Here is a 53,926-nt window from a genome sequence, read left to right as displayed (position 1 = left end):
CCATCGACCTCGCCCCGATGTACCTGATGCACCGCGCGTTCCGGCGGGACACCGCGGCCTTCGCCGCCGCGGTCCCCGCCATCGACGCCGGGGACCGGGACCGGTGGCGCCGGCTGGCGCGCCGGTTCGCCCTCTTCGCCATGATCATCCACAAGCACCACTCCGGCGAGGACCGCGCGATGTGGCCCCTGCTGGCCGAGCGCGGCGCCGACCCCGGCGTCCTCGAGGCGCTGGCGGCCGACCACGCCGGGATCGACCCGCTCCTGACGTCGGTGCAGGCCGACCTGGCGGCCCTGGCCGCGGGCACCGGCGGGCCGGGGACCCGCGACCGGCTCGCCGCGACGACCGCGCGGCTCGACGAGGCCCTGCGGGCCCACCTCGCCCGCGAGGAGGCCGACGGCATGGCGCTGGTGCAGCAGCACCTGACCCCGGAGGACTGGACGCGCCTGGACCGGGAGGTCTTCCAGAAGGACTACACCCCGCGCGAGGTCCCCGCCGTGGCCGGCTGGGTCGCCGCGGGCCTGCCGGAGGAGGCCCTGCGGCGGCTGCCGGACGCCGGGCCGGTGCTGCTGGCGATCGCCCGGTTCATGGGCCGCCGCGCCGCCCGTCGTGACGCGCGCGTTCTGGGCGGTGCGCGGTGACCACGACGACGATGACGCCGAGGGACCGCGCGCTGACCGCGGTCAGCAAGTACGCCGCGAAGGTGCACGTCGCGCTGGTGCGCCGGTCCGGCGGGCGGCTGGTCCGCACGTTCCGCGGCGGCGACCTGCTGCTGCTCACCCACACCGGGCGGGTGTCGGGCCGGACCCTCACCACCCCGGCGCTGTACGTGCGGGACGGCGAGGACTACGTGGTGGCCGCCTCCAACGGCGGCATCGACGCCGAGCCGCAGTGGTGGCTGAACCTGCAGGCCGACCCCCGGGGCGCGGTCGAGGTCGGCGGACGCCGGACCGCGGTGGTCGCGAGCGCCGTCGCCGACGCCGACCGGCAGCGGCTGTGGGACGCGCTCATGGCCAGGTGCGGCGCCTACGACGGCTACCAGGCCTCGGTCTCCCGGCGGATCGCGCTCGTCCGGCTGACGCCGGTCAGCTGACCACCAGCTCGCGGGCGGTCGGGTCCTCGAACTGGGTGCGGTACAGCTGCGCGTAGCGCCCGCCGGCGGCCAGCAGCTCGGCGTGCCGGCCGCGCTCGACGACCCGGCCGGCCTCCAGCACGAGGATGCGGTCGGCGCCGCGGACGGTGGACAGCCGGTGCGCGATGACGATCGCCGTCCGGCCCTCGAGGGCCTCGTCCAGGGCGGCCTGCACCGCCGCCTCGGAGGTGGAGTCCAGGTGCGCGGTCGCCTCGTCCAGCAGCACCACCCGCGGCCGGGCGAGCAGCAGCCGGGCGATGGTCAGCCGCTGCCGCTCGCCGCCCGACAGCCGGTAGCCGCGCTCGCCGACGACGGTGTCCAGGCCGTCGGGCAGCGCGGCGACCAGGTCGGCCAGCCGGGCCCGGGCCAGCGCGGCCCACAGCTCGTCGTCCGTCGCGTCGGGGGCGGCCAGCAGCAGGTTGGACCGCAGCGACTCGTGGAACAGGTGCCCGTCCTGGGTGACCAGGCCCAGCGTCCGGCGGATCGCGGCGAACGACAGGTCGCGGACGTCGACGCCGCCGAGCCGGACCGCCCCGGCGTCGACGTCGTAGAGCCGCGGCAGCAGGGAGGCGATCGTGGACTTGCCCGCACCCGAGGAGCCGACGATCGCCACGACCTGCCCCGGCTCGACGGTGAACGACACGTCGTGCAGGACGTCGACGCCGCCGCGGCCGTCGAGCTGGACGACGTCCTCGAGGGAGGCGAGCGAGACACGGTCGGCGGCCGGGTAGCCGAAGGTGACGGAGTCGAACTCGACCGACACCGGGCCGTCGGGGACGTCGCGGGCGCCGGGCCGCTCGCGGACCAGCGGCACCAGGTCGAGCACCTCGAAGACCCGCTCGAAGCTGACCATCGCCGAGGAGACGTCGACGCGGGCGCCGGCCAGCGCGGTCAGCGGCGCGTACAGCCGGGTCAGCAGCAGCGCCAGCGCGACCACCGCGCCCGGGTCGAGCGACCCCTGCAGCGCGTAGAACCCGCCGAGGCCGTAGACCAGCGCCAGCGCGAGGGCGGAGACGAGCATCAGCGCGCTGACGAAGGCCCACTGCACCATCGCCGTCCGGACGCCGATGTCGCGCACCTTCCGCGCCCGGGCGGCGAACTCCGCCGACTCCCGGTCCGGCCGGCCGAACAGCTTGATCAGGGTGGCCCCGGGTGCGGAGAACCGCTCGGTCGTCTGGTCGGTCATCGCCGCGTTGTGGTCGGCGGCGGCGCGGCCGAGGCCGGCCAGCCGAGCGCCGATCCGCCGGGCGGGGAGGAGGAAGGCCGGCAGGAGCAGCAGCGACAGGACGGTGACCTGCCACGACAGCGTGAGCATGACGGCGCCGGTCAGCAGCAGCGTCACGGTGTTGCTGACGACGCCGGCGAGGGTGTCGCTGAACGCCCGCTGCGCCCCGATGACGTCGTTGTTGAGCCGGGAGACCAGGGCCCCGGTGCGGGTGCGCGTGAAGAAGGCGACCGGCATCCGCTGGACGTGGTCGAAGACGGCGGTGCGCAGGTCGAGGATCAGCCCCTCGCCCAGGCTGGCCGACAGCCAGCGGCCGAGCAGGGACAGCCCGGTCCCGGCGACGGCGAGGACGGCGATGAGCGCCGCCAGCCGGACGACGACCGCGGGGTCGCTGCCCTCGACGATCGCGTCGACGACCCGGCCGGCCAGCAGCGGCGTGGCCACGGTCAGCACCGCCTCGACGACACCGACGGTGACGAAGGCGAGGATCCGGCGGCGGTGCGGCCGGGCGAAGGCGAGCACCCGCCGGACGGTCGCCCGGGAGAACGGGCGGCGCTCGGTGCGGCCGTGCATCGCGTTGGACAGCGCCGACCACGCCGTCATCTCCATGCTCATGTCACCGACGGTAGGAACTCCAGTGCACTGGAGGTCAACGACCGTTCTTGCCCACCTCGCGCCGACACCCCTCCGGGCGACATGGCGGTCCTGCCCGAGGCGGAACCGCCATGTCGCCCAGGAGGCCGGTCAGGTCAGCGGGCGGCGCCGAGGGCGTCGGCGAGCCGGTGGTGGGCGGCGGCCGCGTCCGGGCGGCTCTGCCGCTCCAGCGTCCGGGCCAGCGCGCGCCGCGCCCACCCGTTGGCCGGCGCCAGCTCCACGAGCCGGCCGAGCGCCTCCTCGGCGCGGGACAGCTGGGCGGAGGCGAAGTAGCTGCGGGCCAGGAGCTCGAGCGCGGCCTCGTTGGCCGGCTCGGCCTCGACGACCGGGACCAGGATCCGGGCCGCCTCGGTCGGCTGCCCCATGGAGAGGAACAGGTCCGCGCGCAGGTACTCGGAGTGCAGGTCGAACTCGAACGACTGGGTCATGCCCGGGCAACACGCCGACCCCTCCGAGGATTCCGTCGCGCACGTCCGGGTCGTGCGCATCCGGGTGGCTGCGGCCCGGCGAAGAGCGGGTGTCAGCGACCCACGCGAGGAGACCGCCATGACCCTGCACCTCTCCCGCCCCCACTGGACGCCGCGCACGGGCGGCACCGCCCTCTCGCCGGGCCAGCGCGTCCCGGTCGTGCACCGGGTCGGTGCGCTCGCCGTGGCCGCGGTCATCGCGGTGTTCGGCGTGCTGGGCTTCCTCGACGGCCTGCCGTTCTTCTCCACCGAGGGCGGCCGGGTGCTCGGGCTGAGCTCCAACGGCCTGCTGTCGACGATCTCGGTGGTCACCGCGGCGGTGCTGGTCGCCGCCGCGCTGCGCGGCCCCCGCGTCGCGTCGACGGTGATGATCGCCGTCGGCGCGCTGTTCCTGCTCTCGGCGCTGGCCAACCTCGCGGTGCTGCGCACCGACTGGAACGTGCTGTCGTTCCAGTGGCCCAACGTCGTCTTCTCCGTCGTCGCCGGCCTCGTGCTGCTGCTGCTCGGCGCCTACGGCCGGGTCAGCGGCAACCTGCCGGCCGACAGCCCGTACGCCCGCCCGCCGGCCGACGAGCCCGAGCCGGTGGACGAGTCCCCGTCCACGCGCGAGGAGTACGCCGCGGAGCGGGCGATGCGCGAGGCCGAGATCGCCGTCGTCCAGCGCCGGGCGACGCCGGACCAGCAGCGCCGCGTGGCCGCGATGGCCGAGGTCCGCGGCCGCGCCGACCGCCGCCGGATCTGGATGGCCTTCGACCGGTGACGGCAGGATCGGCCGGGTGACGCCCGGTGGCGGCCCGGCTGGCCGCCGCCGTCCTCGGCTCCCCGACGTAGCCTCGCTGCCGTCATGAGCACCCCGATCCGCGACCGCGCCGACGCCTGCCCGGGCGCGCTGCAGACCCACGCCGCCGCCGACGGCGCGCTGGCCCGCGTGCGCGTGCCCGGCGGACTGCTGACCGCCGCCCAGCTGCGGGTGCTCGCCGCCGCGGCCCGCGACCTCGGCGACGGCGCGCTGGAGCTGACCAGCCGCGGCAACGTGCAGCTGCGCGGGCTTGCTCCGGGCGCGGAGGCCGCGTTGGGCGACCGGCTGGCCGCGGCCGGGCTGCTGCCCAGCGCGACGCACGAGCGGGTGCGCAACGTGCTGGCCAGCACGCTGTCGGGCCGCACCGCCGGCGGGTCCCTCGACGTCACGCCGTGGGTCGCCGCGCTGGACGCCGGGCTGTGCGCCGACCCCGCCCTGGCCGGGCTGCCCGGCCGCTACCTCGCCACGCTCGACGACGGCCGCGGCGACGTCGCCGGCCTCGGCGGGGACGTCGGCCTGGTCGCGCTGGACGCCGGCACGGTCGCGCTCACCCTGGCCGGCGCCGACAGCGGGCTGCGGGCCGCCCCGGCCGACGCGGTGAACCTGGCCCTCGCCGCGACCCGCGCCTTCCTCACCGAGCGCACCGCCCAGGAGAGCAGCGCCTGGCGGCTGGCCGAGCTCGACGACGGTCCCGCCCGGGTGGCCGAGCGGCTCACGGCCTCCTGGCCGGTGGGCGTCTCGCGCGCGGAGCGCTCCCCCCGGGAGGCACTCCCGCGGGCCGGCCGCTCCCCCGCCGCCGGCGAGGTCGCCCAACCGGACGGGCGGACCGCACTCGTGGCGGTGGTGCCGCTGGGCCGGCTGACCGCCGACCAGGCCGGGCTACTCGCCGATCTGGCGCCGGCCGGGCTGCAGGTCACCCCGTGGCGGGCGGTCGCCGTCCCCGACCTGACCGACGCGGCCGCCGCAGCCGCCGCGCTCACCGCCGCGGGCCTCGTGCTCGACCCGGACAGCCCGTGGCTGCGGGTCACCGCCTGCGCCGGGCGGCCCGGCTGCGCGAAGTCGCTGTCCGACGTGCGGGCCGACGCCGCGCACGCCGTCGCCGCGGGCACGCTCCCGGCCGGCGGCGCGCGCCAGCACTGGGCCGGGTGCGGACGCCGCTGCGGCCGGCCCCGCGGCGAGGTCGTGGACGTCGTCGCGACCGGCAGCGGCTACGCGATCGGCTAGTCCGCCTCCGGGTCGGGGTGGCGGGCGCCGGCGGGGATCTTCGCGCCGTCCTCGACCCGCACCGCGCGGCCCAGCAGCGTGACGTCGCCGTCCCCGCCGACCGTGGCGTCCCGGCCGACCTCCACCGCGTCGTCGACCACGGTCCGGGTCACCGTCGCGCCCGCGCGCACCCGGACGCCGGGGAGCAGCACCGAGTCCACGACCGTCGCGCCGGCCTCCACGACGACGCCGGGCGAGAGCACCGACCCGCGCACGTCGCCGGAGACCCGGGTGCCGCCGGAGAGCAGGCTGTTCTCGATCCGCCCGTCGTCGAGCACCCGCGCGGCGCTGTGCCGGCCGCCCCGGGTGTGCACCGGCCACGACCGCTCGTCGAGGTCGATCGGCGGCTCCTCGGAGAGGAAGTCCTGGTGCGCCTCCCAGTAGGCCGTCACCGTGCCGACGTCGCGCCAGTAGCCCGCCAGCGGGTACGCGCTGGCGACGCCGTCGCGGGCCTGGGCGGGCAGCAGGTGCGAGCCGAGGTCCTCCAGCCCGTCCTCGCCGACGTCGGCGGCCAGCGCCTCCAGCCGGTCGAGGGTCTGCCGCGGGCTGAACACGAAGACCTCGTTGGTGGCGGTCGTCGTCGCCGGCTCGTCGGGCTTGTAGGCGTAGTCCTCGACCCGGCCGCCGTCCCCGACCCGGACGATGCCGTAGCGCGCGGCGTCGTCGGCGGCGACCTCGGTGGTCACCATCGTCACCTCCGCGCCGGACCCGAGGTGGGCGTCGACGACCTCGCGGTAGTCCAACTTGTAGACCGCGTCCGAGCTGACGACGACCAGCGCGTCGGGGTCGAAGCCGCGGACGTGCTCGGCCTGCCGCCACAGCCCGTCGGCGGTGCCCTCGGTCCAGCCGCCGCGCTCGTCGCCCTGGAACGGCGGCAGCATCATCAGCCCGCCGGTGGTGCGGTCGAGGTCCCAGGGGCGGCCGTTGGCGAGGTGCTCAGCCACCGACTGCGGCTGGTACTGCACCGACACCCACACGTCGGCGATGCCGGAGTGCTCGCAGTTGGACAGCGGGAAGTCGATGAGCCGGTAGACCCCGGCGAAGGGCACCGCGGGCTTGGCCCGGGTCTCGGTCAGCAGTTCGAGACGGTTGCCCTTGCCGCCGGCGAGGACGAGGACGAGGACCCGGGGGAGCGCCATGCGCCCGCCCCTACCCGCGCCGGCCGGGCTCCCGAACCCGACACCCCGGGAGCCGCGACGTAGCCTCCTCGCCGATGTACGCCTACGAGAAGGACGGCGCCGAGATCTACCGGCAGTCGTTCGCCACCATCCGCGCCGAGGCCGACCTGGCCGGCCTGCCGGCGGACCTGGCCCGGGTGGTCGTGCGGATGATCCACGCCTGCGGCCAGGTCGACCTGGTGGCCGACGTCGCCGCCTCCCCCGCCGTCGTCTCCCGCGCCCGCGCCGCCCTCGACGCCGGCGCCCCGGTCCTCTGCGACGCGCAGATGGTGGCCTCCGGCGTCACCCGCAGGCGGCTGCCGGCCGGCAACGACGTCGTCTGCACGCTGAACGACCCGCGCGTGCCCGACCTCGCGCAGCAGCTGGGCACCACCCGCAGCGCCGCGGCGCTGGAGCTGTGGCGCGACCGGCTCGACGGGGCCGTGGTGGCCATCGGCAACGCGCCGACGGCGCTGTTCCACCTGCTGGAGATGGTCGCGGCCGGCGCGCCGCGGCCGGCCGCCGTCCTCGGCATCCCGGTCGGCTTCATCGGCGCCGCGGAGTCCAAGGAGGCGCTGGCCGCCACCGACCTCGAGCACCTCGTGGTGCGCGGGCGGCGGGGCGGCAGCGCGATCACCGCGGCCGCCGTGAACGCGATCGCGAGCGACGCCGAATGACCGGCCGCCTCTACGGCGTGGGGCTGGGCCCCGGCGACCCGGAGCTCGTGACGGTCAAGGCCGCGCGGCTGATCGGCGCGGCCGACGTCGTCGCCTTCCACGCGGCGCAGCACGGCCGGTCGGTGGCCCGCGCCCTGGCCGCGCCGTACCTGCGGGCGGGCCAGGTCGAGGAGCTGCTGGTCTACCCGGTGACCACCGAGACCACCGACCACCCCGGCGGCTACCAAGGCGCCATCGACGAGTTCTACGAGGCAGCCGCCGCGCGGCTGGCCGCGCACCTGGACGCCGGGCGGGACGTCGTCGTCCTCGCCGAGGGCGACCCGTTCTTCTACGGCTCGTACATGCACATGCACAAGCGGCTGGCCTCCCGGTACCCGACCGAGGTCGTGCCCGGCGTGACCAGCGTCAGCGGCGCCGCCGCGGTGGTCGGCCGGCCGCTGGTGGAGCGCGACGAGGTGCTCACCGTGCTGCCGGGCACGCTGCCCGCCGAGGAGCTCGCCGAGTGGCTGGCGACCACCGACTCGGCCGCGGTGATGAAGCTCGGCCGCACGTTCCCCCAGGTGCGCGACGCGTTCGAGGCCGCCGGGGTGCTCGACCGCGCGCTGTACGTGGAGCGGGCCACCACCGAGCGGCAGCGCACCATGCCGCTGGCCGAGGTCGACCCGGCGACGGTGCCCTACTTCTCCCTCGCGCTGCTGCCCAGCCCGCTCACCGAGCCGACTCCGGGCCCCGAGCAGTACGACGAGGACCGCCCCCGCACCGGTGAGGTGGTCGTGGTCGGCCTGGGCCCCGGCCAGCGCTCCTGGACGACGCCGGAGGCCGCGGCCGCCCTGGCCGCTGCCGACGACCTGGTGGGCTACGGCCCCTACCTGGACCGGGTCGAGGTCAACCCGCGGCAGACCCGGCACCCCAGCGACAACCGGGTCGAGGCCGAGCGGGCCGCGCACGCGCTGGAGCTGGCCCGCGCCGGGCGGCGGGTCGCGGTCGTCTCCAGCGGCGACCCCGGCGTCTTCGCGATGGCCGCCGCGGTGCTCGAGGTCGCCGGCCGGCCGGAGTACGCGGGCGTCGCCGTCCGCGTGCTGCCCGGGCTGACCGCCGCGCAGGCGGTCGCCTCTCGCGTGGGCGCACCGCTGGGCCACGACTTCGCCGTGATCAGCCTGTCCGACGTCCTCAAGCCGTGGGAGGTCGTGCTCGACCGGCTGCGGCACGCGGCCGAGGCCGACCTGGTGCTGGCGCTGTACAACCCCCGTTCGAAGGCGCGGCCGCACCAGCTCGGCGAGGCGCAGAAGACGCTGCTCGAGGTCCGCGACGCCGACACCGTCGTGGTGGTCGGCCGCGACGTCGGCGGGCCGGCCGAGGAGGTGCGGGTCACGACGCTGGGCGGGCTGGACCCGGAGACGGTCGACATGCGCTGCCTCGTACTGGTCGGCTCCTCGCGCACCCGGGTCGGCCCGGGCGGCGCCGTCTACACCCCGCGCACCTACCCGTCCGCCGAGGCATAGGAAGCAACACCCACGTCCTCGGGCCCGGGACGTGCGTATCGCTTCCTGTGCCTGACACGCCGGGGGTCGGAATGCGCGGCGGATCCTTCGCCTTGCTCACGGTCGTGCCCTCCCCGACGCTCGCGCGGACGCCCGCGTTCTGGTCCGTGGCCTGCATGCTGCTGCTCGCGCTGGGCGCGTCCGGGGCCCCCACGCCGCTGTTCCGCGTCTACCAGGAGCGGTTCGACTTCAGCTCCGGCGTGCTGACCGTCGTGTTCGGGGTGTACGCGTTCGCGCTGCTGCTGGCGCTGCTCGTCGTCGGCGGGCTGTCCGACCACGTGGGCCGGCGCCCGGTCCTGGTCACCGGCCTGCTGCTCATGGCCGGGTCGATGGTGCTGTTCCTCGCCGCCGACGGGGTCGCCTGGCTGATCGCCGCGCGCGTGCTGCAGGGGCTGGCCATGGGCTCGCTCACCGGGACCCTCGGCGCCGCGCTGCTGGACACCCAGCACGCCGACCGCCCGCTCGGCCCGGTGATCAACAGCGCCTCGCCCGGCATCGGCCTGTCGGCGGGGGCGGTGCTGTCCGGGCTGATCCTGGAGTTCGTCCCCTCCCCCACCAGCTGGGTGTTCGGGGTGCTCACCGCCGCGCTGCTGCTGGCCGCGGCCGCCGTCCTCGTGCTGCCCGAGACCTCTCCGCGGCGGCCCGGCGCGCGCGAGTCGCTGCGCCCCCGGGTGCGGGTGCCGCAGCCACAGCGGGCGGCGTTCCTGACCGCGCTGCCCGTGGTCGTCGCCGGCTGGGCGCTCGGCGCGCTCTACCAGTCGCTGGGCCCGTCGATGATGGACACGGTCTTCGGCATCGACGACCACCTGGTCGGCGCCCTGCTGGTGCTGGCGGTGCAGGGCTCGTCCGGCATCGCGGCGGTCTCCGCCCGCGGGCTGCCGGCCGAGCGGGCCATGGTCGGCGGCGCCCTGACGCTGGCCGCGGGGGTGACCGGCACGGTCGTGGCGATGACGACGGCCGCCGTCCCGGTGCTCTTCGGCGCGGCCGTCGTCGCCGGGATCGGCCTGGGCACGGTGTTCCTGGGCACGATGGCCAGCGTCACCGCGGGCGTCGACCCCGGGGAGCGGGCCGGTCTCATCTCCGCGATCTTCGTCGTCGGCTACCTCAGCTTCAGCGCGCCGACCATCCTCGCCGGGTTCGCCGCGTCGGTGTGGTCGCTGCAGACGGTCGCCGTCGTCTACTCGGTGCTGCTGGTGCTGCTCGCCCTGGCCGCGGTCGCCGCGATCACGCTGCGCCGGCGGTCGGCCGACCGCGCGGTGGCCGAGGCCGAGCCCGCGCAGCCGATCGCCGCCTGAGGATCACCGCCCCGGGTAGGGGGTGGCCTTCAGCGCCCGCGCCAGGTGCGCGGCGTTCTCCGCGAGCGTCGTCGTGGTCGAGGCGACCGCCTCCGGGGTCTCCTCCAGGTCGAGGTAGTCGCGGCTGCCCATCGCCTCGTCGTTCCAGTACGTCCCGCCCTGCGCGGGGATCGTGAAGCCGATGTCGTTGAGGCCCTGCATCAGGTCAGCGGTGATCTTGTGCGCGCCGTCCTCGTTGCCGACGACGGCGGTGACCGCGACCTTGCCGGTGACCAGCGGCCGGCCGGAGTCGTCGGTCTCGGACAGCTCGCCGTCCAGCCGCTCCAGCACCCGCTGCGCGACGCTGCTCATGTGCCCGACCCAGGTGGGCGTCGAGACGACCAGGATGTCGGCGGCCATCATCCGCTCGCGGATCGCCGGCCAGGCGTCGCCCTCGCCCATGTCGACCTCGACGCCGGGCCGCACGTCGTGGTCGACGACGCGGACGACGTCCCCGCTCACCCCGTGCTCGGCGAGGGCGTCGAGCACCTCGCGGGCCATCTTCTCGCTGCTCGAGGGCTTCGGGGACGGCGACAGCGTGCAGACGAGGGCCAGGGCGGACAGGGGCGACGCGGTCTCGGTCATGCACCGGCTCCTGCCCCGGTCGGTTGTGCGCTACACGTCGGCGAGCAGCGCGCTGACCTGGGCGGGTGTCGCCGCGACGGCCGCGGCGCCGGCCGCGCGCAGCTCCGCGGGCGCCGGCCCCCAGCCGGCGCCGATGCACGGCAGCCCGTGCGCCGCCGCGCCCAGGACGTCGTGCTCCCGGTCGCCGACGAGCACCGGGTCCCGGCCGCCGGGGTGCGCGGCGAGCGCGGCGGCGACCACCTGGTCCTTGTGCCGCACCCTCCCGTCGAGGGTCGCGCCGTGTATCGAGTCGAAGGCGCCGAGCAGGCCGGTGTGCTCCAGCACCCGGACGGCGAACGGCTCGGGCTTGCTCGTGGCGACGGCGAGGACGGCGCCGGCCGCCCGCAGGCCGGCCAGCAGCTCCGGGACGCCGTCGTACACCGCGACGTCGAGCAGCGCCCCGGCCGCGTAGTGCGCCCGGTAGGCGGCGACCGCGCGCGGGACGTCGTCCGGGCCCACGCCGAGCACGGCGGCGAACCCGTCCTGCAGCGGCGGGCCGACCATGCCGCGCAGCTGGGCCCCGGTGGGCTCCGGCAGGCCCAGCGCGGCCGCCGCCACCCGGACCGAGGCCCAGATGCCCGGTGTCGAGTCGACCAGGGTGCCGTCGAGGTCGAACAGCACCAGCCGCCCGTCCATGGCCGGCGCGCCGCTCAGGGCCGGCGCACCGAGTCGAGGAAGCCGTGCACCCGCCGGCGCAGCTCCGCCGTCCGCTCGGCGACGACCTCGCCGGGGTCCCGGTCGGCCAGCCACGGCGGGATCTCGGTCCGCGCCCGGTGCGCGCACTGCAGGTCGGCGCAGACGTAGGTGCCGACGGTGTTGCCGTTGCGCCCGGCCTCGCCGATCCGGCGGGCGGTGAACAGCGAGACGGCGTCGCCGGTCTGCGCCGTCTGGCACAGCAGGCACATGGCCGCCGTCCGGCTGGACATCCGGGTGTCCGCCGCGCGCAGCGCGACGCCGACCGGCCGCCCCTCGGCGGGGACGACGAGGTAGCCGCGCAGCGGCGCCTTCGGGTCGCGCCAGCCCAGCAGCTCCAGCTCCTCCCACGGCAGCGCCTCGAAGTCGCGGGGCAGGGTCATGGCGTTGGCCTCGCCCTTGGAGCAGTTGACGAAGGACCGGCGCACCTGCTGCTCGGTCAGGGGTTCCACGGGTGCTGCGCTCCTGTCGGTGGTGCTCGATGTGCCGCCGGTCAGTCTCCCTGCGCGCGCGAGCCCTTTTCCGCGACCCAGGCCAGCGCCTCCTCCACCGTCGCGGCCACGGGCACGCCGGCCGGCAGCGGCGGACGGCGGACCAGCACCACCGGGACGCCGAGGTCGCGGGCCGCGGTGAGCTTGGCGGCGGTCATCGAGCCGCCGCTGTCCTTGGTGACGACGACGTCGACGGCGTGCTGCCGCATCAGCGCCGTCTCCTCCTCCACCGTGAACGGCCCGCGGGCCAGGACGACGGTGCACCGGGCCGGCAGCGGCGGCTCCGGCGGGTCGACCGACCGCACCAGCACCGCGCCGGTCAGCCCCGCGAAGGCGGCGAGCCCCTGCCGGCCGGTGGTGACGAACACCGACGCGGCGCCGGCGACGGCCTCCGCCGCCGCGTCGAGCGAGGCCACCCACCGCCAGTCGTCGCCGGGGCCGGCCGTCCAGCCGGGGCGCTGCAGCCGCAGCAGCGGGGTGCCGGTGGCCGCGGCGGCCGCGGCGGCGTTCGCGGTCATCCCGGCGGCGAAGGGGTGGGTGGCGTCGACGACGACGTCCACCTCGGCCAGCGCCTGCGCCAGGCCCTCCACGCCGCCGAACCCGCCGACCCGCACCCGGCCGGGCGGCAGCACAGGGTCGGCGACCCGGCCGGCCAGCGAGCTGAGCACGTCGGCGCCCGACTCGACCAGCGCGGTGGCCAGCCGCCGCGCCTCGCCGGTGCCGCCGAGGACGAGCACCCGGCGGTTCACGCCCGGCCGCCAGGCATGCTTCTCCCGTGAGCAGGGAGGGCGCCGGGCTGCGGCACGGCTGGACGACGGGCGCCTGCGCGACCGCCGCGGCCGCCGCCGCCTACACCGCGCTGCTCACCGGGGAGTTCCCCGACCCGGTGACGATCGACCTGCCGAACGACCGGCACCCCTCGTTCGCGCTGGCCCGCGAGGCGCTCGTGCCCGGCGCCGAGGCCACGGTCGGGATCGTCAAGGACGCCGGCGACGACCCCGACGTCACGCACGGCGCGCTGGTCTCCTCCCGGGTGCTGCCGGCCCCGCCGGGCAGCGGGGTGACCTTCCGCGCCGGCCCCGGCGTCGGCACGGTGACCAAGCCCGGGCTGCCGCTGGCGGTCGGCGAGCCGGCGATCAACCCGATGCCGCGGAAGTTCATCGCCGAGCACGTCGCCGCGGTCGCGGCGCGGCACGGCGGCACCGGCGACGTCGTCGTCGAGGTGGCGGTGGAGAACGGCGAGGAGCTGGCCCGCAGGACCTGGAACCCGCGGCTGGGCATCCTCGGCGGGCTGTCGATCCTCGGCACGACCGGCGTCGTCGTCCCCTACTCGTGCTCGTCGTGGATCGACTCGATCCGCCGCGGCATCGACGTGGCCCGGGCCGCCGGGCGCACCCACGTGGCCGGCTGCACCGGCTCCACGAGCGAGCGGGTCGCGCAGGAGCTGCACGGGCTGCCCGAGGACGCCCTGCTGGACATGGGCGACTTCGCCGGCGCGGTGCTCAAGTACCTGCGCCGGCACCCCGTGCCCCGGCTGACCGTCGCCGGCGGCATCGGGAAGCTGGCCAAGCTCGCCGAGGGGCACCTGGACCTGCACTCGGCCCGCTCGCAGGTGTCGTTCGAGGCGCTGGCGGCGCTGGTCCGCGACGCCGGGGGCGCGCCCGAGCTGGTCGAGGCGGTGCGCGGGGCGAACACCGCCCTCGACGCGCTGCAGCGGTGCCAGGCTGCCGGGCTGCCGCTGGGCGACCTCGTGGCCGCCGGCGCCCGGCAGACCGCGCTGGGGGTGCTGCGCGGCGCGCCGGTCGAGGTGGACGTCGTGGTGATCGACCGCGCCGGCACGATCGTCGGCCGCGCCTGAGGAGGGACCCCGCTGCCCCTCAGGCCCCGCTGCAGGGGCCCGCCGCGAGCTCGCGAGCGGTGGGGGGCGGCGGGGTCCTTCGAGAGCGCGGCCGCCGCCGGGCAGGTCACGCACCGCGGGTGCGGTTCGTGGAGTAGAGGTGGCTGTCGGGGAACTGCTCGGCGGCCAGGGCGGGGCCGACGACCACGACCGCCGTCCGCCTGATCCCTGCCTCGGCCACCTGGCCGGCGATGTCGGCCAGCGTGCCGCGCAGCACGACCTCGTCCGCCCGGCTGGCGTAGGCGACGACGGCGGCCGGGCAGCCGGGCCCGTAGTGCTCCGCCAGCTCCGGGGCGAGCTCGTCCAGCCGCTGCACGGCCAGGTGCAGCACGAGCGTGGCCCCGGTCGCGGCGTAGGCGGCCAGCGTCTCCCCCGGCGGCATCGGCGTGGACCGCGCCGAGGTCCGGGTGAGGACGACGGTCTGCGCCACCCCCGGCACGGTGAGCTCCCGCTTGAGCGCGGCGGCGGCCGCGGCGAACGCCGGGACCCCCGGCACCACCTCGTAGGGCACTCCCGCGGCGTCGAGCCGGCGCATCTGCTCGGCCATCGCGCTGTACACCGACGGGTCGCCGGAGTGCAGCCGGGCCACGTCGAGGCCGGCCTCGTGCGCGGCGACCAGCTCGGCGGTGATCCGGTCGAGGTCCAGGTCGGCGGTGTCGACCAGCCGGGCACCGGCCGGGGCGGTGTCGAGCAGCTCCCGCGGCACCAGCGCGCCGGCGTAGAGGCAGACCGGGGCCGACGCGATCAGCCGCGCCGCGCGGAGGGTGACGAGGTCGGCGGCCCCCGGCCCCGCCCCGATGAAGAACACCGTCACCGGGTGACGCTCCAGATGGTCACCGGCATCGCCGCGCGCCAGCCGGTGAACGAGCCGACCGGCTCGGCCCGCTGGACGGCGACGCGCACCAGCTCCCCGCCCACCCGGGCGTGCCAGGTCGCCAGCACCGCCTCGCTCTCCACGGTGACCGCGTTGGCCACCAGCCGGCCGCCGGGCGGCAGCGCCTCCCAGCAGGTCTCCAGCACCAGCGGGGTGGTCAGCCCGCCGCCGATGAAGACGGCGTCCGGCGCGCCGAGCCGGCCCAGCACGTCGGGCGCGTGCCCGTGCACCACGCGCAGGTAGGGGACGCCGAGGCGGGTGGCGTTGCGGACGATCCGCGCCGCCCGCTCCTCGTCGGCCTCGACCGCGACCGCCCGGCAGTTCGGGTGCGCGCGCATCCACTCGATGCCGATGGAGCCCGAGCCCGCGCCGACGTCCCACAGCAGCTGCCCGGGGACGGCGGCCAGCCGCGCCAGCGTGATCGCCCGGACCTCGGACTTGGTCAGCTGCCCGTCGGACTCGTAGGCGCCGTCGGGCAGGCCCGGCGTGGTGGGCAGCGGCATCGTCCCGCGCTCGGCGCGGCACTCGACCGCGGTCACCACCAGCGCCGGCGCCGGCTGCGACCAGGTGGCTGCCGTCCCGGTGCGGACGGTCTCCTCGGGGCCGCCCAGCCCGCCGAGCACGGTGACGGTGCTCAGCCCGTACCCGCGGTCGGACAGCAGCCGGGCGACCTGCGCCGGCGTCTCGCCGTCGGAGCCCAGCACCAGCAGCCGGGCGCCGGGCTGCACGTGCGGGTGCAGCAGCTCCAGCGGCCGGCCGACCAGGCTGACCACGCAGGTGTCCTCGACCGCCCAGCCCATCCGCGCGCAGGCCAGCGACACCGACGACGGCGCCGGCAGCACCCGGACGCGCGCGGCGCCGAGCAGCCGGGTGAGCGTGGTGCCGATGCCGGACAGCATCGGGTCGCCGCTGGCGAGGACGACGACGGCCCGGCCGGCGTGCTCCTCGACCAGCCCCGGCAGCGCCTCGGACAGCGGCGAGGGCCACGGCACCCGCTCGGCGGTGACCGAGTCGGGCACCAGGGCCAGCTGCCGCGCGCTGCCCAGCAGCACCTCGGCCCGCTCCACCTCCGCCCGGGAGGTGGGGGCCAGCCCGTCCCAGCCGTCGGCGCCGATGCCGACGACGACGATCGGGGTCTGCGTCGCGACCTCGGTCACGACCCCGCTCCCTGGCGGGACTCCGCCAGCAGCCGCTCGCGCTGCTCCTCCGGCAGCCGGTCGACGTAGACGGTGCCGTCGAGGTGGTCGACCTCGTGCTGCAGGCAGCGGGCCGCCATCCCGGTGGCCTCGATGCTCACCGGCTGCCCGTCCGCGTCGACGCCGTCCACCCGCGCCCGGAACGCCCGGGCCAGCTCGGCGTACGGGCCCGGGACCGACAGGCAGCCCTCCTCGGTGACCTCCTCGGCCGGCTCCCCCTCGACCGGCTCGAGGACCGTCAGCACCGGGTTGACCACGTAGCCGACGACGTCCTCGCCGGCCGCGTCGGGGCAGTCGATGACGAACACCCGCGCGTCGACGCCGATCTGGTTGGCGGCCAGGCCGACGCCGTCGGCGGCCTCCATGCTGGCGAACATGTCGAGCACGAGCCGGCGCAGGTCGCGGCCGAACTCGGTGACCGGCGCGCACGGCCGGTGCAGCACGGGGTTGCTGCCGTAGGTGACGATCGGCCGGGCGACGCCGTCGTAACGGCCGGGCAGGCGCATGCCGGCGATCCTAGGGACGGGGCGTTGGCACGATGACCGCGTGCTGAGCAGCCGCCCCCACGACCGGGACCTGGCGACGGCGGCCGGCCTCGCGCTGGGCGCCGCCGCCGACCTCGTGTTCGCCGACCCGCGGCGGGGGCACCCCGTCGCCGGCTTCGGCACGCTGGCCGCGGCGCTGGAGCGGCGCAGCTGGCGGGACTCGCGCGCGGCCGGGGCGGGGTACGCCGCCGTCCTCGTCGGTGCGGCCGGCGGGCTGGGGCTCGTCCTGGACCGGGCCACCCGGCACCGGCCGGTGGTCCGCGCGCTGACCACGGCCACGGTCACCTGGACCGTGCTCGGCGGCACCTCGCTGGGCCGCGCCGCCCGCGACGTGTACGCGCCGCTGGTCGCCGGAGACCTGCCCGCCGCCCGCGCGCAGCTGCCGGCGCTGGCCGGTCGCGACCCCGCCGGGCTCGACGCGCGCGAGCTGGCCCGCGCCACGGTCGAGTCGGTCGCGGAGAACACCTCCGATGCCGCGGTCGCGCCGCTGTTCTGGGGTGCGGTGGCGGGGCTGCCGGGGCTGGCCGCCTACCGGGCGGTGAACACCCTCGACGCGATGGTGGGCCACCGGTCGCCGCGGTACGCCCGGTTCGGCTGGGCGTCCGCCCGCGCGGACGACGTCGCCAACTGGCTGCCCGCCCGGCTGACGGCGGCGCTCACGGTGGCGCTGGCGCCGGTGACCGGCGGGTCGGCGGGCGGCGCGCTGGGGGCGTGGCTGCGGGACGGCGCCGCGCACCCGAGCCCCAACTCCGGCCGGTGCGAGGCCGCGCTCGCCGGGGCGCTCGGTCTGCGGCTGGGCGGCCGCAACGTCTACGGCAGCCGGGTGGAGGTGCGCCCGCAGCTGGGCAGCGGCCGGCCGCCGGTGGCCGGTGACGTGCCGCGGGCGGTGCGGCTGTCGCGGGCGGTGTGGACCGCCGCGGCCGGGCTCGCGGTCGCGGGCCGCCTCCTCCGTCCCGGCGGATCGTCACCCGGCCGCCGTCCTGTCGCGTCGCGCGGCGACAGGAGCGCTGCGAGGTGACGGCGAGCGGGCGTCAGGAGAACGAGGTCAGGAGAGCGCGGTCACCGAGGGCGTGAGCTGCCAGGCGGCGGGCACCTCCGCGGCGGCGCCGCCGTGCACCGGGGCCAGGTCGAGCACGAGCCGGGTCGGCTGGAAGGCCTCGGCGTAGCCGATCCGGGCCTGGGCGCCCCAGTGCCGGGCCGAGGCCACGACCGCGTCCGGCTCCACCATCGCCGACAGCTCCACCTGGGTGGCGTGCGCGGCCAGCGCGGCGACCTTGCCGGAGAGGTGGGCGGTGACGTCGACGTAGACGGTCGGGGTGAACGACAGCGTCGAGGGGCTCTGGTAGTGCAGCACCCGGGGCAGCCGCCGGGCCGCGCCCAGCGTGGCCGAGGCGACGGCCCGGTGGTCCTGGTGGCTGTCGTCGGGGGCGTGCACGTAGACGAGGTCGGCGCGGGTGGCCCGCAGCACGCGCTCGAGCAGCCGCACGGTGGCGGAGTCCGGTACGACCTCGCAGTCGCGCAGGCCGCCCCACACGAGGCGGGCGCCGATCATGGCGGCGGCCCGCTCCTGCTCCGCGCGGCGCCCGGCGCCGCGGGCGCCGTCGCCCGGGCCGTTCTCCCCGCCGGTGACGACCAGCATCGTCACCGTGTCGCCGGCCGCGACGTGCGCCAGCAGGGCACCCCCGCAGCCGAGCTCGATGTCGTCGGGGTGCGCCCCGATGGCCAGGACGCTGAGTCCCGCGCCCCCCGTACCCGCGCCGTCCATGGCCAGGTGTCCTCCAGATCCCGCGGGCAGGTCCTCCTGCCCGTCACAGGTGCATCGGCACCCGGGTCGGTCGCCTGCAACGCAACGGCCCGGCCCTCCCCCCGAGGGGTGAGGACCGGGCGGTGGGTGGTGTCAGCCGGCCAGGCGCGGGGCCGGCACGAGGCGGTGCGCGGCGGGGACGTCGCCGGCCCGCCGGCGCGGCTGGGGCCGCATGTCCAGGACCATGCGGGTCGGCGCGAACGCCTCCGCGTAGCCGATGCGGGCCTGCGCGCCCCAGTGCCGGGCGGAGGCCACCACGGCGTCCGGCTCGACCATGGGCGAGTGCTCGACCTGCGAGGCGTGCGCGCCCAGGGCCTGCAGCTTGCCGGTGAGGTGCGCGGTCACGTCGACGTAGACGGTCGGCGTGAACGACAGGGTCGACGGGCTCTGGTAGTGCAGCACCCGCGACAGCCGCCGGGCCGCGCCCTGCGTCGCCGAGGCGACGGCGCGGTGGTCCTGGTGGCTGTCGTCGGGGGCGTGCACGTAGACGACGTCGGCCGCGGTCTCCGCCAGCACCCGCTCGACGAGCGCGACCAGCCGGGCGTCCGCGGTGAGCGTGCAGTCCCGCAGCCCGCCCCAGACCAGCCGGGCGCCGAGGGTGCGGGCCGCGACCTCCTGCTCCTGCCGGCGCGCGGGCTCGCCCGGGCCGGCCTCGCCGCCGGTCACGACCAGCACGGTGACCGCGTCGCCGGCGGCGGCGTGGGCGAGCAACGTGGCGCCGCAGCCCAGCTCGACGTCGTCGGGGTGGGCGCCGATGGCCAGGACGCTGCGCGGCATCGTCAGGCCGCGCCGGCCGTCGGGGTGCCCTCGGCCAGGCGGGCGGCCTTGCGGCGGAACCGGTACAGCACCGCCGCGCCGACCAGGCCGGCCGCGCCGAGGGCCACCGCGGTGCCGGTGCCGTTGCCGTCGGCCGGCAGCTGCGTGGTCGGCGGGCAGACCGGCCCGCTGTTCCTGCGGGCGGCGAGGTTGTCCCTGCCGAGGTGCCACATGGGACCGCCGCCGCGCCGCACGGTGACCGAGAAGACCCCGTGCTGGACGCCCGGGACGAACGTGGTCGGCTGCGGCTCCCCGTAGGCCACGGGAGTGACCTTGTTGGCCGGGCCGACCGGGATGTCCACCGATGCGCCGGTGCGGTTGTCGTACCCGAAGACGACGGTCCACGTGCCGTCGGCGTTGCTGCGGATGCAGTCGACCAGAGGGACGACGTCCGGCGGAGACGACCGGTCCGGAGCAGCCGACGCCGCGCCGGCGGTGAGGACGGTGGCCAGCGCAGCGAGCACCGCGATCACCCCGAGTCGCGCGAACCGCGCGCGGATGCGCGAGCCGGTACTGCTGGTGCCTGCCATGGCGTCGTCCCTCGTGCTCCGGAGCGGCCTCCCCGCTCCACCCCAGGGGGATCGGACGATCCGGACCCGACCTGGAGGGCCGAGCCGCGGAACTCACCCCATCGGGGTACGTCAGGCGGGGACGGCGGCGCCCAGCAGCCCCAGCGCGAGCGCGGCGGCGGCGGGGAACGAGTCGACGACGGCGTCCGCCCGGGGCTCGTCCGGCGCGGCCGCGTACTCACCCTGCCGGATCCGGACCGACCGCGCGCCGACGGCCGCGGCGACCGCGACGTCCTTGCCCGGCCGGTCGCCGATCACCAGCAGCCGGCCGGCGGGCACCCCCATCGCCTCGGCGAGGGCGAGCAGCCCGGCGGGGGCGGGCTTGCGGGCGGCCCGGCCGCCGAGGGTGTCGGTCACCAGCACGGCCGGCAGCAGCGGCCCGAGCCCGGTGGCCGCGATCTTGGCGGCCTGGATGACCGGGTTGCCGTCGGTGAGGCAGCCCAGCGGCGCGGCCGCGGCGAGCGCCCGCAGCGCCTCGGGCACGCCCGGGTAGGTCGGCAGCGAGGCCGGCTCGTGCCGGGTGAACGCGGCGACCAGCGGCGGCACCAGGACGGGCAGCTCGCCGGCGGGCACCCCGGCGGCCAGCAGCGCCCGGTCGATGGTGCCGCCGGCATCGGAGCCGGCGGCGAGCTCGCGCGCCAGGGCGGCCTGCACCCGCCCGCCGGCCAGCCCGGCCGCGGCGGCGGCCTCCCCCACCGCGGCGGCGGCGCCGGCCAGGTAGGCCGCCTGCGGGTACAGCGTGTCGTCGAGGTCGACGACGACGCCCAGCGGCGGGAGGGTCACCACGGCAGGCTGCCGTCGGTGAAGTCCGGCTCCTCGATGGCCAGCAGCGCGTCGGTGGCCTCGTCGGCGAGGATCGCGGCGACCTGCGGCCCCGTCGTCCCGTCGCCGTAGGGGCACGGCAGGGCGGCGGCGTGGGCCTGCCCCTCCGGGCTGGTGTGCCGGGCGGCGGCGGCGAGGACGGCGTCGGCGGCGGTGTCGTCGGCCAGCCCGGCCAGCGTGGTGGTGCCCGCCTCCACGCCCTCCCAGCGCGGGGTGGAGCCGCGGAGCACGACGACCGGCACGCCGAGGTAGGCCGCCTCCTCCTGCACGCCGCCGGAGTCGGTGACCGCGATCCGCGCCGCGGCCAGCGCGGCCAGCAGCTCGTCGTAGCCGATCGGCCCGCTCAGCGTGATCCCCGGGGAGTCGAGCTCGGCGTCCAGGCCGGTGGCGACCAGCCGGGCGGCGGTGCGCGGGTGCACCGGGAAGGTCACCGGGCCGACCTGCTCGGCCAGCGACCGGACGACGCCGACCAGCCGCTTGAGCCGCACCGGGTCGTCGACGTTGGTCGGGCGGTGCGCGGTGACCAGCACGCCGCGCCGCTGCGCGACCGGCACCGGGCGCACCCCGCGGGCCACCAGGGTGTCGACGACCGGGTTGCCGACCACGAACACCCGCTCGGCCGGCACGCCCTCCGCGGCGAGGAACGCCGCGGCCCGGCGGGTCGGGGCCAGGTGCAGCGCCGCCACCGCGGCGGCCACCCGCCGGTTGACCTCCTCGACGCTGCGCGGGTTGAGGCTGCGCAGCCCGGCCTCGAGGTGGGCGAACGGCACGCCCGCGCCGCGGGCGGCCAGCGCGTAGGCGGGCACGGTGTTGGTGTCGCCCAGCGCCAGGACGACGTCCGGCCGGAACCGGGCCACCGCGCGGGCCGCGTCGGCGTAAAGCGCGCCCAGCCGGCTCTCCGGCGAGTCCGTGGGCAGCGCGAAGCGCAGCGTCGGCGCGAGCCCGAGGGTCTCCTGCAGCTCGGTCGACAGCGCCGGGTCGGTGTGCTGGCCGGTGTCGACCACCTCGACGCGGTGCCCGGCGGCGGTCAGCGCGGCGACCACCGGGGCGAGCTTGACGACCTCCGGGCGGGTGCCGAAGGGCACCAGCACCGAGCGGCGGGTCATGCCCACACCCCCAGCGGGGTCGAGGGGTCGGGGACGGCGCTGCCGTCCTCGGCGGTGAACACCTCGGCGAAGTAGCGGCGCATGCTCACGCCCGGGGTGAACCACAGGTGGCCCAGCTGCCGGCCCGGCTCGCGCACGCCGGTCAGGTACGCGCTCACCACGTCGGCCCCGGCGGCCAGGGTCAGCGGCAGGCCGCCGGAGAAGCGCGGGTTGATCTCCACCACGGTGGCCCGGCCGTCGTCGGCGACGAAGCCCTGCACGTTGGCCGGCCCGGTCAGCCCGACGGCCTCCAGCGCGCCGGCGACCACGTCGGTGACCGCGGGCGAGTCGAAGGTGGTGCCCTTCACCGAGATGCCGGCCTTGGTCTCCTCCCGCCAGCGCGGGACGACGGTGAGCAGCTCGCCGGTGCGGGAGACCAGCGCGTCGGCGGTGAACTCGCGCCCCGCCAGCCGGGTCTGCGCGATGAGCGACGCGTCGGCGCGCAGCGCCTCGACGACCGCCGAGCGGGAGTCCAGCAGCCGCACCCCGCGGCTGCCCCGGCCGGCGCGCGGCTTGACGATCCACGGGCCGGGCACCTCGACCAGGCGGGCGGGGGTGTCGGTCGTGGCCGGGTGCGGCACGCCGGCCAGCCGCAGGGCCCGGGCGAAGGCCGACTTGTCGCAGCACACCTCGACGGCGACCGGGTCGGCGAACCAGGTGGCCACCCCGGCCCGGGCGAACCGCTCGGCGCCGGCGACGAGCGCGGGCAGCTCCTCGGCCACGGTGGGCACCAGCGCGTCGACGCCGTGCGCCCGCGCGACGCCCACCAGCGCGTCGACGAAGTGGGCGTGGTCGGCCCGCGGCACCAGCACGCCGGCGGTGGCCAGCGCGCAGCCGGTGGCCCGGGGGTCGGCGTCGGCGGCGACCACCCGGTGGCCGAGGGCCATCAGCCGGCGGACGACGGCGATCCCGGCCGGGCCGCCGGCGCCGGTGACCAGGACGGCGCCGGGCGAGGACGGGCCGCCGGGGGCGGCCGGCCGCGCGTCGAGGGTGGAGGTCACCGGGGCAGCTCCTCGTCGGGGGACGGTGCGGACGGGCGGGCGAAGCTGAGCTGCCGCCCGGTGGGGCGGCTGTGCCGGCCGGCCTGGGGCGACGGCGGGGGCGGCGGGGGCGGCGGGACGGCGAGGCGGGCGGCCGGGAAGGGGCCGGTGGTCTCGCCGGCGGGCGGCTCGCCGGCGTCGTCGGACCGGGGGCCGTCGACGTCGTGCTCGGGGCCGCGGGCGAGCAGCCAGCCGCGGGCCCACAGCCGCAGGGCGGCGATCCGCTGGTTGGTCACCGGCTCCCACTGGCGGGCCGCGACGGCCTGGGCCAGGCAGTCCAGGACGAGCGGGTCCTCGTCGTAGGTGGCGACGGCCACGAGCGAGGCGGTGTGCGCGCCGAGCCCGTCGGCGGTGAGCTCGCGGACGCGGGCGACGCGGGCCGCCGCGGGCAGGTGCCCGATGCGGTAGTCGATCCGCCCGCTCTCCCGCCGGGTCGCCAGCCGCCGGGACAGCCAGGCCGGGAACACGTAGCGGTGCAGCAGCCCGGTGACCGTCGTCCGGCGGCGGCGGGCCTCCCGGGCCTCCCCCTCCGGCGCGCGGTAGCCCAGGCCGGGGCGCGCCCAGCTGTCGGGGCGGCGGGCGGTGTGCCGGCCCTCGACGTCCTGCTCGGCCCGCTCGAGGGTGGGCAGGGTGATCCACACCATCAGCAGGAAGCCGCCCAGGGTCGCGGCGAGGTTCCACAGGGTGCCGACCCAGTCGTGGAACAGGACCAGCGCGCCGTCGCCCCACCAGAAGCCGGCCAGGGCCGACAGCAGCAGCCGGACGTGGTTGAGCACCAGCAGGACGGCGACGGCGAACAGCAGCCCGCCCAGCGCGTGCAGCTTGCGGCCGCGCAGCACGACCGCGGTCAGCGCGGTCAGCCCGAGCACCGACAGGATCGACGAGCACGAGGCCGTGACGACGGCGTCGATGATCCCGCCGTCCTCGGGGAACAGCAGCACGTGCCCGGGCACCAGCGTGGAGGCCCGGCCGGGGTAGATCCAGCCGACCACGACGCCCAGCACCCACGCCTCCAGCTCGCGCAGCGGGCCGGTCAGGTAGCGGAAGCCGACGAGGCAGATGGCGGCGGCGAGCAGCAGGTCCAGCGCGACGGGCAGCAGCCGGCGGGCGCTGCCGCGGCGGACCAGGCCCGCCCGGCGCGAGGCCGGCGGGGCGGCGGGGAGCGCGGTCACCGGTCGCCTCCCGGCTCGGCCGGCGGGGCGGAGAGGGCGAAGCTGCGCGGGCGGGCCGGGCCGCCGGGCGCCCCGACGGCGGCGGGAGGCGCGGCGGCGGCGGGAGGCGCGGCGGCGGGGACGGCGGCGGCGGCGGGGACGGCGGCGGCCGGGAGCGCCGCGGCCGGGCGGACGGTGGAGGTCGCGCCGGACCGCGTCGTCTTCACCCAGGTGTACGGGCGGCCGAGCATGCCGTCGACGTAGGCGCGGGTGGTGATCCACACCGACAGCGCGAACGAGGGCAGGAAGCCCAGCAGCCGCCAGGCCGACCGGCGCTCCACCCGGCCGATGAGCAGGCCCACGCACAGCTCGGCCAGCGGGCCGACGAACAGCAGCATCGACAGCGGCAGCAGCGCCACGGCCGGCAGGTCCCCGATGCCGAACGCGCGCAGCACGGTGAGCAGCAGGCCGAGGCCGCTGAGCACCGGCACGTGGTAGACGAGCAGGAACAGCGTCGTCTCGAACTTCTCGAGCAGGGAGAGGTGCGGCGACCGCATCAGCGGCCGCCAGTAGTCGCGCAGGCACTTCTGGTGCCCGCGGGCCCAGCGGTAGCGCTGCTTCCAGAACCGCTGCGCGGTGACGACCGCTTCCTCGTAGTCGATCGCCGAGACGTCGTAGCGGACCCGCTGGCCGGCCATGAGGATCCGCAGCGTGAGGTCGGTGTCCTCGGTGACGGTCTCGGGGTTCCAGCCGCCCAGCATCCGCAGCGTCGACATCCGCACGGCGCAGTTGGCGCCGCCGTAGGCCGGCAGCTCGAACAGCGCCTGGCGGCCGTACTCGTTGACCAGGTAGCCGGAGAGGTAGTCGACGAAGACCGTGGCGGCCATCGTCGAGTCCTTGCCGTTGCGGATCACGCAGCGGCCCATCACCGCGCCGACGGAGGGGTCGCGGAAGTGGCGCACCAGCCGGCGCAGCGCGGTCGGCTCCGGCTCGTGGTCGGCGTCGAAGACGAGCACGATCTCGGCGTCGACCAGGCCCAGCGCGTCGTTGAGCGCGCCGGACTTCCCGCCGCCGGAGCCGGCCGCGCGGTGCAGCACCCGCAGCCGCGGCTCGACCGCGGCCCACGCGTCCAGCTTCGCGCCGGTGGCGTCCTCGGAGCCGTCGTCGACGACGACCAGGGTCAGCCGGTCGGCCGGGTAGTCCAGCGCCAGCAGCGCCGCGACCATCCCGTCGACGACGAGCTCCTCGTTCTTGCACCCGACGAAGACGGCGACCTGCGGCGTGTAGCCGTCCAGCCCGACGTCGGCGGCGAGCAGGTCACGCTCGGCCCAGCGCGCCGCGGCGATGGCGAAGGCCAGGTGCCGGCAGAAGTAGATGCCGAAGACGACGTTCAGCGCGCCGGCGAGGACGCCGAGGACGGGGTCCACCCCGACGTACAGGCAGGCGCCGGTGAAGACGACCGCGTACGCCAGGAGGACGAGCGGCCGCCCCTCCGGACGTGCGCTGCCGTGGGCCACCGACCCCTCCTCCGGACGCGGGCACGCGAGCGGTGGAGCGGCCGCTCCACCTCATCGCTGCATCGGCAGCCCCGGCGCCGACCTCAAGCGGAACGCCGGACGCCGGACGCGGATCGCACCGGCGCCCGCCGGCGAGGCGGCCGCCGCCGGGCGTGCCGGGCGGCGGGTCAGGACGCCGCGCGGCGCCGGCGGCACGGGGAACCCGGCCGGGTCGACGCGGGCGTGGCTGGCCGGCGGGTCGGCCGGGCCGCGGCCGCCGCGCACCGCGACGACCAGGGTCGACACCGCGAGGGCACCGAGGCCGATCAGGACGAGCAGGACGAGGACACCACCGAGAGTCATGGGAGCAGGTTGGCACCGGATGGACTGGTCTTTCCCGGTCCACTCCGGCATGGTGGCCTGCATGCCACTGCACGCGGAACAGTCCACTCCGGCCCAGGAGCTGGCCAGTCTGGTGGGGCCGCTCGGGTCGGCGCCCGGGCCGCGGTACGTCGCGCTGGCCCGCCGGGTGCAGGAGCTGCTCGTCTCCGGCCGGCTCACCGCGGGCAGCCGGCTGCCCGCCGAGCGGGAGCTCGCCGCGGCCCTGGGCCTGTCCCGGGTGACGGTGGCCTCGGCCTACCGGGAGCTGCGGGAGTCCCGCTACGCCACCACCCGGCACGGCTCCGGCACCGTGACCGAGCTGCCCGACACCGGCGCCGCCTGGGGTGCGCCGAGCACCGACCCGCGGGTGCTCGACCTCGCGCACGCCGCCCTCGAGGCGGCGCCGCAGCTCACCGCCGCCTACCGCGGCGCGCTGGAGACCTTCCCCGCGTTCGCCGCCGGCCACGGCTACGCCAGCGGCGGGCTGCCCGAGCTGCGGGCCGCGATCGCCGACCGGTACACCGCCCGCGGCCTGCCCACCGAGCCCGACCAGGTGCTGGTCGCCGCGGGCACGGGCGACGCCACCGACGTCGTCCTGGAGACCCTGCTGCAGCCCGGCGACCGGGTGCTGGTCGAGCACCCCACCTACCCGGGCGCGCTGGCCGCGGTGGAGGCGCACGGCGGGCGGTGCCTGCCGGTCCCGGTGGACGCCGACGACCCCGACGCCGTCATCGGCGCCGCGCACCTGGCCGCCCGCCAGAGCAGCCCGCGGCTGGCCTTCCTCATGCCCGACTTCTCCAACCCCACCGGCGCGCGGCTCACCGCGGCCGGGCGCCGGCGGCTTGCCGCCACGCTGTGGCAGCAGGGGGTGCTCAGCGTCGTCGACGAGGTCAGCTCGGAGCTGTACCTCGACGACGGCCCGCTGCCGCCGTTCGCCGCCGGGCTCCCCGACGTGGCGACCGTGACCGTCGGCGGCCTGTCCAAGTCGGTGTGGGGCGGGCTGCGGATCGGCTGGGTGCGGGCCGACGCCGCCCTGGTCGGGCAGCTCGGCGACGTCCTGCGGCGGCGGCAGCTGTCGGTGGGCGCCCTGGACCAGCTCGCCGCGACCACCCTGGTGCGCGACCTGGACGCCGTCCTCGAGCAGCGCCGGGCGGTGCTGCGCGAGCGCCGGGACCTGCTGCGTGCCGAGCTCGCCCGGGAGCTGCCCGACTGGACCGTCCCCCGCCCGGCCGGCGGGCTGTCGCTGTGGTGCACCCTGCCGCCCGGCGTCAGCTCGGCGGCGCTGGTGGCCGCCGCCGCCCCGCTCGGGCTGCTGCTGGCCGAGGGCCGGGCGTTCGGCACCGGGCACGCCTTCGACGACCACCTGCGGCTGCCCTTCACGCGGCCGGCCGACCAGCTGCGCGCGGCCGTGCGCCTGCTGGTGCAGGCCGAGGCGGCCGTCCGCGGCGGCGCCGCCGGCCGGCACGCCGGCCACCGGGCCCTGAGCGTCGTCTGACCGGTCTCGCGCGGGGGTGCGCCCGGACCCCGGAGTGGTTACGGTTCCTCCACGGCCTCCCCGCCCCCTCGGGGCGGGGGCCGCGCGCGCAGGTCGAACTCACGGCCGAGCGCCCTGCCGCTGAGAACCAGCGGAGCCTCGTGGAGAACCACATGACCACCGTTCCCGCCCCGTCCGGGGCCCGCCGCCGCACCGTGACCGCCCCGGCGGTCCCCCCGCCGGCAGCCGATCCCGACCACCCCTACGCCGACCGCGTGCACGCGCTCGAGGTGGAGGTGGCGCAGATGCGGACGGCGATGGCCAGCCGCGCCGTCATCGAGCAGGCCAAGGGCATCCTCATGCTCCTCACCGGCTGCTCCGACCAGGTGGCCTTCGACGTCCTGACCCACATCTCGAGCACGACGCACCGCAAGGTGCGCGACCTCGCGGTCGCCATCACCGCCTCCGCCTGCGGCCGCTCGCCGCTGCCGGCCGACGTGCAGGACGCCATCCGCGACGTCTGCCCGCCGCCGCACGCCGGCTGAGCGGGCACCGCGCCGCCCGGTCGTCGGGCGCGACCGGGGCACCGGGCAGGATGCCGGGTGCCCCGGCCGCCGGCGCCGCCGGCGAGGGGGCCCGACGAGGGGGAGGCGCGCCGGTGCTCTACGGAGTCGCGAGGTTCGTGCTGCGACCGCTGTTCCGCGCCGTCTTCCGCATCCACGTCAGCGGGCAGCAGAACGTGCCGGCCACCGGTGCGGTCATCCTGGCGAGCAACCACCTGTCGTTCATCGACAGCATGGTCATCCCGCTGACCGCGCCCCGGCGGGTGCGCTACCTGGCCAAGGCCGAGTACTTCACGACGCCGGGGGTCGGCGGCTGGGTCACCCGGACGCTGTTCACCGCGCTCGGTGCGCTGCCGGTCGAGCGGGAGACCTCGCGGGCGGCGCAGGCGGCGCTCGACACCGCGCTGGGCGTGCTGCACGACGGCGACGCCTTCGGCATCTACCCGGAGGGCACCCGCTCGCGCGACGGCCGGCTGGCCCGCGGCAAGACCGGGGTCGCCTGGCTGGCGCTCACCGCGGACTGCCCCGTCGTCCCGGTGGCCGTGACCGGGACCGACCGGGTCCAGCCGGTCGGGGCGACCTGGCCGCGGCCGCACCGGGTGACGGTCTCCTTCGGCGCGCCGCTCACCTTCCCCGAGCACCGCGGCGCGGCGCGCAACGGCCGCGCCCGGCGGGAGGTCACCGACCGGATCATGCTGGCGATCGCCGGGCTCTCCGGGCAGGAGAAGGCCGGGTGGGGCGACCCGCGCGAGGCCGCGTGAGCGGCGCGCTGCTCGTCGCCGGCACCACCTCCGACGCCGGGAAGTCGGTCGTCACCGCCGGCATCTGCCGGTGGCTGGTGCGCCAGGGCGTCTCCGTCGCGCCCTTCAAGGCGCAGAACATGAGCAACAACTCCATGGTCACCCCGGACGGCGCCGAGATCGGCCGGGCCCAGGTGATGCAGGCGGCGGCCGCGCGGGTCGAGCCCGAGGCCGCGATGAACCCCGTGCTGCTCAAGCCGGGCGGCGAGGACTCCTCGCAGGTGGTGGTGCTCGGCCGGCCGGTCGCCGACGTGACCGCGCTGTCCTACCGGCCGATGAAGGCGGCGCTGCTGGAGCAGGTGCTGGCCTCGCTGGCCGACCTGCGCGCCCGCTTCGACGTCGTCGTGTGCGAGGGCGCCGGCTCCCCCACCGAGATCAACCTGCGCGCCGACGACATCGCCAACATGGGCCTGGCCACCGCCGCGCAGCTGCCCGTGGTCGTCGTGGGCGACATCGACCGCGGCGGGGTGTTCGCCGCCCTCTACGGCACGGTCGCCCTCATGCCGCCGGCCGACCAGCGGCTGGTCGCCGGGTTCCTGGTCAACAAGTTCCGCGGTGACGCGCGGCTGCTCTCCCCCGGCCTCGACGAGCTGACCCGGCTCACCGGCCGGCCGGTGCTCGGCGTGCTGCCGTGGCTGCCCGGCGCCGCGCTCGACGTCGAGGACTCCCTCGGCGTGCCCACCGGCGTCTCCTCGGCCGGCCCGCCGCACGGCGAGGACGTGCTGCGGGTGTCGGTGGCCCGGCTGCCCCGGCTGTCCAACTTCACCGACCTCGACGCGCTGGCCGCCGAGCCCGGCGTGCTGGTCCGCTACGCCACCCGGCCCGAGGAGCTCGCCGACGCCGACCTCGTGGTGCTGCCCGGCACCCGGTCGACCGTCGCCGACCTGCGCTGGCTGCGGTCGACCGGCCTGGCCGACGCCGTCGTCCGGCGGGCCGCCGAGGGGCGGCCGGTGCTCGGCGTCTGCGGCGGCCACCAGATGCTCGCCCGCACGATCACCGACGAGGTCGAGTCGCGGGCCGGCGCCGTCCCGGGGCTGGGCCTGCTCCCGGCCGACGTGGTGTTCGCGCCCGAGAAGACCCTCGGCCGGCCGGTCGGCACGGCGTTCGGGCGGCCGGTGCGGGGCTACGAGATCCACCACGGCGTCGTCCGCGTCGACGACGGTGCCGAGCCGTTCCTCGACGGCGCCCGGGCCGGCTCGGTGTGGGGCACCACCTGGCACGGCGCGCTGGAGGACGACGACTTCCGCCGCGCCTTCCTCGCCGAGGTGGCCCGCGCGGCCGGCCGGCGCTTCGTGCCCGCGCCGGACACCGCCTTCGCCGCCGTCCGCGAGGCCCGGCTGGACGCGCTGGGCGACCTGGTGGCCGAGCACGCCGACACCGACGCGCTGTGGCGGCTGCTCGAGTCCGGGCCGCCGGACGGCCTGCCGCTGCTGCCGCCGGGCGGCGCTGCCGCGCGCTGACCGGGTCGCGCTCAGCCGACCAGGACCGCCCGGACGTCGTCGGGCCACGGCGCCGACGCGCCGCCGACCGTGCACACGTAGGTGGTGCGCACCTCGCAGCACACCCGGTCGCCGACCCGGACGGCGAAGCGCAGGATCAGGCTGCTGCGGCCCAGCCGGTCGGGCTCGACGTCGACCTCCACCGTGTCGCCGTAGCGGGCCGACGAGCGCCACTCCTGCGCGCTGGCGACCAGGACGTACTCGACGCCCCGCCGGGTCAGCTCCTGCCACGGCAGGCCCCGGGCCGACCACCAGGCGTTGACCGCCTCGTCGGCGTAGACCAGGTAGTGGGCGTTGAAGACGATGCCCTGCTGGTCGCACTCGACGAACCGGACCGGCGCGCTCCACACCGCTGTCACCGCGGGGACGCTACCCAGGGGAGTCGGTGCGACGGGCTACCGTCGGCGCCGTGAGCACGCCCACCCAGGACCCGCTGGCCGCCTACCGCGCGCCGAACCGGATCCCCCTGGACAAGGTCATCGACCGGATCGACTCGCACTGCCGGGCGTTCGTCGAGATCTCCCCGTGGGCGACGCTCGCGACCGCCGACGCCGACGGCTGGCCCGACGTCTCGCCCCGCGGCGGGGAGCGCGGTTTCGTGAAGGTGCTCGACGAGCACCGGCTGGCCCTGCCCGACCGGCCGGGCAACAACCGGATCGACAGCCTGCGCAACGTGGCCGCCAACCCGCGGGTCGCGCTCATGTTCCTGGTGCCGCGGATCGAGGAGGTGCTGCGGGTCTACGGGACGGCGACCATCGTGGGCCCCGACGACCTCGGCATCGACCTGACCGAGTTCGGCAAGCCGCCGCTGTCGGTGCTCGTGGTCGACGTGCAGCGGGCGTACTTCCAGTGCGCGAAGTCGCTGATCCGCTCCGGCATGTGGGCCCCGGAGAGCTGGGGGGACCGCGGCGACTTCCCGGCGATCGGCAAGGTCTTCCGCGACCACTGCGACCTGCCCGCGCCGCTGCCGCCGGACGACGTCCTGCGGGCGGGGCTGCTGCCGGAGCTGTAGGGGCCGTCCTGTCGGTGCGGTGGCCTAGCGTCCCGGCGCATGGCGACCGAGTTCCAGGTGACGATCGACTCCGCCGATCCGCACGTCCTGGCCGACTGGTGGGCCGACGCGCTGGGCTGGGAGGTGGAGCCCAGCGACGAGGCGTTCATCCGGCGGATGGTCGCCGACGGGCACGCGAGCGAGGACGACACCACGACCCACCGCGGGGTGCTCGTCTGGCGGCTGGGGGCGGCGTTGCGCTCGCCGGACCCGGGCCGCCCGCGGGTGCTGTTCCAGCGGTCGACCGAGCCCAAGACCGGCAAGAACCGGGTGCACCTGGACCTGCACGTGGGCGCCGAGCAGCGCGAGGCCGAGGTGGCCCGCCTGCTGGCGGCGGGCGCGACCGAGCTCTGGCGGGCCGGTCAGGGGCCGCTGGAGTGGGTCACCCTGGCCGACCCGGAGGGCAACGAGTTCTGCGTCGCCTGAGGGTCGCCTGAGGGTCGCCCGAGGGAGGCCCGAGGGAGGCCGGCTCAGCCGGCGCGCAGGTCCCGCGCGAGGCGGCGGGAGGCGACGGTGCGCTCGGCGGCGGCCCGGCTGCGGCTGCGTCTGCGCCGGCGCTCGGTGCCGAGGTAGCGGGCGTCCTCCACCAACTGGAAGGCGGCCAGCACGCTGGCCTTCACGTCACGCGGGCGGAGAACGGGCGGCGGCACGGGCTCGGCCGAGGTCATGGGCCTCTCCTCTCGGGACCGGCCCCCCGACCGCTCCCTGGGCCATGGTGCCCCCCTATCGGCGTTCCCAACCAGATCCGTGACCGATTGATGCCGATGTGTCACGAGTGACACGTGGGGTAACGGCAACCGCCCCGTACGGTGCGGCCATGGCCTCTCTGGGACGGCGGCTCGCCGGGTTGCTGCGCACCGTGCTGGACACCGCTCCCCGGCCCAGCCGCGGCCGCCCGGCCGGTCCCGTAACCCGCACGCGCCGCGGCCCGGCCGCCCCGTCCGGCCGGGTCCGCGACCTGACCGGCGACCCCGGCGATGTCGACCTCGGCTACAGGCCGCACGACGACGGCCGGCCTGATCCCGGCGAGGTCGTCTGGGCGTGGGTCCCCTACGACGAGGGCGACGGCCGCGGCAAGGACCGGCCCGTGCTGGTCATCGGCCGCCGGGGCGGGTCGCTGCTCGGGCTGATGCTCACCAGCAAGGACCACGACCGCGACGCCGCCGACGAGGCCCGCCACGGCCGGGTCTGGATGGACGTCGGCACCGGCGGCTGGGACTTCCGCGGCCGGCCCAGCGAGGTGCGCCTGGACCGCCTGCTGCTGCTCGAGCCGGCCGACGTCCGCCGCGAGGGCGCCGCGCTCGGCCGCGCCGTGTTCGACGAGGTCGTGGCCGCCGTCCGCCGCACCCAGGGCTGGTAGCCGTGGGCACCGTCACGCGGCGGCGGGGAGCCCGTCCTGCTCTGCGGCGAGACGGCGTGCCAGGCATCGTGCCGGGAGGGAGTGACAGTTCCGCAGGTCAGCGGGGTGACGCGTTTCCGCGGAAGCGCTCACGCGGCGACGCTCCGGCGGGCACGTTCCCGCGGGAACGCTCCGCGGGACGCCGCGTCAGAAGGGGACCTGCCGGGCGAGCAGCCCCTCCCCTGCCCCGCGGCCGGACAGCAGCCGGCAGAACTCGACGGCGTCCAGCTCCAGGTCGTCGCCGGGGGCCGGGGTCCCCGACGTCCGCGACGTCCAGGTGCCGCCGGCCGGCCCCGTGAGGCGCAGCCGGAACGGTCGGCCGTGGCGGGCGGCCCACTCGGCGACGACGTCGGCGACCAGGACGCCGTCGTGGTCGCCGGTCAGCTCGGGCTCCCGGCCGGTGGCCCGGCAGACGTCCACGCGGTGCATCCAGGTGTCGCGGGTCAGGACGACGTCGAACAGGTACCCGAACGTCCACCGCTCGCGCGCGTCCCCCACCACCTGACGCTCGGGAAGCGGCAGCCGGCCCAGCGTCCGGGCGAGGCGGTGCCGGCCGCGGACCGCTGCCGGGCCCACCGCCGCCGTGCGCGCGACCAGCTCCGCCGTCGACAGCCCGGCCTGCTCCCGGACCTGCAGCGCGGTCAGCGCGTCGATGCCCCCACCGGCCAGCGTGGCGCGCGCGTTCTGCCGCAGCAGCGAGTGCAGCGAGGTGACCATCCCGGCCATCCCGAGCACGTGCCCGGCCATGGCACGGACGTCCCACCCCGGGCACTCGGTCGGCCGCGCCCACTCCTCCGGCTCCAGGTCGCCGAGCAGCCGGGCGAAGCGCTCGTACTCGGTGGCGGCGAGCCGGGCCGCGACGGCGCGGTCGAGGGCGGGCGCCCGCAGCCCGGGACGGGGCGGGGAGGCGGTGGCGGCGCTCATGGCGGGCTCCTCGGGGGATCGGCGGATCAGTCGGACGGGCGGACTCCGGGTGGGCCGAACTGCGACAGCCACATGGCCGTGACGACGGGCAGGGTCGACGTGAAGGCGCCGGTGGTGAACGGCTCGCCGGGCGCGTTGGCCAGCTGCTGGCTGATCACGCCGCTGGTCAGCACCGTGAGGGCGCGGAACGCGACGTCCAGGTCGGCGTCGGCGCCCAGGGCGCCGCGTCGCTGCAGGCCGGCCAGCAGCTCGCGCCCGCGCCGCGTGAGCTCGACCGCGGGCCGGTAGGCGGCCTCCGACGGCGCGAACCCGGGCACCGGGCGCCAGAACATCAGCGGCGCGTACGCGGGGTGCTCGACGGCCCAGCGGACGAAGGCGGCGGTGTAGGCGAGGACGTCGGCGGCGGCGTCCCCACCGCCGAGCGCGCGCTCGGCGTCGGCCATCGCGGCGCCCAGCTCCCGCCAGCCCCGCTCGAACAGCGCGTCGTAGAGGGCGTTCTTGCCGGCGAAGTAGCCGTACAGCGACGGCGGCCGGATGCCCATCCGGCGGGCGACCTGGCCGAGCGTCAGCCCGGCGACGCCCTGCTCGGCCATCACCCCGACGGCGACGTCGAGCACCTGCTCGATCGTCTCCTGCCGCCGGCGGTGCCGGCGGTCCGGCGCTGCCTCGACCACGGGCGCGAGCCTTCCCCTAACGCCGTTAGGAAGTCAACGCATCCGTAGGAATGCGGTTGACCGGGGCGCCACGCTGACCCCGTGGACGACGTCGAGGTCTTCTGGGCCGTGCACCGCGACCTCCCCCGCGAGGGCGTCGGCTCGGACGCGACCACCCGCGCCCTGCTCCGCCTGGCCGGCGTACTGCCCGGCCGCCGCGCGCTCGACGTCGGCTGCGGACCGGGCGCCGCGTCGCTGGTGCTCACGGCCGAGGGGCTCGACGTCGTCGCCCTCGACACGCACGGCCCGTTCCTCGAGCGGCTGCGCGCCGCCGCGGCCGGCCGGCGGGTGGCCCCGGTGCGCGCGTCGATGACCGCGCTGCCGGTCGCCGACGGCGCGGCCGACCTCGTGTGGTGCGAGGGCGCGGCCTACGTGATGGGCGTCGACGAGGCGCTCGCCGCGTGGCGGCGGGTGCTCGTCCCCGGTGGCGTCCTCGTCCTGACCGACGCCGGCTGGACCGACGTCCCGGCCTCCCCCGCCGTCCGGGAGTTCTGGTCCGGCTACCCGGGGATGCGCCCGGCGGGGGCGACGGCGGCGGCCGCCGAGGCGGCGGGCTACGCGGTGCTCGCCGTGCGCGAGCTGCCGGAGTCCGACTGGTGGGACGGCTACTACGGGCCGATGGCGGCCCGGCTGGCCGAGCTGGCCGGCCGCGGCGTCGACCCCGCCGCGCTGGCGCCGCACCGGGCGGAGATCGCGCTGCGCCGCGACCACCCGGCCGAGTACGCGTACTGGGCCTTCGTGCTGCGCCGGCGCTGAGTCCGGGCGCTGAGGCCGGGCGGGCGGCCGACGCGGGGTCAGCCGGCCGAGTCCTCGCGGCCGCGCGACCGCCCGGCCGTCTCGCCGCCGCCGCGCTGCCGCACCGGCGGGCGCAGGCGGTAGACCCCGGCGGAGCCGGGCAGCACCTGCAGGTCGTAGCGGCTGACCACCTTGGGCCCGTCGTGCAGGTGCACGTGCGTCACCGTGGGCAGCGGGTCGCCGTGGCGCGCCGGGCGCACCTCGACCCGGCCGTCGAGCGGGCCGCCGACGAACAGCAGCACGGTGTCGTCGGTCTCCTGCTCGGACAGCTCGCTCGACCTCCTCGCGTCGGACACCCGGTCGAGGGTAGGCGCCCCGCGCGCCGCGGGGTGGCCGTCCACACCCCTCGGAGGTGCGGGGCGTCACGCGCCGCGGCGCAGCCAGCGGGCGATCAGCGGCGCGGTGCCGAGCATCACGAACAGCCGCAGCACCTGGACGGCGAGGACGAAGGTGGCGTCGGCGCCGCCCTCGGTCGCCGTCGCCAGCACCGCGTACAGGCCGCCCGGGGTGGTCGCGAGGTAGGCGTCGAGCGGGCTGACGCCGGTGGCCGTGGCGAGCAGCACGCCGAGCCCGGCGCTGGCCAGCACCACCCCGGCGATCACCGCCAGCGCCACCGGCAGCGCGCGGCCGATGGTGCGCAGGCTGGCCCGGTCGAAGTTGACGCCCACGTTGAGCCCGATGAGGACGAACGCGGCCGACCCGAGCAGCGCCGGCACCCCCGCGCCGCCGGCGAGGCCGGAGAGGTCCAGGGCGGCGGCGACGACGAGCGGACCGAGCAGCGCCGGCACCGGCACGTGCAGCAGCCGGGCCAGCACCAGCCCGGCCAGCGCGCAGCCGGCGGTGAACAGCAGCCCGGCCGCCCAGCCGGAGCCCGCGTCGTCCGAGGGCAGCGCACCCGTCCCCGGCTCCGCGCCGTAGACCGCCGTGGCGGCGACCGGCATGAGCAGGACGATGAGCAGCACGCGCAGGTACTGCAGGACGGCGACCATCCGGTCGTCGGCGCCCAGGTCGCGGGCCATCGCGGTGATGCCCGACGCGCCGCCGGCGATCATCGCGAAGGCGCCGGTCACCGGGCTGATCCCCGGCTGCAGCCGCAGCAGCAGGCCGGCGACCAGGCTCAGCGCCAGCGTGCCGAGCACGACCAGCAGCACCGGCAGCCAGTCCTCGGCCAGGGCGGCGAGCGTGTCGAGGTCGACCAGCGAGCCGATCGAGACGCCGAGGGTGGCCTGCGCCGCCATGACCGCCGGCCGCGGGAGGACCAGCCGCCGGCGGCCGGCCAGGCCGCGGACCAGGCCGGCGAACAGCCCGCCGAACAGCGCGGCCGACGGCAGGCCCAGCACCCCGAGGACGGCGGTGGCGGCGCCCGCCCCGCCGAGCACGAGGGCGGCGTCACCCCACCGCCGCGCTCCGCTCACCGCTCCCACTCTGCCCCGCGGCGCGGCCGGGACCGCGGGGGTGTCGCTCACACCCCGGTGATGCGGCGCAGCTCGGCCACGTGGGCGTCGAAGGCGCGCCGGCCGTCCTTCGTGAGCGAGAGGCTGGTCCGCTGGCGCGAGGCGACGGTGGCCTTCTGCACCTTCACGTAGCCCGCCTCCTCCAGCTGCTTGACGTGCTTGGACAGCACCGAGTCGCTGACCCCGACCGCGTCCCGGACGGCGGCGAACTCCATCAGGTCGACCGCGGCGAGCAGCCCGCAGATCTGCAGCCGCGGCGGCGGGTGGATGACCGCGTCGAAGTGCGGGGCGACCGCCGTCACAGCCCGCTCCGCAGCTCCGCGACGTACCGCCGTCCCCACACCCGGCCGAGCACGCCGACCGTCAGTCCGAGGACGGCGCCGGCGACCACCATCGCCCAGTGCTGGTCGAAGCCCTCCGCCAGCACGAACGCCGGCACGAGCACCACGAGCACGAACGCGGCCCAGCCGGCCATGAGCCGGGGCGGGGTGTTCACCCAGACGCCGGTGATCCGGCGGTAGGCGGTGACCAGCGCGCCCATCCCGGCGCAGAAGACGACCAGCGCGGGGAAGGTCACCCACAGCGAGTCGAGCGCGTAGGACGACAGGAAGCCGAACAGCAGCAGGCCCAGCGCCACGTCGTACCACCACGGCTGCAGGACCCGGTCGGCCAGCGCCGCGCGGTCGGCGGACAGGGCCGCCAGCTGCGCGGCGGCGGTCTCGCGGTCGATCTCGTTGCTTTCCATGTCGGAAAGAGTGCCCGGTCACTTTCCACTTCGTCAAGTGATGGCCTGGCTGTCGGCTCGGCGGTCCGCCGTGGTGAGATGACCGGGCCACAGCGACGGCAGTGGAGGAAGCCCGGTGCGACTCCGGCGCGGTCCCGCCACTGTGACCGGGGAGTCCGACCCCCTCGCGTGCCACTGCTCCGCGGAGCGGGAAGGCCGGGGCCGGGCGCTGATCCGGGAGCCAGGAGACTCCCGCCGTCGTCCCTGCCACCTCCGGGCGTGGACACCCGGGGAGAGGACCAGTGCGATGCGGGCTCCCGCGTGACCTATCCCTTCAGCGCGGTCGTCGGCATGGCCGACATGCGGCTGGCGCTGCTGCTCAACGCCGTCTCCCCCGCGATCGGCGGGGTGCTCGTGCGCGGCGAGAAGGGCACCGCGAAGTCGACGGCGGTGCGCGCGCTGACCGCGGTGCTGCCGCCGGTCGCCGTCGTCGCCGGGTGCCGCTTCGCCTGCGACCCGGCCGCCCCGGACCCGGGCTGCCCCGACGGCCCGCACGACCCCGGCGCCCCGGCGACCACCCGGCCCGCGCGGCTGGTGGAGCTGCCGGTGGGCGCCGCGGAGGACCGCGTCGTCGGCTCGCTGGACCTCGAGCGCGCGCTCACCGAGGGCGTCAAGGCGTTCGAGCCGGGCCTGCTGGCCGCCGCGCACCGCGGGGTGCTCTACGTCGACGAGGTCAACCTGCTGCACGACCACCTGGTCGACCTGCTGCTGGACGCCGCGGCGATGGGCACCGCCTACGTCGAGCGCGAGGGCGTCTCGGTGCGGCACGCGGCCCGGTTCCTGCTGGTGGGCACGATGAACCCCGAGGAGGGCGAGCTGCGCCCGCAGCTGCTCGACCGGTTCGGGCTGACCGTGGAGGTGGCCGCGCCCCGGGACCCCGCCGAGCGCGCCGAGGTGGTCCGCCGGCGGTTCGCCGCAGACGCCGACCCGGCCGGCTTCGCCGCCGCCTGGGCCGACGAGGAGGCGGGGCTCGCGGCGCGGATCGCCGACGCGCGGGCGCGGCTGCCGCACGTCGTCCTCGGCGACGACGCGCTGCGCCAGGTGACCGCGGTCTGCGCGGCGTTCGACGTGGACGGGCTGCGCGCCGACCTGGTCACCGCCCGCGCCGCGATCGCGCACGCCGCGTGGAGCGGGCGGGACGCCGTCACCGAGGACGACGTCCGGGTCGCGGCCCGGCTCGCCCTGCCGCACCGCCGCCGGCGCAACCCCTTCGACGCACCCCGCCTCGACGAGGACACCCTCGAGCAGGCCCTGGCCGACGCCCGCCCCGACGAGCCCGAGGACCCGACCGACCCCGAGCCGAACGGCGACGGCCCGGACGGCGGCGGCCCCGACGGCGGTGGCACGCCCCCGCCCGGCGGCGCGGGCGGCCCGGACGCGAGCGGCGGCAGCGCTCCCCCGGCGGCCGACGGCGGCGACGACGGCAGCGGAGCCGCTGGAGCGCAGGAAGCGGCACCGAGCGACTCCGCTCGGGCGCCGGAGCGGGCCGCGGTCGCGCCCGCCGACCCGTTCCGCACCCGCCGGCTGGAGGTGCCCGGCATCGGCGCCGGCGCGGCCGGCCGGCGGTCGCGGGCGCGGTCCGAGCGCGGCCGGGTCGTCGGCGCCACCCGCCCGGCCGGCCCGGTCACCCGCCTGCACCTGGCCGGCACCGTGCTCGCCGCCGCCCCGCACCAGCGGGCGCGCGGGCGCACCGGCCCCGGGCTGCGGCTGGCCCGCGAGGACCTGCGCCAGGCCACCCTGGAGGGCCGCGAGGGCAACCTCGTGCTCTTCGTGGTCGACGCCAGCGGCTCGATGGGGTCGCGGGCGCGCATGGGGGCGGTCAAGGGCGCCGTCCTCTCCCTGCTGCTGGACGCCTACCAGCGCCGGGACAAGGTCGGGCTGGTCACCTTCCGCGGCGGGGACGCCGACCTCGCCCTGCCGCCCACCTGGTCGGTCGAGGCCGCCGCCGCCCGGCTGCGCGAGCTGCCCACCGGCGGGCGCACCCCGCTGGCCGCCGGCCTGCTGCGGGCTCACGAGGTGCTGCGCGTGGAGAGGGTGCGGGAGCCGCAGCGCCGTCCGCTGCTCGTCGTCGTCACCGACGGCCGGGCCACCGGCGCGCGGGGCAGCGACGCGGTCGGGCAGGCGCACCGCGCCGCCTCGCTGCTGGCCGCGGCCGGGACGGCGAGCGTCGTCGTCGACTGCGAGTCCGGGCCGGTGCGGCTCGGGCTGGCCGCGCAGCTCGGCGTCCACCTGAGCGCGCAGACCCTCCGGCTGGAGGAGCTGGCCGCCGAGACGCTGGCCGGCACGGTCCGCGCGGTGCGAGAGGCGGCCTGAGGTGCCCCAGGGGAAGGTCGCCGTCACCCCGGACGACGGGCTCACCACCAAGGCCCGCCGCAACCGCCCGCTGCTCGTCGTGCACACCGGCGAGATGAAGGGCAAGTCCACCGCCGCGTTCGGCATGGCCATGCGGGCGTGGAACCAGGGCTGGTCGGTGGCGGTCTACCAGTTCGTCAAGAGCGCCAAGTGGCGCGTCGGCGAGGAGACCGCGCTCACCGCGCTGGGCCGGCTGCACGAGCAGACCGGCGAGGGCGGGCCGGTCGTCTGGCACAAGATGGGCAGCGGCTGGAGCTGGTCGCGCCGGCAGGGCACCGAGGTCGACCACGCCGCCGACGCCGCCGAGGGCTGGGCGCAGATCAAGCGCGACCTCGCCGCCGAGGCGCACCGCTTCTACGTGCTCGACGAGTTCACCTACCCGATGACGTGGGGCTGGGTGGACGTCGACGACGTGGTGCAGACCCTGACGGACCGCCCCGGCACCCAGCACGTGGTGGTCACCGGCCGCGACGCGCACCCCGCGCTGGTCGAGGCCGCCGACCTGGTCGTGGAGATGACCAAGGTCAAGCACCCGATGGACGCCGGCCAGAAGGGCCAGCGGGGGATCGAGTGGTGAGCGGAGCGGGCCGGGCTGGGCGGGCGACGGCACGGGTCGTGGTCGCGGCCCCCACCAGCGGCGCGGGCAAGACCTCGGTCACCACCGGCCTCGTCGCCGCGCTCACCGCCCGCGGGCTGACCGTCAGCCCGCACAAGGTCGGCCCCGACTACATCGACCCCGGCTACGCGGGCCTGGCCGCCGGGCGCCCCGGCCGCAACCTCGACCCCTGGCTGGCCGGAGAGGAGCGGATCGCGCCGCTGTTCCTGCACGGCGCCCGCGGCGCCGACGTCGCCGTCGTCGAGGGCGTCATGGGCCTGTTCGACGGCGCCAGCCACCCGTATGTCGAGCCCGGTTTCGGCTCGACCGCGCACGTCGCCCGGCTGCTCCGGGCGCCGGTGGTCCTCGTGGTCGACGCGAGCGCGCAGGCGCAGAGCGTGGCCGCGCTGGTGCACGGCTTCGCCACCTTCGACCCGACCGTGCGGCTGGGCGGCGTGGTGCTCAACCGGGTCGGCAGCCCCCGGCACGAGGCGATCCTGCGCGAGGCCCTGGACGCCTCCGGGGTGCCGGTGCTGGGCGCGGTCCCCCGCACCGACGCCGTCGGCACGCCGTCCCGGCACCTCGGCCTGGTGCCCGCCGCCGAGCGGTCCGCCGAGGCGCTGGACACCGTGCGCCGGCTCGGCGAGGTCGTCGCGGCCGGGGTGGACCTGGACGCCGTCCTCGCGCTGGCCCGCGCGACCCCGGACCTGGACGCCGCCCCGTGGGACCCGGCCGCCGAGGTCGAGGCCGTCCCCGGCCGGCCGCGCATCGCGGTGGCGGGCGGGCCGGCCTTCACGTTCGGCTACGCCGAGAACGCCGAACTGCTGGCCGCGGCCGGCGCGGAGGTGGTGACCGTCGACCCGCTGCGCGACGAGGCGCTGCCCGCGGGCACCGCCGGGCTCGTCGTGGGCGGCGGGTTCCCGGAGGTCTACGCCGCCGAGCTGTCGGCCAACGCCGCCCTGCGCGCCGACGTCGCCGCGCTCGCCGCCCGCGGCGGCCCGATCGCCGCCGAGTGCGCCGGCCTGCTCTACCTGGCCCGCGAGCTGGACGGCCACCCGATGTGCGGCGTCCTGGACGTCGCGACGGCGATGTCGCCGCGGCTGACCCTCGGCTACCGGGCCGCCGTCGCCCCGGCCGACTCGGTGCTCGCCGCCGCCGGCACCCGGGTGCGCGGCCACGAGTTCCACCGGACGACGGCGACGCCCGGCGCCGGCGCGGCACCCGCCTGGCGGTGGTCCGGCCCGGCCGGCGCGACCGCCGAGGGCTTCGCCGCCGGCTCCGTGCACGCCTCCTACCTGCACCTGCACTGGGCCGGCAGCCCGCAGCTCGCCGGCCGGTTCGTCGCCTCCTGCGCGGCCGCCCGCGCCGACCGGACGGAGCACCATGCACATCGCTGAGGGGTTCCTGCCGCCGCTGCACGCGGTCGGGTGGACCGCGGTCGCCGCCCCGTTCGTCGTGCACGGCGCCCGAGCCGTGGTCAAGGAGGTGCGCGAGCGCCCGGAGAACACCCTGCTGCTCGGCGCGGCCGGCGCGTTCACCTTCGTGCTGAGCGCGATCAAGCTGCCCTCGGTGACGGGCAGCTCGAGCCACCCGACCGGCACCGGGGCCGGCGCGGTGCTGTTCCGGCCCCCGGTGATGGCGCTGCTCGGCACGGTGGTGCTGCTGTTCCAGGCGCTGCTGCTGGCCCACGGGGGGCTGACCACGCTGGGCGCCAACGCCTTCTCCATGGCCGTGGTCGGGCCGTGGGCCGGCTACGGCGCCTACCGGCTGACCCGCTCGCTGGGCGGCGGCCTGCTGCCCGGCGTGTTCGTCGCGATGGTCGTCGCCGACCTGGCCACCTACGTCACCACCGCGCTGCAGCTGGCGCTGGCCCACCCCGACGCCGGCAGCGGCCTGGCCGGGTCGGTGGCCAAGTTCCTCGGCGTCTTCGCGTTCACCCAGATCCCGCTGGCCATCGGCGAGGGCCTGCTCGGCGTGCTGCTGTTCCGGGTGCTCATCACCAACGCCCGGCCCGAGCTCGAGCGGCTGGGCCTGCTGCCGCCGGCCGCCGCCGCGACCCAGGAGGGGATCCGATGAGCCGCCGGACGCTGGTCACCGTCGCGCTGGTGCTCGCGGTCGTCGCCCTGTTCGCCGTCCCGCTCCTGCTGGACGGCGGCGCCTCGGACTACGCGGGCGCCGACGGCCGGGCCACCGAGGTGATCGAGGAGACCGGCTACACGCCCTGGTACGAGTCGGTGTTCTCCCCCTCCGGCGAGGTCGAGTCGGGGCTGTTCGCGCTGCAGGCGGCGATCGGCGGCGGCGTGCTCGGCTACGTGGTGGGGCGGCTGCGCGGCCGCCGGGCGGCGTCGACCCAGGAAGCCACCGAGAAGGCATGACCGGGCTCGCCGTCGACGACGCCGCCTGGGCCAGCGCGTGGCGGCGCCGCTCCCCCGGCGACAAGCTGCTGCTGTGCGTCGGCCTCGTCGTCTGCGCGCTGGTGCTGCCGGCCTGGCCGGGCAGCGTGCTGGTCGCCGCGGTCGCCGTCGCCCTGGCGCTCGGCCCCGCCCGGGTGCCCGTTCGCACGTTCGGGCGGGCGGTGCGCTGGCCGCTGGCGTTCGTCGCGGTCGGCACGCTCACCACAGTCGTGTCGCTGGACGGCGGCCTCGGCTGGGCGCCCGACGCCGCCTCCCGCGCCGGGTCGCTCGTCGGGCACGCGCTGGCCGGCGGCGCCGCGGTGCTGTTGCTGGCCACCACGACGCCGATGGCCGACCTGCTGCCCGCGCTGCGCCGGCTGCGGGTGCCGGCGGCCGTGGTGGAGGTGGCGTCGGTGACCTACCGGCTGCTGTTCGTGCTGCTGGAGAGCCTGTCCACCATCCGCGAGGCGCAGACGGCCCGGATGGGCTACTCCTCCTGGCGCCGCTCCTACCGCTCCTCCGGCGCGCTGGCCGCCGCCGTGCTCGCCCGCTCCTGGGACCGCGCCCGCCGGATGCAGGAGGGCCTGGCCGGCCGCGGCCTGGAGACCGGGCTGCGCGTGCTGCCCGAGGTGCTGCCGTCGTCCCGGGTGTTCCTGGCCTGCTCGGTGCTCGGCCTGGCCGGCATCGTCGCGACCAGCCTGGCGGTCGCGTGAGCCACCGGTCGCTGGCCGCCGACCGGCTCGTCGCCGGCTACGAGCGCGGCCGCCGCGTGCTCGACGGCGCCTCGCTCACCGTCCCCGCCGGTCGCCGGCTGGCGCTGCTGGGTGCCAACGGCTCGGGCAAGACCACGCTGCTGCGCTGCCTGTCCGGCGCGCTCGAGCCGACCGCCGGCGCGGTGCTGCTGGACGGCGCCCGGCTGCAGCACACCCGTCGCGGGCTGCGGGCCCACCGGCAGGAGGTGCAGCTGGTCCTGCAGGACCCCGACGACCAGCTGTTCAGCGCCTCGGTCGCGCAGGACGTCTCGTTCGGCCCGCTCAACCTGGGTCTCGACGAGGACGCCGTCCGCGCGCGGGTCGCCGAGGCGCTCGCGCTGCTCGCCGTCGACGGCCTGGCCGCCCGCCCCACCCACCAGCTGTCCTACGGCGAGCGCAAGCGGGTGGCCATCGCCGGCGCGGTCGCCATGCGCCCGTGCGTGCTGCTGCTCGACGAGCCGACCGCGGGCCTGGACCCGTCCGCGGTCGCCGAGGCGCTCGCCGCGCTGGCCCGGCTGCAGGCCACCGGGACGACGGTCGTGATGAGCACCCACGACGTGGACCTGGCGCTGCGCTGGGCCGACGAGGTCGCCGTCGTCGTCGACCGGCGGGTGGTGCAGGGGTCGCCCGCCGACGTGCTGGGCGACGACGACCTGCTGGCCCGCGCCCGCCTCGACCGCCCGTGGGCGCTGACCGTCGGCGCCCGGCTGCGCGAGCTGGGCCTGCTCCCCGAGGGCGCCCTCCCCCGCGACGCCGCCGAGCTGCTGGCCGCCCTCCCCGACCGGCCGGGGGTGACGACGTGAGGGTCGGCATCGGCGCGCGCCCCGGCGTGACCGCGGAGGAGGTGCTGGCCGCGGTCGACGCCGTGCTGCCGGACGGCGCCACCGGCGTGCGGCTGGCCACGCTGGACGCCCGGGCGGCCGAGCCGGGGATCGTCGCGGCCGCCGCCGCCCGCGGCTGGCCGCTGACCGGCCACCCGGCGGCCGAGCTGGCCCGGGTGCCGGTGCCGACCGTGTCCGCGCGGGTCGCCGCCGCGGTCGGCTCGCCCTCGGTGGCCGAGGCCGCGGCGCTGCTGGACGGCGGCACGCTGCTGGTCGGCCGCACGGTGCTCGGCCGGGTCACGGTGGCGGTGGCCTCGCCGTGACCGACCTCCACCACCACGGGGACGCCGAGCTCGCGCCGGGCCTGGTCGACCTCGCCGTCAACGTCCGCGCCGGCACCCCGCCGCCGTGGCTGCGCGACGTGCTGCACCGCGCGCTGGACGACGCCGCCGCCTACCCCGACGCCGGCCCGGCCCGGGCCGCGGTGGCCGCCGCGCACGGCCGCGAGGCCGCCGAGGTGCTCCTCGCCGCGGGCGCCGCCGAGGTGTTCGTGCTGGTCGCGCGGGCGCTGCGGCCGCGGCGCGCGGTCGTCGTCCACCCGTCGTTCACCGAGCCGGAGGCGGCGCTGCGCGCGGCCGGGCACCCGGTCGAGCGGCTGCTGCTCGCCCCGCCGGGACACCGGCTGGACCCGGCCGCCGTCCCGGCCGACGCCGACCTGGTGGTGCTCGGCAACCCGACCAACCCGACGTCGGTGCTGCACCCGGCCGCCGACGTCGCCGCGCTCGCCCGCCCCGGCAGGGTGCTGCTGGTGGACGAGGCGTTCGCCGACACCGTGCCCGGGGAGACCGGGTCGCTGGCCGGCCGCCGCGACCTGCCGGGGCTGCTCGTCGTCCGCAGCCTGACCAAGACGTGGGGGCTGGCCGGGCTGCGGGTCGGCTACGCGCTGGGCCCGGCCGAGCTGGTGGCCGCGCTGGCCGCCGCGCAGCCGCACTGGCCGGTCTCGGGCCCCGCGCTGGCCGCGCTGAGCGCGTGCAGCACCCCCGCCGCCCGCGCCGAGGCCGCCGCCGCCGCGGCCGAGCTGGCCGAGCACCGCGCCGCCCTGCTGGCCGCCCTGCCCGCCGGGGTGACGGTGGTCGGCGAGCCCCGCTCGTCGTTCGTGCTGCTCCGCGTGCCGGACGGCGCGCGGGTCCGCGCAGCGCTGCGCGCGCGGGGCTGGGCGGTGCGCCGCGGCGACACCTTCCCCGGCCTGGGCGCCGACCACCTGCGGGTCGCCGTGCGGGACCCGGGGACCTCCCGTGCGTTCGCCGCCGACCTCGCTGAGATCCTGGGTGCTCCGTCCCCGACGTCGCGGACCGCACCCCCTGTCCCGGAGGAGATCCGCTGAGCACCGACCCGACCCCGTTCCCCGGCACGCTGCTGGGCGAGACGCTGGCGGCGATCGCGCCGCGCGACGCCGCGGCCGAGCGCGCCGCCCGCGAGCGGCTGGACCGCATGACCAAGCCGCCGGGCTCGCTCGGCGTGCTGGAGGACGTCGCCGCCCAGCTCGCCGGGATCGCCGGCGCCTGCCCCGCGCCGCTGCCCGCGCCGGCCGCGGTGGCCGTCTTCGCCGCCGACCACGGCGTGCACGCCCAGGGCGTCACCCCGTGGCCGCAGGAGGTGACCGCGCAGATGGTCGCCAACTTCCTCGCCGGCGGGGCCGTGGTGAACGCGTTCGCCGCGCAGCTGGGCGCCGACGTCGTCGTCGTGGACGTCGGGGTGGCCGCATCGCTGGACCCCGCCGAGGGGCTCGTGGACCGCAAGGTGCGCCCCGGCACCGCCGACCTCGCCGTCGGCCCCGCGATGACCCTCGACGAGGCGCGCCGCGCCGTCGAGGCCGGGATCGAGGTCGCCACGTCGCTCGCCGCCGGGCACGGCTGCCTGGTCAGCGGCGACATGGGCATCGCCAACACCACCGCGTCCGCCGCGCTGGTCTGCGCGTTCACCGGCGCGCCGGCCGCCACTGCGACCGGCCGCGGCACCGGCGTCGACGACCCGACGCTGGCCCGCAAGGTCGCCGTCGTCGAGCGCGCCGCCGCCCGGGTTCCCCGCCCGGCGACCCCGGAGCAGGCCCTGGCCGCGCTCGCCGAGGTGGGCGGGCTGGAGCACGCGGCGATCGCCGGCTTCGTGCTCGGCGCCGCCGCCGCACGGGTGCCGGTGCTGCTGGACGGCGTCATCGCCGGCTCGGCCGCCCTGGTCGCGGCCGCCCTGTGCCCGACCGCGCCGGAGTTCGCGCTGGCCGGGCACAGCTCCGCCGAGCCGGGCCACGCGGTGGCGCTGCGGGCGCTGGGCCTGCGGCCGCTGCTGGGCCTGGACCTGCGGCTGGGCGAGGGCACCGGCGCGCTGCTGGCCCTGCCGCTGGTGGCCTCCGCGGCGCGGGCGCTGCGCGACGTGGCCACCTTCGACTCCGCCGGCGTGACCGAGAAGAACTGATGCCTGGGGATTGGGAGGGTGCCGACGACGCAGCCCCGGCCACCGGCGTCGTCTACCCGATCGGCCTGCGCCTGCTCGGCCGCCGCGTCGTCGTGGTCGGCGGCGGCCAGGTCGCCCACCGCCGGGTGGCCGGCCTGCTGGAGGCCCGCGCCGACGTCGTCCTGGTCAGCCCGGAGGTGACCCCGGCGCTGGAGGCGCTGGTCGCCCCCGGCGCGGTCACCTGGCTGCCCCGCCGCTACGAGCCCGGCGACCTCGCCGGCGCCTGGTACGCGGTCGCGGCCACCGACGACCGCGAGGTCAACGCGGCGGTGGCCGCGGAGGCGGAGGCGGCGCGGATCTTCTGCGCCCGCGCCGACGACCGGGCGGCCTCCAGCGTGTGGACCCCGGCCGTCGGCCGGCACGGCGACCTCGTCGTCGGCGTGCACGGCGGCGGCGACCCGCAGCGGGCCGTCGGCGTCCGGGACGCCGTCCTCGCCGGGCTGGCCGACGGGAGCATCCGCGACACCGAGGGCCGCGCGCCCGCCGGCGGCCGCGCGGGCACCGTGGTGCTCGTCGGCGGCGGCCCCGGCGACCCGGAGCTGATCACCGTGCGCGGGCAGTACGCGGTCGCCCAGGCCGACGTCGTCGTCGCCGACCACCTCGCCCCGCAGTCGCTGCTGGCGTCGCTGCCGCCCGACGTCGAGGTCATCGACGCCGCCAAGCTGCCCCGCGGCCGGTCGATGGCGCAGGAGCAGATCAACGCCCTGCTGGTGGACCGGGCGCTGGCCGGCAAGAAGGTGGTGCGGCTCAAGGGCGGCGACCCGTTCGTCTTCGGCCGCGGCATGGAGGAGGTCGAGGCCTGCGTCGCCGCCGGCGTGCCGGTGGAGGTGGTGCCCGGCGTGACCTCGGCGATCGGGGTCCCGGCGCTGGCCGGCATCCCGGTCACCCACCGCGGGCTCACCCACGAGTTCGTCGTCGTCTCCGGGCACGTGCCGCCCGGGCACCCGGCCTCGCTGGTCGACTGGGCGGCGCTGGGCCGGCTGCGCGGCACGCTCGTCGTCCTGATGGGCGTGGACACCGCGCCGGAGATCGCCGCCGCCCTCGTCGAGCACGGCCGCTCCCCCGACACCCCGGTCGCCGTGGTCGCCGACGGCTCGACCCCCGCCGAGCGGGTCGTGCGCACCACCCTGGCCGGCCTGGCCCGCACGATCGCCGACGAGGGCATCCGCCCGCCCGCGGTGTGGGTCGTGGGCGAGGTCGTCGCGCTCGGCGCCGGCTAGATGTTCGCGCCGTCGGCGGGCGGGTCCTCCGGCAGCGGCGCGGCGAACCCGCTCCCGCCGCCGTCGGGCACGTCGACGCCGACGGTGTACGACGTCATCGACAGCGACCCGTACGCGTAGCCGTCGACCAGAACCTCCGCCGTCGTCCCGGTCGCCCCGGCCATGCCGGCCAGGTAGAGCAGCGGCAGGAAGTGGTCCGGCGTCGGGACGGCGAGGTCGAAGTCGGGGTGCCCGTCCAGCCGGCCCAGCGACGACGGGTCGGTGGTCATCACCTCGCGGACCGCCTCGTCGAAGCGCCGCGCCCAGTCGAAGCCGGCGTCGGGCAGGGCGCGGCTGACGCCGCCGAGGTTGTGCACCACGTTGCCGCTGCCGACCACCAGCACGCCGTCCTCCCGCAGCGGCGCCAGGGCGGCGCCGAGCTGCAGGTGGTAGTCCGCGGGCTTCAGCGCGTTGATCGACAGCTGGGCGACGGGCACGTCGGCGTCGGGGAACACGTGCCGCAGCACCGACCAGGCGCCGTGGTCGATGCCCCAGCTGTCCAGGTCAGCCCCCACCCAGGTGGGCTTCACGACGTCGGCGACCTGCTCGAACAGCTCCGGCAGGCCCGGGGCGGGGTACTCCACGTCGAACAGCGCGGGCGGGAAGCCGAAGAAGTCGTGGATCGTGCGCGGCCGCGGCATCGCGGTGACCGCCGTGGCGTGCACGTACCAGTGCGCGGAGACCACCAGCACCGCCCGCGGGCGGGGGACCGAGCGGCCGAGCGTCCGCCAGGCCTCGGTGTACCGGTTGCTCTCCAGGGCGTTCATCGGGTTGCCGTGGCCGATGAAGGCAGCGGGCATCACGGTCATGGCGCCTCCTCCCCCTCGATCCGCCGATCCTCCTACCCGGCGCGGCCGGCCGCGCCCCCGGCGTTCGACGTGGGCGGCACCCGGCGCAGCGCCGGGGAGAGCCAGCGGGCGCCCGTGCCGTAGGCGGCCGCGGCGTCGCCGGGGTTGGACAGCGCGCACCGGGACAGCGACAGGCAGCCGCAGCCGATGCACGCGGTCAGGCCGTCGCGCAGCTGGGTCAGCGCGGCGATCTGCTCGTCGAGGCGGCCCCGCCAGGTCTGCGACAGCCGGGCCCAGTCGCGGGCGGTCGGCGTCCGGCCCTCCGGCAGCGTGGCCAGCGCCTCGCGGATCTCCGGGAGCGACAGCCCCACGTTCTGCGCGGCGCGGATGAACGCCAGCCGGCGCAGCACCGAGCGGGGGAAGCGGCGGGCCCCGCCCGGCGTCCGCTCGCAGCTGACCAGCCCCTCGGCCTCGTAGTAGCGCAGCGCCGAGACCGCGACGCCCGAGCGGGCGGCGACCTCCCCGATCGTCATGAGATCCACGGCGGCATCCTCTTGACCTCGAGTCCACTTGAGGCAAGACGGTACGCGGCATGGAGATCCGCACCGCCCTCGTCACCGGCGCCTCGCGCGGCCTCGGCCGCGCCCTCGCCGCCGCCCTGAGCGCCCGCGGCTGGCACCTCGTCGTCGACGGCCGGGACGCCGGCCGGCTCGCCGCCGCCGTCGCCGCCCTGCCGCACCCCGAGCGCGTCACCGCCGTCGCCGGGGACGTCGCCGACCCCGCGCACCGCGCCGCGCTGGCCGCCGCCGTCCCCGGCCGGCTCGACGTCCTGGTCAACAACGCCAGCGACCTCGGCCCGGCCCCGCTCCCCCGCCTGGCCGACCTGCCGCCCGACGCCCTGCGGCGGGTGCTGGAGGTCAACGCGGTGGCCCCCCTGGCCCTGGTGCAGGCGGTGCTGCCCGCGCTGCGCGCCGCCGGCGGCCGGGTGCTCGACGTCAGCAGCGACGCCGCCGTGGAGGCCTACCCCGGCTGGGGCGGCTACGGCGCGAGCAAGGCGGCCCTGGACCTGCTCACCGCCGTCCTGGCCGCCGAGGAGCCGGACCTGCGGGTGTACGCGGTCGACCCCGGCGACATGGCCACCGACATGCACCGCGCCGCCACCGCCACGGCCTCCCCGCAGGGACCCGCCGCGAGCTCGGGAGTGGCGGGAGGTGGGGAGGTCCTCTCCGGCCTGCCCGCGCCGGAGACCGTCGTGCCGGCGCTGCTGCGGCTGGTCGACGGCGAGCCGCCCAGCGGCCGGTACCGCGCCGCGGACCTGCTGGCGGTGGCCCGGTGACGACGACGTTCGCGCTGCCGCCCGGCGGCGAGGCGACCGCGCCGCCGGAGCGCCGGGGCCTGGCCCGCGACGGCGTCCGGCTCATGGCGGTGCGGCCCGGCGGCATCACGCACGCCGTCTTCCGCGACCTGCCCGACCTGCTCGCGCCGGGCGACCTGCTGGTGGTCAACACCTCGGCGACGCTGCCCGCCCGGCTCGACGTCCGCCGCCGCGACGGGACGACCGTGCCGCTGCACGTCTCGACCACCCTCGACGACGGCGACTGGGTGGTCGAGCTGCGCCGGCCGGGCAACGACGGGCCCGACCTGGGCGCCGAGCCCGGCAGCACGGTGGAGCTGCCCGGCGGCGGGGCGCTGCGGCTGCTGGCCGGGCACCCGCACCCCGGCCGCGGCTCCCGGCTGTGGCGGGCCCGGCCGGAGCCGCCGGCCGCGGCCCGCGCGGTGCTCGCCGCGCACGGCCGGCCGATCACCTACGGCTACCTGCGCGGGCCGGTGCGCCTCGCCGACGCGCAGAACGTGTACGCGACCGAGCCCGGCAGCGCGGAGAACGCCAGCGCCGGGCGGCCGTTCACCGACCGGCTGCTGGTGCGGCTGATGGCCCGCGGCGTGCCGGTCGTGCCGGTGGTGCTGCACGCCGGGGTGTCCAGCCCGGAGCTGCACGAACCGCCGGCGCCGGAGCGCTTCGCCGTCCCGGAGGTCACCGCGCGGCTGGTCACCGCCACCCGCGCGGGCGGCGGGCGGGTGGTCGCGGTCGGCACCACCGTCACCCGGGCGCTGGAGACGGCCGCCGGGGAGGACGGCGTCGTCCGCCCCGCGGCCGGCTGGACCGACCTCGTGCTCGGCCCCGACCGGCCGGCCCGCGCGGTGACCGGCCTGGTCACCGGGCTGCACGCGCCCGAGGCCTCGCACCTGCGGCTGCTCGAGGCGGTCGCCGGGCCGGCGCTGGTGGAGCGGGCCTACGCGGCCGCGGTCGCCGAGCGCTACCTGTGGCACGAGTACGGCGACTCGATGCTCTTCCTCCGCTGACCGGAGTCGCCCGAGCGCGATCTCCGCGCTCGGGCGACTCCGCTCAGGCGATGCGCTCGGCGGCGTCCTCCAGCAGGACCTCACGCTCGAACGGCGTCCGGCGGGGGCACGAGGTGCAGGTCGCCTCGCCGGGCAGCCGGTACAGCAGACAGCAGGAGGCCCGCCGGGTGAAGCGCACCGCCCGCGGGCCGACGTCGACGTAGCGGGGCGCGGGCAGCGGGGCGCCGACCGCCGCCGCCAGCGGCCCGGCCAGCGCGGTGACGGCGCCGACGTCCCCCAGCGCCCGGCCCAGGGCCAGCAGCCGGTTGGCGATCGAGTCGGTGGCGATCGCCCACAGCGGCGCCGGCCGCACGCCCCCGGCCTCCGACACCGCGCCGACCACCGCCGCCAGGGTCTCCCGCAGGTCCGCCGCGACGTCGCCGCCGGGACCGGCGGACTCGGCCGCCACCGGGGTGCCGCCGGCCAGCAGCGTCACCGACAGGTCCGGCAGCCGCGCCGACAGCGGGACGCCGGTGACCAGGCCGGCCAGCGGCGGGGTCACGAGGACGGCGGACAGCGAGTACCACCACACCGTCGCGAGCACCCGGCGGTCGGCGCTGCGGTACCGGCGGCCCAGCTCCTCGACCCGGACCGCCGTCTCCGCGGGGTCGGCGAGGACCGGGCCCGGCACGACCGCGCCCATCGGCGGCGCGACCAGCCCGAGCCCGCCGGCACCCGGCACCCGCGCCGCCACCGCCGCCTGCCCGCCGTCCGTCACCGGCCCAGTCTGACCGGGGCCGCCGCAGCAGCGTCGCCGCGGGCCGCGCCGGGCCATACGGTGTGCTCCGGAGCACGTGCGCCGATCCGAGGGAGGGTTCGATGACCGAGTCGACCGGGGTGGAGGGCCGCCGCTTCCCGGTGCCCGGGCAGCTGGCCGAGCAGGCCAACGTGGGGCCGGACGTCTACGCCGAGGCCGAGCGCGACCGGCTGGCGTTCTGGGCCACCCAGGCACGGCGGCTGACCTGGACCCAGGAGTGGGACGAGGTGCTCGACTGGAGCGACCCGCCCTTCGCCAAGTGGTTCGTCGGCGGGAAGCTCAACGTCGCCTACAACTGCCTCGACCGGCACGTCGAGGCCGGCCACGGCGACCAGGTCGCCTACCACTGGGAGGGCGAGCCGGGCGACACCCGCACGATCACCTACGCCGAGCTGACCCGCGAGGTCTGCAAGGCCGCGAACGCGCTGGTCGAGCTGGGCGTGAACGCCGGCGACCGGGTCGCCATCTACATGCCGATGATCCCCGAGACGATCGTCGCGATGCTCGCCTGCGCCCGGATCGGCGCCGTCCACATGGTCGTGTTCGGCGGGTTCTCCGCCGACGCCCTCGCCAGCCGGCTCGACGACGCCGGCGCCGTCCTCGTGATCACCGCCGACGGCGGCTACCGCCGCGGCGCGCCCAGCGCGCTCAAGCCCGCCGTGGACGACGCCGTCGGCCGCAGCCCCGGCGTGCGCAACGTGCTCGTCGTCCGCCGCACCGAGTCCGACGTCGAGTGGACCGAGGGCCGCGACCTGTGGTGGCACGACGTCGTCGACCGGCAGTCCGAGGAGCACACGGCCGAGGCGTTCGACGCCGAGCACCCGCTCTACATCATGTACACGTCGGGGACGACGGCGAAGCCGAAGGGCATCCTGCACACCTCCGGCGGCTACCTCACCCAGGTCGCCTACACGCACTGGGCGACGTTCGACCTCAAGCCCGACACCGACGTCTACTGGACGGCGGCCGACGTCGGCTGGGTGACCGGCCACAGCTACATCGTCTACGGGCCGCTGGCCAACCGCGCCACCAGCGTGATGTACGAGGGGACGCCGGAGACCCCGCACCGCGGCCGCTGGTTCGAGCTGATCGAGAAGTACCGGGTCTCGATCCTCTACACCGCGCCCACGGTCATCCGGACGTTCATGAAGTGGGGCGAGGACATCCCCGCCGGCTTCGACCTCACCTCGCTGCGGCTGCTCGGCTCGGTCGGCGAGCCGATCAACCCCGAGGCCTGGCTCTGGTACCACGAGCACATCGGCGGCGGCCGCTGCCCCATCGTCGACACCTGGTGGCAGACCGAGACCGGCGCGCACATGATCACCCCGCTGCCGGGGGTCACCGACCTCAAGCCCGGCTCGGCGCAGACGCCGTTCCCCGGCATCAGCGCCAAGGTCGTCGACGACGAGGGCAACGAGCTCGGCGACGACTCCACCGGCCTGCTGGTGCTCACCGCGCCGTGGCCGTCGATGCTGCGCACCATCTGGGGCGACGACCAGCGCTACGTCGACACCTACTGGTCGCGGTTCGGCAAGGAGGTCTACTTCGCCGGGGACGGCGCGAAGAAGGACCCCGACGGCGACATCTGGCTGCTCGGCCGGGTCGACGACGTCATGAACGTCTCCGGGCACCGCATCTCCACCACGGAGGTCGAGTCCTCGCTGGTCGGGCACCCGGCCGTAGCCGAGGCCGCGGTGGTGGGCGCCAGCGACCCGACCACCGGCCAGGGCATCGTGGCGTTCGTGATCCTCCGGGAGAGCGGCAGCGACTCCGGGGACGACCTGGTGCAGACCCTGCGCAACCACGTGGGCCGCGACATCGGCCCGATCGCCAAGCCGCGGCAGATCATGGTCGTGCAGGAGCTGCCGAAGACCCGCTCGGGCAAGATCATGCGCCGTCTGCTGCGCGACGTGGCGGAGAACCGCGAGCTCGGCGACGTCACGACGCTGACGGACTCCTCGGTCATGAACCTGATCAAGGAGAAGCTCCCGGCGGCCCCCGGCGAGGACTGACGCCATCGGAGTCGCTGGGTGACGGTCTCCGTCACCCAGC

At 77.4% G+C, this 53,926-nt stretch carries 61 protein-coding genes and 1 riboswitch (1 of these 62 cut by a window edge); of the genes, 31 read left to right on the top strand and 30 right to left on the bottom strand.

The features are described 5' to 3' along the window. Both ACI79F_RS12535 and ACI79F_RS12530 read left to right on the top strand, forming a co-directional pair. Positions 1 to 641, top strand: partial view of a hemerythrin domain-containing protein gene (locus tag ACI79F_RS12535; RefSeq protein ID WP_456543144.1) — the 3' portion only. 67 nt of this gene lie to the left of the window's left edge; 641 of the gene's 708 nt are visible here — the last part of the coding sequence; its start codon lies off the left edge, out of view; it ends in the stop codon at positions 639 to 641. Continuing rightward, on the top strand, positions 638 to 1,093 hold the full coding sequence (locus ACI79F_RS12530; protein ID WP_456543145.1) for a nitroreductase/quinone reductase family protein: 456 nt from the start codon (positions 638 to 640) through the stop codon (positions 1,091 to 1,093). Before ACI79F_RS12535 ends, ACI79F_RS12530 begins: the two co-directional genes overlap by 4 nt. On the opposite strand, the gene ACI79F_RS12525 is transcribed toward ACI79F_RS12530, so the two are convergent. Next, entirely contained in the window at positions 1,086 to 2,972 is a 1,887-nt protein-coding gene (locus ACI79F_RS12525; RefSeq protein ID WP_456543146.1) for an ABC transporter ATP-binding protein, read from the bottom strand. The genes ACI79F_RS12530 and ACI79F_RS12525 overlap by 8 nt on opposite strands. A gap of 134 nt (positions 2,973 to 3,106) precedes the next feature. Further along, on the bottom strand, positions 3,107 to 3,439 hold the full coding sequence (locus ACI79F_RS12520) for a tetratricopeptide repeat protein (RefSeq protein WP_456543147.1): 333 nt from the start codon (positions 3,437 to 3,439) through the stop codon (positions 3,107 to 3,109). A gap of 118 nt (positions 3,440 to 3,557) precedes the next feature. Here ACI79F_RS12520 and ACI79F_RS12515 point away from each other — a divergent pair, with 118 nt between their 5' ends. Both ACI79F_RS12515 and cobG read left to right on the top strand, forming a co-directional pair. After that, on the top strand, positions 3,558 to 4,238 hold the full coding sequence (locus ACI79F_RS12515; RefSeq protein ID WP_456543148.1) for a DUF4383 domain-containing protein: 681 nt from the start codon (positions 3,558 to 3,560) through the stop codon (positions 4,236 to 4,238). Positions 4,239 to 4,322: 84 nt separating this feature from the next. Next, a complete protein-coding gene (gene cobG / locus ACI79F_RS12510) occupies positions 4,323 to 5,501 on the top strand; it encodes a precorrin-3B synthase (protein ID WP_456543149.1) in 1,179 nt (392 codons plus the stop codon). On the opposite strand, the gene ACI79F_RS12505 is transcribed toward cobG, so the two are convergent. Then, positions 5,498 to 6,679: a glucose-1-phosphate adenylyltransferase family protein gene (locus tag ACI79F_RS12505; RefSeq protein WP_456543150.1), complete on the bottom strand. Its 1,182-nt coding sequence runs from the start codon at positions 6,677 to 6,679 to the stop codon at positions 5,498 to 5,500. The two genes, cobG and ACI79F_RS12505, sit on opposite strands and share 4 nt — an antisense overlap. Positions 6,680 to 6,753: 74 nt before the next feature. Between ACI79F_RS12505 and ACI79F_RS12500 the strand changes: the two genes are divergently transcribed. The 3 genes from ACI79F_RS12500 (at position 6,754) to ACI79F_RS12490 (ending at position 10,210) form a co-directional block, all read left to right on the top strand. Then, positions 6,754 to 7,374 carry a precorrin-8X methylmutase gene (locus tag ACI79F_RS12500; RefSeq protein WP_456543151.1) on the top strand — a complete coding sequence of 207 codons (621 nt, stop codon included), beginning with the start codon at positions 6,754 to 6,756 and terminating at the stop codon, positions 7,372 to 7,374. Next, a complete protein-coding gene (locus ACI79F_RS12495) occupies positions 7,371 to 8,876 on the top strand; it encodes a precorrin-2 C(20)-methyltransferase (RefSeq protein WP_456543152.1) in 1,506 nt (501 codons plus the stop codon). Before ACI79F_RS12500 ends, ACI79F_RS12495 begins: the two co-directional genes overlap by 4 nt. Before the next feature lie 104 nt (positions 8,877 to 8,980). Further along, the gene (locus ACI79F_RS12490; protein ID WP_456543153.1) at positions 8,981 to 10,210 is read left to right on the top strand and encodes an MFS transporter; all 1,230 of its coding nucleotides are present in this window, start codon (positions 8,981 to 8,983) and stop codon (positions 10,208 to 10,210) included. A 3-nt stretch (positions 10,211 to 10,213) separates the two neighbouring features. On the opposite strand, the gene ACI79F_RS12485 is transcribed toward ACI79F_RS12490, so the two are convergent. The 4 genes from ACI79F_RS12485 to ACI79F_RS12470 are packed head-to-tail and all read right to left on the bottom strand — an operon-like array spanning position 10,214 to position 12,806. Beyond that, complete coding sequence (locus ACI79F_RS12485; RefSeq protein ID WP_456543154.1) at positions 10,214 to 10,834, bottom strand: flavodoxin family protein; 621 nt, start codon at positions 10,832 to 10,834, stop codon at positions 10,214 to 10,216. A gap of 30 nt (positions 10,835 to 10,864) precedes the next feature. Beyond that, entirely contained in the window at positions 10,865 to 11,509 is a 645-nt protein-coding gene (locus ACI79F_RS12480; RefSeq protein ID WP_456543155.1) for an HAD hydrolase-like protein, read from the bottom strand. Between the two features lie 14 nt (positions 11,510 to 11,523). Then, complete coding sequence (locus tag ACI79F_RS12475; RefSeq protein WP_456543156.1) at positions 11,524 to 12,018, bottom strand: FBP domain-containing protein; 495 nt, start codon at positions 12,016 to 12,018, stop codon at positions 11,524 to 11,526. 41 nt (positions 12,019 to 12,059) lie between these two features. Then, complete coding sequence (locus ACI79F_RS12470) at positions 12,060 to 12,806, bottom strand: cobalt-precorrin-6A reductase (protein WP_456543157.1); 747 nt, start codon at positions 12,804 to 12,806, stop codon at positions 12,060 to 12,062. A gap of 26 nt (positions 12,807 to 12,832) precedes the next feature. Here ACI79F_RS12470 and ACI79F_RS12465 point away from each other — a divergent pair, with 26 nt between their 5' ends. Next, on the top strand, positions 12,833 to 13,915 hold the full coding sequence (locus ACI79F_RS12465; RefSeq protein WP_456543158.1) for a cobalt-precorrin-5B (C(1))-methyltransferase: 1,083 nt from the start codon (positions 12,833 to 12,835) through the stop codon (positions 13,913 to 13,915). 106 nt (positions 13,916 to 14,021) lie between these two features. On the opposite strand, the gene cobM is transcribed toward ACI79F_RS12465, so the two are convergent. From cobM to def, 3 genes are read right to left on the bottom strand one after another with little or no spacing between them, the layout of a single operon-like run. After that, positions 14,022 to 14,768: a precorrin-4 C(11)-methyltransferase gene (gene cobM, locus ACI79F_RS12460; protein WP_456543159.1), complete on the bottom strand. Its 747-nt coding sequence runs from the start codon at positions 14,766 to 14,768 to the stop codon at positions 14,022 to 14,024. Beyond that, on the bottom strand, positions 14,765 to 15,985 hold the full coding sequence (gene cbiE, locus ACI79F_RS12455; RefSeq protein ID WP_456543160.1) for a precorrin-6y C5,15-methyltransferase (decarboxylating) subunit CbiE: 1,221 nt from the start codon (positions 15,983 to 15,985) through the stop codon (positions 14,765 to 14,767). Before cbiE ends, cobM begins: the two co-directional genes overlap by 4 nt. Beyond that, positions 15,982 to 16,530: a peptide deformylase gene (gene def / locus ACI79F_RS12450; RefSeq protein ID WP_456543161.1), complete on the bottom strand. Its 549-nt coding sequence runs from the start codon at positions 16,528 to 16,530 to the stop codon at positions 15,982 to 15,984. Before def ends, cbiE begins: the two co-directional genes overlap by 4 nt. A 40-nt stretch (positions 16,531 to 16,570) precedes the next feature. On the opposite strand from def, the gene ACI79F_RS12445 reads away from it, so the two are divergent. After that, positions 16,571 to 17,587: a cobalamin biosynthesis protein gene (locus tag ACI79F_RS12445; protein WP_456543162.1), complete on the top strand. Its 1,017-nt coding sequence runs from the start codon at positions 16,571 to 16,573 to the stop codon at positions 17,585 to 17,587. A gap of 27 nt (positions 17,588 to 17,614) precedes the next feature. On the opposite strand, the gene ACI79F_RS12440 is transcribed toward ACI79F_RS12445, so the two are convergent. The 9 genes from ACI79F_RS12440 to ACI79F_RS12400 all read right to left on the bottom strand — a co-directional run bounded on the left by ACI79F_RS12440 (position 17,615) and on the right by ACI79F_RS12400 (position 25,775). Then, positions 17,615 to 18,334, bottom strand: coding sequence for a PIG-L deacetylase family protein (locus tag ACI79F_RS12440; RefSeq protein WP_456543163.1), 720 nt, complete (start codon positions 18,332 to 18,334; stop codon positions 17,615 to 17,617). A 132-nt stretch (positions 18,335 to 18,466) separates the two neighbouring features. Further along, on the bottom strand, positions 18,467 to 19,150 hold the full coding sequence (locus ACI79F_RS12435; protein ID WP_456543164.1) for a PIG-L deacetylase family protein: 684 nt from the start codon (positions 19,148 to 19,150) through the stop codon (positions 18,467 to 18,469). Between the two features lie 2 nt (positions 19,151 to 19,152). Further along, positions 19,153 to 19,719 carry a hypothetical protein gene (locus tag ACI79F_RS12430; RefSeq protein ID WP_456543165.1) on the bottom strand — a complete coding sequence of 189 codons (567 nt, stop codon included), beginning with the start codon at positions 19,717 to 19,719 and terminating at the stop codon, positions 19,153 to 19,155. Between the two features lie 111 nt (positions 19,720 to 19,830). Continuing rightward, positions 19,831 to 20,541 carry an HAD family hydrolase gene (locus ACI79F_RS12425; protein ID WP_456543166.1) on the bottom strand — a complete coding sequence of 237 codons (711 nt, stop codon included), beginning with the start codon at positions 20,539 to 20,541 and terminating at the stop codon, positions 19,831 to 19,833. Beyond that, positions 20,538 to 21,686: a non-hydrolyzing UDP-N-acetylglucosamine 2-epimerase gene (gene wecB, locus ACI79F_RS12420; RefSeq protein ID WP_456543167.1), complete on the bottom strand. Its 1,149-nt coding sequence runs from the start codon at positions 21,684 to 21,686 to the stop codon at positions 20,538 to 20,540. The genes ACI79F_RS12425 and wecB overlap by 4 nt, the downstream gene beginning before the upstream one ends. After that, entirely contained in the window at positions 21,683 to 22,726 is a 1,044-nt protein-coding gene (locus ACI79F_RS12415) for an ATP-grasp domain-containing protein (protein ID WP_456543168.1), read from the bottom strand. Before ACI79F_RS12415 ends, wecB begins: the two co-directional genes overlap by 4 nt. Continuing rightward, entirely contained in the window at positions 22,723 to 23,937 is a 1,215-nt protein-coding gene (locus tag ACI79F_RS12410) for an exosortase/archaeosortase family protein (RefSeq protein WP_456543169.1), read from the bottom strand. Before ACI79F_RS12410 ends, ACI79F_RS12415 begins: the two co-directional genes overlap by 4 nt. Beyond that, complete coding sequence (locus ACI79F_RS12405) at positions 23,934 to 25,433, bottom strand: glycosyltransferase (protein ID WP_456543170.1); 1,500 nt, start codon at positions 25,431 to 25,433, stop codon at positions 23,934 to 23,936. The genes ACI79F_RS12410 and ACI79F_RS12405 overlap by 4 nt, the downstream gene beginning before the upstream one ends. 51 nt (positions 25,434 to 25,484) lie before the next feature. Beyond that, positions 25,485 to 25,775 (bottom strand): hypothetical protein, encoded by a 291-nt coding sequence (locus ACI79F_RS12400; protein ID WP_456543171.1) that lies wholly within the window; start codon positions 25,773 to 25,775, stop codon positions 25,485 to 25,487. Positions 25,776 to 25,836: 61 nt separating this feature from the next. On the opposite strand from ACI79F_RS12400, the gene yczR reads away from it, so the two are divergent. The 4 genes from yczR (at position 25,837) to ACI79F_RS12380 (ending at position 30,090) form a co-directional block, all read left to right on the top strand. After that, the gene (gene yczR, locus ACI79F_RS12395; RefSeq protein ID WP_456543172.1) at positions 25,837 to 27,288 is read left to right on the top strand and encodes a MocR-like transcription factor YczR; all 1,452 of its coding nucleotides are present in this window, start codon (positions 25,837 to 25,839) and stop codon (positions 27,286 to 27,288) included. Positions 27,289 to 27,440: 152 nt separating this feature from the next. Beyond that, on the top strand, positions 27,441 to 27,812 hold the full coding sequence (locus ACI79F_RS12390; protein ID WP_456543173.1) for an ANTAR domain-containing protein: 372 nt from the start codon (positions 27,441 to 27,443) through the stop codon (positions 27,810 to 27,812). A 137-nt stretch (positions 27,813 to 27,949) separates the two neighbouring features. Continuing rightward, positions 27,950 to 28,591, top strand: coding sequence for a lysophospholipid acyltransferase family protein (locus ACI79F_RS12385; RefSeq protein ID WP_456543174.1), 642 nt, complete (start codon positions 27,950 to 27,952; stop codon positions 28,589 to 28,591). After that, positions 28,588 to 30,090 carry a cobyric acid synthase gene (locus ACI79F_RS12380; protein WP_456543175.1) on the top strand — a complete coding sequence of 501 codons (1,503 nt, stop codon included), beginning with the start codon at positions 28,588 to 28,590 and terminating at the stop codon, positions 30,088 to 30,090. Before ACI79F_RS12385 ends, ACI79F_RS12380 begins: the two co-directional genes overlap by 4 nt. A gap of 11 nt (positions 30,091 to 30,101) precedes the next feature. Here ACI79F_RS12380 and ACI79F_RS12375 read toward each other — a convergent pair whose 3' ends face one another. Then, on the bottom strand, positions 30,102 to 30,488 hold the full coding sequence (locus ACI79F_RS12375; RefSeq protein WP_456543176.1) for an acyl-CoA thioesterase: 387 nt from the start codon (positions 30,486 to 30,488) through the stop codon (positions 30,102 to 30,104). Between the two features lie 50 nt (positions 30,489 to 30,538). Here ACI79F_RS12375 and ACI79F_RS12370 point away from each other — a divergent pair, with 50 nt between their 5' ends. Together ACI79F_RS12370 and ACI79F_RS12365 are read left to right on the top strand one after the other, a co-directional pair. Then, on the top strand, positions 30,539 to 31,141 hold the full coding sequence (locus ACI79F_RS12370; RefSeq protein WP_456543177.1) for an MSMEG_1061 family FMN-dependent PPOX-type flavoprotein: 603 nt from the start codon (positions 30,539 to 30,541) through the stop codon (positions 31,139 to 31,141). A gap of 39 nt (positions 31,142 to 31,180) precedes the next feature. Continuing rightward, entirely contained in the window at positions 31,181 to 31,606 is a 426-nt protein-coding gene (locus ACI79F_RS12365) for a VOC family protein (protein WP_456543178.1), read from the top strand. 44 nt (positions 31,607 to 31,650) lie between these two features. Here ACI79F_RS12365 and ACI79F_RS12360 read toward each other — a convergent pair whose 3' ends face one another. Next, positions 31,651 to 31,848, bottom strand: coding sequence for a hypothetical protein (locus ACI79F_RS12360; protein ID WP_456543179.1), 198 nt, complete (start codon positions 31,846 to 31,848; stop codon positions 31,651 to 31,653). Positions 31,849 to 31,997: 149 nt separating this feature from the next. Here ACI79F_RS12360 and ACI79F_RS12355 point away from each other — a divergent pair, with 149 nt between their 5' ends. Beyond that, positions 31,998 to 32,540, top strand: a complete 543-nt coding sequence (locus ACI79F_RS12355) for a type II toxin-antitoxin system PemK/MazF family toxin (RefSeq protein WP_456543180.1) — start codon at positions 31,998 to 32,000, stop codon at positions 32,538 to 32,540. Positions 32,541 to 32,726: 186 nt separating this feature from the next. Here the strand turns inward: ACI79F_RS12355 and ACI79F_RS12350 are convergent, their stop codons facing one another. Both ACI79F_RS12350 and ACI79F_RS12345 read right to left on the bottom strand, forming a co-directional pair. Continuing rightward, positions 32,727 to 33,503, bottom strand: a complete 777-nt coding sequence (locus ACI79F_RS12350; protein ID WP_456543181.1) for a maleylpyruvate isomerase family mycothiol-dependent enzyme — start codon at positions 33,501 to 33,503, stop codon at positions 32,727 to 32,729. A 26-nt stretch (positions 33,504 to 33,529) separates the two neighbouring features. Next, positions 33,530 to 34,177: a TetR/AcrR family transcriptional regulator gene (locus tag ACI79F_RS12345; protein WP_456543182.1), complete on the bottom strand. Its 648-nt coding sequence runs from the start codon at positions 34,175 to 34,177 to the stop codon at positions 33,530 to 33,532. An 81-nt stretch (positions 34,178 to 34,258) separates the two neighbouring features. On the opposite strand from ACI79F_RS12345, the gene ACI79F_RS12340 reads away from it, so the two are divergent. Continuing rightward, a complete protein-coding gene (locus ACI79F_RS12340; protein WP_456543183.1) occupies positions 34,259 to 34,972 on the top strand; it encodes a class I SAM-dependent methyltransferase in 714 nt (237 codons plus the stop codon). A gap of 38 nt (positions 34,973 to 35,010) precedes the next feature. Here ACI79F_RS12340 and ACI79F_RS12335 read toward each other — a convergent pair whose 3' ends face one another. From ACI79F_RS12335 to ACI79F_RS12320, 4 genes are all read right to left on the bottom strand, one after another. After that, on the bottom strand, positions 35,011 to 35,307 hold the full coding sequence (locus tag ACI79F_RS12335) for a hypothetical protein (protein WP_456543184.1): 297 nt from the start codon (positions 35,305 to 35,307) through the stop codon (positions 35,011 to 35,013). A 66-nt stretch (positions 35,308 to 35,373) separates the two neighbouring features. Then, positions 35,374 to 36,426 (bottom strand): AbrB family transcriptional regulator, encoded by a 1,053-nt coding sequence (locus tag ACI79F_RS12330; RefSeq protein ID WP_456543185.1) that lies wholly within the window; start codon positions 36,424 to 36,426, stop codon positions 35,374 to 35,376. Positions 36,427 to 36,473: 47 nt separating this feature from the next. Beyond that, a complete protein-coding gene (locus ACI79F_RS12325; protein ID WP_456543186.1) occupies positions 36,474 to 36,767 on the bottom strand; it encodes a transcriptional regulator in 294 nt (97 codons plus the stop codon). Beyond that, complete coding sequence (locus ACI79F_RS12320; protein WP_456543187.1) at positions 36,764 to 37,210, bottom strand: hypothetical protein; 447 nt, start codon at positions 37,208 to 37,210, stop codon at positions 36,764 to 36,766. The genes ACI79F_RS12325 and ACI79F_RS12320 overlap by 4 nt, the downstream gene beginning before the upstream one ends. A 105-nt stretch (positions 37,211 to 37,315) precedes the next feature. Beyond that, positions 37,316 to 37,440: riboswitch (cobalamin riboswitch) on the top strand. 70 nt (positions 37,441 to 37,510) lie between these two features. Here ACI79F_RS12320 and ACI79F_RS12315 point away from each other — a divergent pair. The 11 genes from ACI79F_RS12315 to cobA are packed head-to-tail and all read left to right on the top strand — an operon-like array spanning position 37,511 to position 47,890. Then, positions 37,511 to 39,562: a putative cobaltochelatase gene (locus ACI79F_RS12315; RefSeq protein ID WP_456543188.1), complete on the top strand. Its 2,052-nt coding sequence runs from the start codon at positions 37,511 to 37,513 to the stop codon at positions 39,560 to 39,562. A 1-nt stretch (position 39,563) separates the two neighbouring features. Beyond that, positions 39,564 to 40,178 (top strand): cob(I)yrinic acid a,c-diamide adenosyltransferase, encoded by a 615-nt coding sequence (gene cobO / locus ACI79F_RS12310; protein WP_456543189.1) that lies wholly within the window; start codon positions 39,564 to 39,566, stop codon positions 40,176 to 40,178. A 38-nt stretch (positions 40,179 to 40,216) separates the two neighbouring features. Further along, complete coding sequence (locus ACI79F_RS12305; protein ID WP_456543190.1) at positions 40,217 to 41,593, top strand: cobyrinate a,c-diamide synthase; 1,377 nt, start codon at positions 40,217 to 40,219, stop codon at positions 41,591 to 41,593. After that, positions 41,580 to 42,272, top strand: a complete 693-nt coding sequence (locus ACI79F_RS12300; RefSeq protein WP_456543191.1) for an energy-coupling factor ABC transporter permease — start codon at positions 41,580 to 41,582, stop codon at positions 42,270 to 42,272. Before ACI79F_RS12305 ends, ACI79F_RS12300 begins: the two co-directional genes overlap by 14 nt. Further along, on the top strand, positions 42,269 to 42,571 hold the full coding sequence (locus tag ACI79F_RS12295; protein ID WP_456543192.1) for an energy-coupling factor ABC transporter substrate-binding protein: 303 nt from the start codon (positions 42,269 to 42,271) through the stop codon (positions 42,569 to 42,571). The genes ACI79F_RS12300 and ACI79F_RS12295 overlap by 4 nt, the downstream gene beginning before the upstream one ends. Next, positions 42,568 to 43,302: a cobalt ECF transporter T component CbiQ gene (gene cbiQ / locus ACI79F_RS12290; protein ID WP_456543193.1), complete on the top strand. Its 735-nt coding sequence runs from the start codon at positions 42,568 to 42,570 to the stop codon at positions 43,300 to 43,302. Before ACI79F_RS12295 ends, cbiQ begins: the two co-directional genes overlap by 4 nt. Further along, complete coding sequence (locus ACI79F_RS12285) at positions 43,299 to 44,144, top strand: energy-coupling factor ABC transporter ATP-binding protein (protein WP_456543194.1); 846 nt, start codon at positions 43,299 to 43,301, stop codon at positions 44,142 to 44,144. The genes cbiQ and ACI79F_RS12285 overlap by 4 nt, the downstream gene beginning before the upstream one ends. Beyond that, positions 44,141 to 44,485 carry a cobalamin biosynthesis protein gene (locus ACI79F_RS12280; protein WP_456543195.1) on the top strand — a complete coding sequence of 115 codons (345 nt, stop codon included), beginning with the start codon at positions 44,141 to 44,143 and terminating at the stop codon, positions 44,483 to 44,485. The genes ACI79F_RS12285 and ACI79F_RS12280 overlap by 4 nt, the downstream gene beginning before the upstream one ends. Then, positions 44,482 to 45,546, top strand: coding sequence for an Rv2231c family pyridoxal phosphate-dependent protein CobC (cobC, locus tag ACI79F_RS12275; protein WP_456543196.1), 1,065 nt, complete (start codon positions 44,482 to 44,484; stop codon positions 45,544 to 45,546). Before ACI79F_RS12280 ends, cobC begins: the two co-directional genes overlap by 4 nt. Beyond that, positions 45,543 to 46,631 (top strand): nicotinate-nucleotide--dimethylbenzimidazole phosphoribosyltransferase, encoded by a 1,089-nt coding sequence (gene cobT / locus ACI79F_RS12270; RefSeq protein ID WP_456578911.1) that lies wholly within the window; start codon positions 45,543 to 45,545, stop codon positions 46,629 to 46,631. The genes cobC and cobT overlap by 4 nt, the downstream gene beginning before the upstream one ends. Next, positions 46,631 to 47,890, top strand: coding sequence for a uroporphyrinogen-III C-methyltransferase (gene cobA, locus ACI79F_RS12265; protein ID WP_456543197.1), 1,260 nt, complete (start codon positions 46,631 to 46,633; stop codon positions 47,888 to 47,890). Before cobT ends, cobA begins: the two co-directional genes overlap by 1 nt. Here the strand turns inward: cobA and ygiD are convergent. Then, complete coding sequence (gene ygiD, locus ACI79F_RS12260) at positions 47,887 to 48,738, bottom strand: 4,5-DOPA-extradiol-dioxygenase (RefSeq protein ID WP_456543198.1); 852 nt, start codon at positions 48,736 to 48,738, stop codon at positions 47,887 to 47,889. The two genes, cobA and ygiD, sit on opposite strands and share 4 nt — an antisense overlap. Positions 48,739 to 48,770: 32 nt before the next feature. Next, on the bottom strand, positions 48,771 to 49,250 hold the full coding sequence (gene soxR / locus ACI79F_RS12255; RefSeq protein WP_456543336.1) for a redox-sensitive transcriptional activator SoxR: 480 nt from the start codon (positions 49,248 to 49,250) through the stop codon (positions 48,771 to 48,773). A gap of 59 nt (positions 49,251 to 49,309) precedes the next feature. Between soxR and ACI79F_RS12250 the strand changes: the two genes are divergently transcribed. Together ACI79F_RS12250 and ACI79F_RS12245 are read left to right on the top strand one after the other, a co-directional pair. Continuing rightward, positions 49,310 to 50,053, top strand: coding sequence for an SDR family NAD(P)-dependent oxidoreductase (locus ACI79F_RS12250; protein WP_456543199.1), 744 nt, complete (start codon positions 49,310 to 49,312; stop codon positions 50,051 to 50,053). After that, complete coding sequence (locus ACI79F_RS12245) at positions 50,050 to 51,078, top strand: S-adenosylmethionine:tRNA ribosyltransferase-isomerase (protein ID WP_456543200.1); 1,029 nt, start codon at positions 50,050 to 50,052, stop codon at positions 51,076 to 51,078. Before ACI79F_RS12250 ends, ACI79F_RS12245 begins: the two co-directional genes overlap by 4 nt. A 43-nt stretch (positions 51,079 to 51,121) precedes the next feature. On the opposite strand, the gene ACI79F_RS12240 is transcribed toward ACI79F_RS12245, so the two are convergent. After that, entirely contained in the window at positions 51,122 to 51,835 is a 714-nt protein-coding gene (locus ACI79F_RS12240) for a (2Fe-2S)-binding protein (protein ID WP_456543201.1), read from the bottom strand. Between the two features lie 101 nt (positions 51,836 to 51,936). On the opposite strand from ACI79F_RS12240, the gene acs reads away from it, so the two are divergent. After that, entirely contained in the window at positions 51,937 to 53,886 is a 1,950-nt protein-coding gene (gene acs, locus ACI79F_RS12235; protein WP_456543202.1) for an acetate--CoA ligase, read from the top strand. The last annotated feature ends 40 nt before the right edge of the window (positions 53,887 to 53,926 follow it).

It is taken from the genome of Blastococcus sp. SYSU D00868 (assembly GCF_054050575.1).
Note: the sequence above shows the minus strand (reverse complement) of the source record. Positions and strands in the feature narration are given on the sequence as shown.

What these genes read in the sequence shown, in the direction of transcription:
- ACI79F_RS12525 (WP_456543146.1), bottom strand. Translation starts at nt 2,972, where the DNA reads ATGAGCATGGAGATGACGGCGTGGTCGGCGCTGTCCAACGCGATGCAC.
- ACI79F_RS12520 (WP_456543147.1), bottom strand. Translation starts at nt 3,439, where the DNA reads ATGACCCAGTCGTTCGAGTTCGACCTGCACTCCGAGTACCTGCGCGCG.
- ACI79F_RS12515 (WP_456543148.1), top strand. Translation starts at nt 3,558, where the DNA reads ATGACCCTGCACCTCTCCCGCCCCCACTGGACGCCGCGCACGGGCGGC.
- cobG (WP_456543149.1), top strand. Translation starts at nt 4,323, where the DNA reads ATGAGCACCCCGATCCGCGACCGCGCCGACGCCTGCCCGGGCGCGCTG.
- ACI79F_RS12505 (WP_456543150.1), bottom strand. Translation starts at nt 6,679, where the DNA reads ATGGCGCTCCCCCGGGTCCTCGTCCTCGTCCTCGCCGGCGGCAAGGGC.
- ACI79F_RS12500 (WP_456543151.1), top strand. Translation starts at nt 6,754, where the DNA reads ATGTACGCCTACGAGAAGGACGGCGCCGAGATCTACCGGCAGTCGTTC.
- ACI79F_RS12495 (WP_456543152.1), top strand. Translation starts at nt 7,371, where the DNA reads ATGACCGGCCGCCTCTACGGCGTGGGGCTGGGCCCCGGCGACCCGGAG.
- ACI79F_RS12485 (WP_456543154.1), bottom strand. Translation starts at nt 10,834, where the DNA reads ATGACCGAGACCGCGTCGCCCCTGTCCGCCCTGGCCCTCGTCTGCACG.
- ACI79F_RS12480 (WP_456543155.1), bottom strand. Translation starts at nt 11,509, where the DNA reads ATGGACGGGCGGCTGGTGCTGTTCGACCTCGACGGCACCCTGGTCGAC.
- def (WP_456543161.1), bottom strand. Translation starts at nt 16,530, where the DNA reads ATGCGCCTGCCCGGCCGTTACGACGGCGTCGCCCGGCCGATCGTCACC.
- ACI79F_RS12440 (WP_456543163.1), bottom strand. Translation starts at nt 18,334, where the DNA reads ATGGACGGCGCGGGTACGGGGGGCGCGGGACTCAGCGTCCTGGCCATC.
- ACI79F_RS12435 (WP_456543164.1), bottom strand. Translation starts at nt 19,150, where the DNA reads ATGCCGCGCAGCGTCCTGGCCATCGGCGCCCACCCCGACGACGTCGAG.
- ACI79F_RS12430 (WP_456543165.1), bottom strand. Translation starts at nt 19,719, where the DNA reads ATGGCAGGCACCAGCAGTACCGGCTCGCGCATCCGCGCGCGGTTCGCG.
- wecB (WP_456543167.1), bottom strand. Translation starts at nt 21,686, where the DNA reads ATGACCCGCCGCTCGGTGCTGGTGCCCTTCGGCACCCGCCCGGAGGTC.
- ACI79F_RS12400 (WP_456543171.1), bottom strand. Translation starts at nt 25,775, where the DNA reads ATGACTCTCGGTGGTGTCCTCGTCCTGCTCGTCCTGATCGGCCTCGGT.
- yczR (WP_456543172.1), top strand. Translation starts at nt 25,837, where the DNA reads ATGCCACTGCACGCGGAACAGTCCACTCCGGCCCAGGAGCTGGCCAGT.
- ACI79F_RS12390 (WP_456543173.1), top strand. Translation starts at nt 27,441, where the DNA reads ATGACCACCGTTCCCGCCCCGTCCGGGGCCCGCCGCCGCACCGTGACC.
- ACI79F_RS12365 (WP_456543178.1), top strand. Translation starts at nt 31,181, where the DNA reads ATGGCGACCGAGTTCCAGGTGACGATCGACTCCGCCGATCCGCACGTC.
- ACI79F_RS12360 (WP_456543179.1), bottom strand. Translation starts at nt 31,848, where the DNA reads ATGACCTCGGCCGAGCCCGTGCCGCCGCCCGTTCTCCGCCCGCGTGAC.
- ACI79F_RS12355 (WP_456543180.1), top strand. Translation starts at nt 31,998, where the DNA reads ATGGCCTCTCTGGGACGGCGGCTCGCCGGGTTGCTGCGCACCGTGCTG.
- ACI79F_RS12350 (WP_456543181.1), bottom strand. Translation starts at nt 33,503, where the DNA reads ATGAGCGCCGCCACCGCCTCCCCGCCCCGTCCCGGGCTGCGGGCGCCC.
- ACI79F_RS12320 (WP_456543187.1), bottom strand. Translation starts at nt 37,210, where the DNA reads ATGGAAAGCAACGAGATCGACCGCGAGACCGCCGCCGCGCAGCTGGCG.
- ACI79F_RS12300 (WP_456543191.1), top strand. Translation starts at nt 41,580, where the DNA reads ATGCACATCGCTGAGGGGTTCCTGCCGCCGCTGCACGCGGTCGGGTGG.
- ACI79F_RS12295 (WP_456543192.1), top strand. Translation starts at nt 42,269, where the DNA reads ATGAGCCGCCGGACGCTGGTCACCGTCGCGCTGGTGCTCGCGGTCGTC.
- cbiQ (WP_456543193.1), top strand. Translation starts at nt 42,568, where the DNA reads ATGACCGGGCTCGCCGTCGACGACGCCGCCTGGGCCAGCGCGTGGCGG.
- cobA (WP_456543197.1), top strand. Translation starts at nt 46,631, where the DNA reads ATGCCTGGGGATTGGGAGGGTGCCGACGACGCAGCCCCGGCCACCGGC.
- ygiD (WP_456543198.1), bottom strand. Translation starts at nt 48,738, where the DNA reads ATGACCGTGATGCCCGCTGCCTTCATCGGCCACGGCAACCCGATGAAC.
- soxR (WP_456543336.1), bottom strand. Translation starts at nt 49,250, where the DNA reads ATGACGATCGGGGAGGTCGCCGCCCGCTCGGGCGTCGCGGTCTCGGCG.
- ACI79F_RS12250 (WP_456543199.1), top strand. Translation starts at nt 49,310, where the DNA reads ATGGAGATCCGCACCGCCCTCGTCACCGGCGCCTCGCGCGGCCTCGGC.
- acs (WP_456543202.1), top strand. Translation starts at nt 51,937, where the DNA reads ATGACCGAGTCGACCGGGGTGGAGGGCCGCCGCTTCCCGGTGCCCGGG.